General features: G+C 41.5%; 42 protein-coding genes and 1 pseudogene. 18 read left to right on the top strand and 25 right to left on the bottom strand.

What is annotated here, in order from left to right; translation table 11 throughout:
* Nucleotides 1-115: 115 nt before the first annotated feature.
* The 3 genes from MF4640_RS12670 to def all read right to left on the bottom strand — a co-directional run bounded on the left by MF4640_RS12670 (nucleotide 116) and on the right by def (nucleotide 3,312).
* A complete protein-coding gene (locus MF4640_RS12670; RefSeq protein ID WP_078389805.1) occupies nucleotides 116-2,179 on the bottom strand; it encodes a TonB-dependent copper receptor in 2,064 nt (687 codons plus the stop codon).
* Nucleotides 2,180-2,251: 72 nt separating this feature from the next.
* On the bottom strand, nucleotides 2,252-2,689 hold the full coding sequence (locus tag MF4640_RS12665) for a DUF2946 family protein (protein ID WP_078389804.1): 438 nt from the start codon (nucleotides 2,687-2,689) through the stop codon (nucleotides 2,252-2,254).
* Nucleotides 2,690-2,778: 89 nt separating this feature from the next.
* Nucleotides 2,779-3,312 (bottom strand): peptide deformylase, encoded by a 534-nt coding sequence (gene def / locus MF4640_RS12660; RefSeq protein ID WP_004684452.1) that lies wholly within the window; start codon nucleotides 3,310-3,312, stop codon nucleotides 2,779-2,781.
* A gap of 120 nt (nucleotides 3,313-3,432) precedes the next feature.
* Here def and MF4640_RS12655 point away from each other — a divergent pair, with 120 nt between their 5' ends.
* From MF4640_RS12655 to MF4640_RS12645, 3 genes are read left to right on the top strand one after another with little or no spacing between them, the layout of a single operon-like run.
* Nucleotides 3,433-4,587, top strand: coding sequence for a LysM peptidoglycan-binding domain-containing protein (locus MF4640_RS12655; RefSeq protein WP_078389803.1), 1,155 nt, complete (start codon nucleotides 3,433-3,435; stop codon nucleotides 4,585-4,587).
* Nucleotides 4,588-4,609: 22 nt separating this feature from the next.
* Nucleotides 4,610-5,743, top strand: a complete 1,134-nt coding sequence (gene dprA / locus MF4640_RS12650; protein ID WP_078389801.1) for a DNA-processing protein DprA — start codon at nucleotides 4,610-4,612, stop codon at nucleotides 5,741-5,743.
* A 45-nt stretch (nucleotides 5,744-5,788) separates the two neighbouring features.
* Entirely contained in the window at nucleotides 5,789-6,358 is a 570-nt protein-coding gene (locus MF4640_RS12645; RefSeq protein ID WP_078389799.1) for an L-threonylcarbamoyladenylate synthase, read from the top strand.
* A gap of 399 nt (nucleotides 6,359-6,757) precedes the next feature.
* Here the strand turns inward: MF4640_RS12645 and MF4640_RS12640 are convergent, their stop codons facing one another.
* Nucleotides 6,758-7,678 carry a DMT family transporter gene (locus MF4640_RS12640; protein ID WP_078389798.1) on the bottom strand — a complete coding sequence of 307 codons (921 nt, stop codon included), beginning with the start codon at nucleotides 7,676-7,678 and terminating at the stop codon, nucleotides 6,758-6,760.
* 336 nt (nucleotides 7,679-8,014) lie between these two features.
* Here MF4640_RS12640 and MF4640_RS12635 point away from each other — a divergent pair, with 336 nt between their 5' ends.
* The 6 genes from MF4640_RS12635 to MF4640_RS12610 all read left to right on the top strand — a co-directional run bounded on the left by MF4640_RS12635 (nucleotide 8,015) and on the right by MF4640_RS12610 (nucleotide 12,087).
* Nucleotides 8,015-8,569: a hypothetical protein gene (locus tag MF4640_RS12635; RefSeq protein WP_005401885.1), complete on the top strand. Its 555-nt coding sequence runs from the start codon at nucleotides 8,015-8,017 to the stop codon at nucleotides 8,567-8,569.
* Between the two features lie 123 nt (nucleotides 8,570-8,692).
* A complete protein-coding gene (locus MF4640_RS12630; RefSeq protein WP_004984048.1) occupies nucleotides 8,693-9,238 on the top strand; it encodes a glutathione peroxidase in 546 nt (181 codons plus the stop codon).
* A 198-nt stretch (nucleotides 9,239-9,436) separates the two neighbouring features.
* The gene (locus tag MF4640_RS12625) at nucleotides 9,437-9,811 is read left to right on the top strand and encodes an RcnB family protein (protein ID WP_078389797.1); all 375 of its coding nucleotides are present in this window, start codon (nucleotides 9,437-9,439) and stop codon (nucleotides 9,809-9,811) included.
* Between the two features lie 134 nt (nucleotides 9,812-9,945).
* Entirely contained in the window at nucleotides 9,946-10,536 is a 591-nt protein-coding gene (locus MF4640_RS12620; RefSeq protein WP_101495484.1) for a hypothetical protein, read from the top strand.
* 90 nt (nucleotides 10,537-10,626) lie between these two features.
* The gene (locus MF4640_RS12615; protein WP_078389793.1) at nucleotides 10,627-11,070 is read left to right on the top strand and encodes an AAA family ATPase; all 444 of its coding nucleotides are present in this window, start codon (nucleotides 10,627-10,629) and stop codon (nucleotides 11,068-11,070) included.
* Between the two features lie 81 nt (nucleotides 11,071-11,151).
* Entirely contained in the window at nucleotides 11,152-12,087 is a 936-nt protein-coding gene (locus MF4640_RS12610; protein ID WP_078389791.1) for a hypothetical protein, read from the top strand.
* 31 nt (nucleotides 12,088-12,118) lie between these two features.
* Here MF4640_RS12610 and MF4640_RS12605 read toward each other — a convergent pair whose 3' ends face one another.
* The 11 genes from MF4640_RS12605 to MF4640_RS12555 form a co-directional block, all read right to left on the bottom strand.
* Nucleotides 12,119-12,439 carry a hypothetical protein gene (locus tag MF4640_RS12605; RefSeq protein ID WP_035327186.1) on the bottom strand — a complete coding sequence of 107 codons (321 nt, stop codon included), beginning with the start codon at nucleotides 12,437-12,439 and terminating at the stop codon, nucleotides 12,119-12,121.
* A gap of 358 nt (nucleotides 12,440-12,797) precedes the next feature.
* Nucleotides 12,798-13,217 (bottom strand): F0F1 ATP synthase subunit epsilon, encoded by a 420-nt coding sequence (locus MF4640_RS12600; RefSeq protein WP_004684427.1) that lies wholly within the window; start codon nucleotides 13,215-13,217, stop codon nucleotides 12,798-12,800.
* Between the two features lie 26 nt (nucleotides 13,218-13,243).
* Nucleotides 13,244-14,638: a F0F1 ATP synthase subunit beta gene (atpD, locus tag MF4640_RS12595; protein WP_004684425.1), complete on the bottom strand. Its 1,395-nt coding sequence runs from the start codon at nucleotides 14,636-14,638 to the stop codon at nucleotides 13,244-13,246.
* 26 nt (nucleotides 14,639-14,664) lie between these two features.
* Complete coding sequence (atpG, locus tag MF4640_RS12590; protein WP_016165599.1) at nucleotides 14,665-15,534, bottom strand: F0F1 ATP synthase subunit gamma; 870 nt, start codon at nucleotides 15,532-15,534, stop codon at nucleotides 14,665-14,667.
* An 88-nt stretch (nucleotides 15,535-15,622) separates the two neighbouring features.
* Nucleotides 15,623-17,167, bottom strand: coding sequence for a F0F1 ATP synthase subunit alpha (gene atpA / locus MF4640_RS12585; protein ID WP_004684423.1), 1,545 nt, complete (start codon nucleotides 17,165-17,167; stop codon nucleotides 15,623-15,625).
* A 44-nt stretch (nucleotides 17,168-17,211) separates the two neighbouring features.
* Nucleotides 17,212-17,748, bottom strand: coding sequence for a F0F1 ATP synthase subunit delta (locus MF4640_RS12580; protein ID WP_004984037.1), 537 nt, complete (start codon nucleotides 17,746-17,748; stop codon nucleotides 17,212-17,214).
* 12 nt (nucleotides 17,749-17,760) lie between these two features.
* Nucleotides 17,761-18,231 carry a F0F1 ATP synthase subunit B gene (locus tag MF4640_RS12575; RefSeq protein WP_004684420.1) on the bottom strand — a complete coding sequence of 157 codons (471 nt, stop codon included), beginning with the start codon at nucleotides 18,229-18,231 and terminating at the stop codon, nucleotides 17,761-17,763.
* 38 nt (nucleotides 18,232-18,269) lie between these two features.
* Nucleotides 18,270-18,515 (bottom strand): F0F1 ATP synthase subunit C, encoded by a 246-nt coding sequence (gene atpE / locus MF4640_RS12570; RefSeq protein WP_000424060.1) that lies wholly within the window; start codon nucleotides 18,513-18,515, stop codon nucleotides 18,270-18,272.
* 84 nt (nucleotides 18,516-18,599) lie between these two features.
* The gene (gene atpB, locus MF4640_RS12565) at nucleotides 18,600-19,475 is read right to left on the bottom strand and encodes a F0F1 ATP synthase subunit A (protein WP_004684418.1); all 876 of its coding nucleotides are present in this window, start codon (nucleotides 19,473-19,475) and stop codon (nucleotides 18,600-18,602) included.
* 107 nt (nucleotides 19,476-19,582) lie between these two features.
* Nucleotides 19,583-19,981 (bottom strand): ATP synthase subunit I, encoded by a 399-nt coding sequence (locus MF4640_RS12560; protein ID WP_004684416.1) that lies wholly within the window; start codon nucleotides 19,979-19,981, stop codon nucleotides 19,583-19,585.
* Between the two features lie 171 nt (nucleotides 19,982-20,152).
* Complete coding sequence (locus tag MF4640_RS12555) at nucleotides 20,153-20,992, bottom strand: metal ABC transporter solute-binding protein, Zn/Mn family (RefSeq protein WP_078389789.1); 840 nt, start codon at nucleotides 20,990-20,992, stop codon at nucleotides 20,153-20,155.
* Between the two features lie 141 nt (nucleotides 20,993-21,133).
* Here MF4640_RS12555 and MF4640_RS12550 point away from each other — a divergent pair, with 141 nt between their 5' ends.
* The 4 genes from MF4640_RS12550 to MF4640_RS12535 are packed head-to-tail and all read left to right on the top strand — an operon-like array spanning nucleotide 21,134 to nucleotide 23,701.
* The gene (locus tag MF4640_RS12550; RefSeq protein WP_058868677.1) at nucleotides 21,134-21,628 is read left to right on the top strand and encodes a transcriptional repressor; all 495 of its coding nucleotides are present in this window, start codon (nucleotides 21,134-21,136) and stop codon (nucleotides 21,626-21,628) included.
* A complete protein-coding gene (gene znuC, locus MF4640_RS12545; RefSeq protein WP_078389787.1) occupies nucleotides 21,613-22,395 on the top strand; it encodes a zinc ABC transporter ATP-binding protein ZnuC in 783 nt (260 codons plus the stop codon). Before MF4640_RS12550 ends, znuC begins: the two co-directional genes overlap by 16 nt.
* A gap of 3 nt (nucleotides 22,396-22,398) precedes the next feature.
* On the top strand, nucleotides 22,399-23,199 hold the full coding sequence (znuB, locus tag MF4640_RS12540) for a zinc ABC transporter permease subunit ZnuB (protein WP_004984031.1): 801 nt from the start codon (nucleotides 22,399-22,401) through the stop codon (nucleotides 23,197-23,199).
* Between the two features lie 4 nt (nucleotides 23,200-23,203).
* Nucleotides 23,204-23,701 (top strand): DUF523 domain-containing protein, encoded by a 498-nt coding sequence (locus tag MF4640_RS12535; protein WP_078389786.1) that lies wholly within the window; start codon nucleotides 23,204-23,206, stop codon nucleotides 23,699-23,701.
* Here the strand turns inward: MF4640_RS12535 and MF4640_RS12530 are convergent.
* Entirely contained in the window at nucleotides 23,682-24,302 is a 621-nt protein-coding gene (locus MF4640_RS12530; RefSeq protein WP_078389784.1) for a LysE family transporter, read from the bottom strand. The two genes, MF4640_RS12535 and MF4640_RS12530, sit on opposite strands and share 20 nt — an antisense overlap.
* A gap of 161 nt (nucleotides 24,303-24,463) precedes the next feature.
* Here MF4640_RS12530 and MF4640_RS12525 point away from each other — a divergent pair, with 161 nt between their 5' ends.
* A complete protein-coding gene (locus tag MF4640_RS12525; protein WP_078389782.1) occupies nucleotides 24,464-25,384 on the top strand; it encodes a Dyp-type peroxidase in 921 nt (306 codons plus the stop codon).
* Between the two features lie 45 nt (nucleotides 25,385-25,429).
* Here the strand turns inward: MF4640_RS12525 and MF4640_RS12520 are convergent, their stop codons facing one another.
* The 4 genes from MF4640_RS12520 to MF4640_RS12505 all read right to left on the bottom strand — a co-directional run bounded on the left by MF4640_RS12520 (nucleotide 25,430) and on the right by MF4640_RS12505 (nucleotide 33,547).
* On the bottom strand, nucleotides 25,430-26,188 hold the full coding sequence (locus MF4640_RS12520; protein WP_078389781.1) for a hypothetical protein: 759 nt from the start codon (nucleotides 26,186-26,188) through the stop codon (nucleotides 25,430-25,432).
* 4 nt (nucleotides 26,189-26,192) lie between these two features.
* Nucleotides 26,193-28,379, bottom strand: coding sequence for a LysM peptidoglycan-binding domain-containing protein (locus MF4640_RS12515; protein ID WP_078389780.1), 2,187 nt, complete (start codon nucleotides 28,377-28,379; stop codon nucleotides 26,193-26,195).
* Between the two features lie 2 nt (nucleotides 28,380-28,381).
* Nucleotides 28,382-31,696: a type VI secretion system Vgr family protein gene (locus MF4640_RS12510; protein WP_193791551.1), complete on the bottom strand. Its 3,315-nt coding sequence runs from the start codon at nucleotides 31,694-31,696 to the stop codon at nucleotides 28,382-28,384.
* Between the two features lie 150 nt (nucleotides 31,697-31,846).
* Nucleotides 31,847-33,547, bottom strand: a complete 1,701-nt coding sequence (locus MF4640_RS12505; RefSeq protein WP_078389777.1) for an NAD-dependent malic enzyme — start codon at nucleotides 33,545-33,547, stop codon at nucleotides 31,847-31,849.
* A gap of 272 nt (nucleotides 33,548-33,819) precedes the next feature.
* Between MF4640_RS12505 and MF4640_RS12500 the strand changes: the two genes are divergently transcribed.
* Nucleotides 33,820-34,419: a hypothetical protein gene (locus MF4640_RS12500; RefSeq protein WP_078389776.1), complete on the top strand. Its 600-nt coding sequence runs from the start codon at nucleotides 33,820-33,822 to the stop codon at nucleotides 34,417-34,419.
* An 8-nt stretch (nucleotides 34,420-34,427) separates the two neighbouring features.
* Here MF4640_RS12500 and MF4640_RS12495 read toward each other — a convergent pair whose 3' ends face one another.
* On the bottom strand, nucleotides 34,428-34,712 hold the full coding sequence (locus tag MF4640_RS12495; protein WP_004684392.1) for a DUF2798 domain-containing protein: 285 nt from the start codon (nucleotides 34,710-34,712) through the stop codon (nucleotides 34,428-34,430).
* Between the two features lie 177 nt (nucleotides 34,713-34,889).
* Here MF4640_RS12495 and argS point away from each other — a divergent pair, with 177 nt between their 5' ends.
* Nucleotides 34,890-36,695: an arginine--tRNA ligase gene (gene argS / locus MF4640_RS12490; protein ID WP_078389775.1), complete on the top strand. Its 1,806-nt coding sequence runs from the start codon at nucleotides 34,890-34,892 to the stop codon at nucleotides 36,693-36,695.
* Nucleotides 36,696-36,973: 278 nt separating this feature from the next.
* On the top strand, nucleotides 36,974-37,576 hold the full coding sequence (locus MF4640_RS12485; RefSeq protein ID WP_004684390.1) for an SPOR domain-containing protein: 603 nt from the start codon (nucleotides 36,974-36,976) through the stop codon (nucleotides 37,574-37,576).
* 30 nt (nucleotides 37,577-37,606) lie between these two features.
* On the opposite strand, the gene MF4640_RS12480 is transcribed toward MF4640_RS12485, so the two are convergent.
* The 4 genes and pseudogenes from MF4640_RS12480 to MF4640_RS12465 all read right to left on the bottom strand — a co-directional run bounded on the left by MF4640_RS12480 (nucleotide 37,607) and on the right by MF4640_RS12465 (nucleotide 40,443).
* Entirely contained in the window at nucleotides 37,607-38,206 is a 600-nt protein-coding gene (locus MF4640_RS12480; RefSeq protein ID WP_078389807.1) for an alpha/beta fold hydrolase, read from the bottom strand.
* Between the two features lie 14 nt (nucleotides 38,207-38,220).
* Entirely contained in the window at nucleotides 38,221-38,862 is a 642-nt protein-coding gene (locus tag MF4640_RS12475) for a glutathione S-transferase family protein (protein WP_078389774.1), read from the bottom strand.
* 129 nt (nucleotides 38,863-38,991) lie between these two features.
* Nucleotides 38,992-39,390: pseudogene (locus MF4640_RS12470) on the bottom strand (OsmC family protein).
* Between the two features lie 105 nt (nucleotides 39,391-39,495).
* On the bottom strand, nucleotides 39,496-40,443 hold the full coding sequence (locus MF4640_RS12465) for a pirin family protein (protein ID WP_078389806.1): 948 nt from the start codon (nucleotides 40,441-40,443) through the stop codon (nucleotides 39,496-39,498).
* 354 nt (nucleotides 40,444-40,797) lie between these two features.
* Here MF4640_RS12465 and MF4640_RS12460 point away from each other — a divergent pair, with 354 nt between their 5' ends.
* Nucleotides 40,798-42,000 carry an AAA family ATPase gene (locus MF4640_RS12460; RefSeq protein WP_078389772.1) on the top strand — a complete coding sequence of 401 codons (1,203 nt, stop codon included), beginning with the start codon at nucleotides 40,798-40,800 and terminating at the stop codon, nucleotides 41,998-42,000.
* Nucleotides 42,001-42,051 lie beyond the last annotated feature (51 nt).

Raw genomic sequence — 42,051 nt, 5'->3', positions numbered from 1 at the left:
GTATTCAATATCAATATTACTTTTAAGAAAATATTAGATCACAAGCCATATCTTCCTATAAAAAAGCCACTACTCAGAAGTAATGGCTTTTAAAATATTTAAAATTTCAATTTAATTAGAACTTCATACTCATACGAGCCCAATAATTGCGTCCCGTATTATTAAATTGCTGATCACTTGCAAATCCATCCCCAAAACCTGCGTTACCCATTTTATTTAAATGCTCGGTATAGGTTTTATCTAATAGGTTATCAATACCAACCGACAAACCTATATCTTTCGTTAAGTTGTATGAACCATTAATAGACAATGTCGTAAACCCTGCACTTTCCTTCAGGTCATAACCAACAATATTACCTTCGTTTTGACTAATACGATTTTGACCATCGACTACGCGCCACAATAATCCAAAATTATATTTGTCTTGCACATAACGTAAGTTCACACGCGCTTCTAAAGGTGAAATTTGTGGTAACGGTGTATTGTCTGTGGTGTTTTTACCCCATGCATACATTGCGCTCACATCTGCCTGGATTGCATCTGTAAATTGATATCCAATGCCAGCTTCAGCACCTGCAATCACAGCATCAACATTTCGAGTGTGAGCTTGCAACATTTTCATATGCCCCATTGATGGCAAATATGTCGTAAGAACATAATCATTAATGATACCTGCATATGAAGAAACCCAAGAGCTAAAAGCACCATGTTGATGTTGATATCCTGCATCTAACTGTAAAGTCTTTTCTGTATTAATATTATTGAATGTATTTGGATTTCCATTGCCAGATTGAGGACTAAATAATTCCCAATAATCTGGCATACGCTCTACGTAACCCAAGCCAATATATGTTTTTCCATCATCATGGTCAGGATGTGTATTTTCAAATCGAATAAAACCGCTTGCTAATGTTTTGTCTAATTTACGGTTATATCCCTTATCAACAGAATTTTGACGTTCGTCTTTTACATTCACTTGATCTAAACGAAGACCTGAAACCAAACGATTTTGATCATCAAAGTGATATGTCAACTCACCAAAACCACCAACCGATTGATATTTCATATCTGTCATACGTGGTTGATCTTGATAACTAATTCCTGTCTTACTATCCGTTTTACGAATACTATGTTCGTTATTTTGACTATCTACACCAGTAACTAGTTGAACTTTGTCCCACTCACCTGTTATAGCCACTCGAGTATTTAATGTTTTACGCGCCACATTAGTTGCTGCTCTATCAGGCATCATCATGCTTGGTTTAAACTCACGTAAACTATAGTTATCCATCACATGGTCATTAAAGTTATAGTTAACCTGTGCTTCAATTTTTTTAATGACTTCTGTGACATTTTTCTTTTCAAAGCGCAGCCCTAAGCTTTCACGCGCAAATTTAGAGCCATCCATGCTACGTCCAGCATAAACAGCCTCACCATCACTCTTCCCACCTTTCAGCTCTACCCATGTGTCCTCATTTGGAGTCCAGCCCAGCGCGAGATCTGCATTCCACTTTCCCCAATCGGACGGAACCGTATTGCCAGCTCCATCTTGATAACTATCTGCAATCGAACGGTTGGCATTTAAACGTGCGTATTTCGTTTCGTCACCAACAGCGGCTTCAACATTCTGATCCAAACGACCGTAAGAACCAAGCATGACACTGGCTTGCCCACGATAAGGTTTCGCCGAAGTGAGCTGTTCAGGCTCACGTTCAAAAATAACGGTTGCGGCTGAACCGGTATGCGCATATTGAACAGTTTGTGGCCCTTTCACGACTGTGATTTTGTCATAGCTTTCAGGAGAAACATAAGAAGCAGGATTATCCATACGGCTTGGGCATGCGCCTAAATTTTCCGTACCATCTGTGAGGATTTTAATACGTGAGCCAAACATACCGCGGAAGGTGACGTCACCATTCGCACCGCCATTTTTGATTTGGTTAAAACCCACAATACTTTGTAGGTAGGCTGCACCATCAACCGCAGGAATTGGCTGAGTGGGTTGTTTAGGGTCGGCATGTACAATCAGACCATGGGCATCATTACCCTGCTGAGCCGTCACCACGATAGGCGCTAAAATGTGTGCGCTGTCTGCTTCAGCGGCAAAGATTACACTTGAAAAACAAGCAAGAGAAATCGCAGCCGCAAGAGGCTGTAAAAAGAATGTAGGCTGAGCCATTTTTATTCTCACTGAATCTATAAATACAACTAGGCTAGAGTCCGTTAAGACCCGAAAAATATATGTCTAGGTTTATACAAACAGTGGCGGTGCTCGCCCTTGAGGCAGTAAGAAGAGTTGTTGCAGTGCAAACCAAACATGCGCAAAGGCTTTTTGGAATGCAATTAAACGGACTTGAATACGGTCAAGTACCGCTTTTAACTCTAAATCAGGCGGCAACACGAGATTGCCATATACCGTACAGTATTGGCATTGATGACTTGCATCATGATGATTGTGTTCGGCAGGTTGTGAACTGAGTTCATGCTGAGCCTGCATTTCATGATGATGTGTGGAATGCTTTTCAGCATGAGAACTGAGATGTTCAACTGGTTTGAGTAAAAGCGCACGCGAAATGGTTTCACAGACCGGCGCAATTTGATATTGCGTCGGTAGTAAAGGCTGTAAAAAAACAGCAATCTGTAAAAACACGGCTACACAAGACAGTAGCAACGCAGCTCTAAAAAACAATCCATTCCATCCGAATTGAGAACGCGGCCAGTATAACAAAGCCCAATCGACATTGGGCTCACTTTAAAGATGATTTTGAAGCAAAAAACTTAACCGCGTTTTACAGCTACTTTGTCTTTTTGGCGCTGACGAGTCAATTTTTCCACTTTTTCACGTGCGCGTTGACGCTTCAGTGGTGACAAATAGTCGACGAACAATTTGCCATTTAAGTGATCCATTTCATGTTGAATGCAAACAGCGAGAAGTTCGTCAGCTTCGATCTCAAATGCTTGACCTTCAAGGTTAATTGCTTCGATCTTTACGCGTGACGGGCGCTCAACTTTGTCGTATATTTGGGGAACTGATAGGCAGCCTTCTTCATAGGGCTGCGTTTCTTCAGTCAATGGGGTAACTTTGGGGTTAATGAATACCAAAGGTTGATCTTTATGTTCAGATAAGTCCATGACAATCAACTGAATATGTCGATCAACTTGTGTCGCGGCAAGTCCAATGCCTGGCGCTTCATACATGGTTTCAAACATATCTGCAGCCAGCTGACGAATTTCATCAGTAACTTCTTCGACGGGTTCTGCAATGGTACGAAGACGGGGATCAGGAAAACTTAAAATAGGTAATAAGGCCATACTGCGTCCTCAATTATGCCATTGATCAAAAAACCAAATGAAGGGAATGCTTGATCAAAAAAATGTGTGTAATATCGTTATTATAACGCAACTACATACATAATTTTAGGAATTATGATAATGAAAAAGGTTTTTATGGGCATGCCATCTTTTAGTGCCTTGGGGTTTAAGCAACACATGTTAGCACTTGCGGTTTGCGTAAGTGTTGGCGCAGGCGTGATTTCAACAGCTCAAGCGGCGCCTACACGAAATTACAATCCACCTGCTTTAAAAGCCAATGCACCGAATGTTTATGTGGTGAAAAAAGGCGATACCCTGTGGGATATTTCTAAACGTTTCCTAAACAATCCTGTGCGTTGGCCTGAAATTTGGGCCAGCAATAGACACGTCAAAAATCCGCATTGGATTTTCCCGGGTGACCGCTTACTGATGTGTACTCATGAAGGCCGCCCAATTATTGGTAAAGATGAAGGTGATGGCTGTGAAGGAATTATTCGTCGTTATACAGGCGGCACTAAACTTCAACCTCAAGCACGCGTTGAGTCTTTAAACAATGCCATTCCTGTGATTCCACTGGAATACATTAAAAACTGGCTTGAACACAGCACCATTCTTTCAGAGGAATCTTTGAAAGGTACACCGTATATCGTTGGTGCTGCCGATGAGCGTGTGATTGCAGGTAAAGGGCAAACCGTTTATGCACGTGGCCAAGGCATTGAAGTCGGTCAACGCTACGCGATTTACCGTGAAGGCGAACCGTACATTGTGACGGATGCAGAGGGCAAAAAACAAAATCTAGGTCTAGAATTGACTCAGGTTGGTTCAGCCATTGCTATTCGTGGTGAAAATGACATGTCCACTTTAGAAATTACAGACTCGTATAATTCTGAAGTACGTCGTGGTTATCGCGTGCTGCCTGAATACGACGCCATGCTTCCAACCTTGTTCTACCCAACACATGCACAAGATGTGACTGGGGGTGGACAAGTGATTCGTGTTCAAGGTTCGATTGGTCTAGCTGCGAAGCATTCAGTTGTAACCATTGACCGTGGCACAGTGGATGGCGTTCAATCGGGTTATGTGTTCTCGGTTAGTCAAAAAGGTCAAGAAATTCGTGATCCGAAAACCAATGAAAAACTGACCCTTCCAACGGAGCGGATCGGCAACATCATGGTCTTTAAAACCTTTGACCGTGTCAGCTATGCTTATGTGCTCGACAGCGAACTACCAATGAACTTGGGCGCGAAACTTTCTCCCTCTGTCGTGGATGAATAATCCGTTGCCTTAAGGTGTATATATGCTGAACTCTTTATCACATGAACAGATTGCAACAATCACCCTGTGGTATTTGGTTCAGCATTCTTTATCAAGCTTTCAAAAACTACAGCAGCATTTTGGCACAAGCACAAAAGCTGTTGCTGCCTCCAATCTTCAGATCTGGCCAAATCTCGGCTTACACAAAAGCCATCTACAACGTGTCGCAGAAATCCAAACACCTGCTGGACAAACCAAATTACAAACTTTATTGCATGACGTCCAAGCCAGTTGTGATTTTATTTTGCTTGATAGTGAAAGTCATTATCCCTCGCAGCTGCTGCCCTATTCTGACCGGCCACCGATTTTATTTGGTCAGGGTAATCCACAAAGCCTATTACAACCTCAAGTTGCTATCGTTGGCAGTCGAAAACCCAGTCCACACGGCAAACAAGTGGCTTATGACTTTGCCTATTACCTCGCCGAAAAGGGCTTTTATATTTGCAGTGGTTTGGCTGAAGGCATTGATGCAGCGGCACATCAGGGCGGCTTAAAATATCAACGTACCATTGCAGTGATGGGCACGGGCTTAGATCTCACTTACCCGTCCCAACATCAAGCCCTGCGTACGCAAATATTAGAAAATAATGGCTGTATCATTACTGAATTTTTACCACATACACCGCCTTTACAGCATAATTTTCCACGGCGCAACCGCATCGTCAGTGCATTGAGTTTAGGGGTTGTGGTTGCAGAAGCCGCACTCAAAAGTGGCTCTCTTGGCACAGCCAAATCTGCTGCTGAACAAGGGAAAACCATTTTTGCGATCCCCGGTCATATTTACAGTGAACACCATCAAGGCTGTCATCAACTGATCCGAGAAGGGGCGATTTTGGTCGATCATCCTGAGCAAATCATTGAAGACTTGGCACTCCCCACTCAATGGTATAGCCAATCCCAGTCACAAGAAACCACCCCAAGCGCTAGTATTGAGATCCCATCTGATTTACTCGAACTTTATAATCAACTGGATTGGGTGGGACAAAATATGGATCAACTTAATTTCAAACTTAACACCGATATTGCCACACTCACCAGCCAGTTAATGGAACTGGAAATTTTGGGGCTCGCACAACAACAGGCTGGCAATTATCTGCGTTGCCGTTCCAGCCAATAAGGTTCACAATAACCCTTTATGAATCAATAAAAGGTACAAAGTGTAATGATTACCACCTCTGTGACTGAAGCGGCGCAATGTTTAAAACAAGGTCAAGTTTTAGCATATCCAACAGAAGCAGTATGGGGTTTAGGCTGTGATCCGTATAACGAACAGGCCTTTTTAGATATTTTACAGATCAAGCAACGCCCGATTGAAAAAGGGGTGATTTTACTGGCTGGGCAAATTGCTCAAGTTGAACCACTTTTAGAACATTTAGATCCCCACATCCGTCAACAAGTGATCGAGAGCTGGAGCGATCGCAGTCCATCAGAACGCGCAACCACGTGGTTGTTACCTGCAAATGAACATATTCCAACATGGATTAAAGGTAATCACCCTAAAGTTGCTGTACGGGTAACCACACATCCGATTTGTGTGGCGCTTTGCAATGCCTTTCAAGGCTTCATTGTCTCCACCAGTGCCAACCCCGCTGGATTGCCACCTGCTCGTTCACTACAAGATGCCAATCACTACTTTGCGCAACAAGTGAATTATCTGAATGGTGACCTAGGCTTGAGCCAAGAACCGAGTCGCATACTCGATGCCGAAACTGGCGCCGTGGTTCGTGCTTAAAAGCATGCTCTTTCTCAGGATTTTTACTGAAAAATAGATAAAAAAAAGCTCAGCCATATAGGGATGGCTGAGCATAAAAAAGGATGTGTAATCACATCCAGAGGGTCTGAAAACTGATGAGCAAACACTTAATACCCGTTTTGACATTGGCCTAAGTTTGCAGTGCGCATATTATGTAGCAAATTGCATTTCTAAACAAATAGATTTTTTATATTAAAAACAGAGTTAAAACGCTGATTAATGGAGATAATTAAAATATAATTCAAATTATCTACCTATTTTTAATCAGCTTTTGCATACATTAAATACATTCACCATCTAAAATAGCATTAATAAATTAACTTATTAATGAATTATTCTATTAAAAAAATAATTCAAATGATCGTTTTTTAATCAAAATCAATCCATCGAGTTTGCTAAAGGTGGCGTTTTTAATGCTGTTTTACGCTGTGCAAGTAAAATACCACAGATAATGACCACTCCACCGACCGTATGATAAACCGTCCACGCCTCTTTCAACCAGACATAGGCAATCACTGCGGTAAAGACTGGCATCAAGTTCATGAAAATACTGGTTCGATTCGGCCCTAAATGGGTAATGGCCAACATCCACAGTAAAGGGGCAACTAAGGAAGGGAAAATGCTGGCATACATAACACTTGCCGCATTTTGACTATTGATTGAATCGAGACCGAAATAGGCAATAAAAGGTAAATGGTAAAGCAGTGCAAAAAAGATCTGCACATAGAGGCTCAACATTAAGGGAATTTGCAATTGCCACTTTTTCAAAAACACCCCATAAAAGGCATAGAAGAATACCGCAACCACCATCAGGACGTCACCCAAATGCCCACCCGATTGAACTAAGCCTGCAAGATTGCCCTGCCCAATGATATAAACCAAACCTGCAAAAGATAAAATACTCCCGATCATCGCAAAACGATTTGGAATATCTTTTAAGATCAGCAGTGAAACAAAAATGGTAAAGATCGGAATAAAGGCATTAATCAGTCCCATATTAGTCGCGGTCGTATAGTGCGCTGCGGTGTAGGCTAAGCCCTGATACAACACTAGGCCAAATGCACTTAGCACTGCCAACTGACCCAAATGCGCTCGAATTAATGCCCACTGAAGACATAAAGGTCGCACAACAAAAGGCGTTAACAGAATGAATGCAAAGAACCACCGATAAAAACTAATACTGACTGGCGAAATGAAATCAGCTACATAACGCGTAACGACAATATTGATCGACCAAATGAGTACGGCGATGATAGGGAGACTCAAAGCCCAATACATACGTTGTGTTGTGGTACTCATTCTTTTTCCCGTTTAGCTTTTGTTTGCAAAATTTAAATGAATGGTAAAACATTTTTATGATTTATTCGAATATCATTTTGGTATCACACATAATTGATACATTTATCTTAAAATATAAAATTAATAAAAAACATAATATTAAGATAATATAAAACGATACATTTCAACAAATTGATGCATTTCAGCAGCTTCACTCTACAAAAACACCATAGAACAATGTCAACGATCTCTGCATCGTATTAATGCTGTTCTAGCGAACGTATTTTTTTAATTGATTGGTCATTGCTCTTAAACTCTGGCCTACAAAAACATATTTCCCGATAGAAGGATGTCGTTATGAAAAAGTTACTTTTAACCACAGTTTGTATGGCCACACTTACTTTGGCTGCGTGCGAAAAAAAAGGAACTGAGCCAGCCGTTGAACAAACGACGTCTGCATCTGAAGCGACCTCAACCGAAGCAACCACTATCGTTGCTAATCATAGCAATAATAATATTGCCGATATTCAAGCCGATTTGTTAGCCGTACAAACGCTATCGAATGCCAAAGCTCAAGAAGCCGCCGCGTTTCAAAAAGAAGTGAGTGCAACCTTAGAGAAAAAGGATCCCGCTCAAATTAAAGCCATGGTTGAAAAAACAGAAACCTATGTGAAGCAATTTAATGATGAATTAGATGCCTTAACCTTAAAAAGTGCTGAAGTAGATGCTTTACGTGAAAAAATGCAGGACGCCAATGATCTGGGTGTCGAGCTCACCAAAGAAAGTACAAAAACAACGCCAGATAGCGCGAAAATCACCGAACTTCAAAACAAAGCCACTGAATTGCAGAAATCGATCATTGCTGACGTAACGGCTTTGGAAGCGAAAGTCAAAGCGGCTCCAGCGTCTTAATGACCTCCCTACCCTTTAAAGCAAGCCTTGGCTTGCTTTTTTGTTGCGATCAATCCGCAAATGGGCGTGACTTTGTCGAACGCTTCCAACACAATAAAATGCACATCGTATAAGGACACGCAAATGAGCACTTCGATTTATAACATTCCTGTCAAATCCATTCAGGGCGAAGACATCAACTTAAACCAATACCAAGGTAAAGTTCTCTTGGTGGTGAATGTGGCATCTAAATGCGGTCTCACACCGCAGTACGAAGGCTTAGAAAAACTCTATCAAGACAAAAAATCACAGGGTTTAGAGATTCTAGGTTTTCCTGCGAACAATTTCTTGGCACAAGAACCGGGTTCAGACGCTGAAATTCAAGAATTCTGCTCTTTAAACTATCAAGTGGATTTCCCGCTTTTTTCAAAAATCTCGGTTGCTGGGGATGATAAGCATCCGTTATATGAAACGCTCACCCAAGCGGTGCCTGAACGCATTGGTGAAGGCCCTTGGTGGAAAGACTTGGTGGACTATGGTTTAACACCGAACGAACCACCTGAAGTGCTGTGGAACTTTGAGAAATTCTTAATCAATAAAAATGGCGAAGTGGTTGCGCGTTTTGCACCGGACATTACGGCCAATGATCCGCGTATTGTCGATGCCATCAATGCCGAATTGGCCAAATAAGCCTGAAGCTGTTTATAAGCAGTCAAATTTAACGGCTGCTTATATTTTATTTTTTTAAATGAGTAATGACACTCGAATCGGTTCGATCCTCATGATTTCTTCTTTATTTTGATAATTTTACAACACTTCATTCACGATCAATCAAACACTTCACTCTATGATGCATCTATCCGCTCAAGACAACCCAAAGTGAAGCTCATGAATACATTTATAAAAGCAGCCGTTTTATCTATCTCAACCGCATTGATTGCCCTTCCTGCACTAGCAGCACCACAAGAACAACATCAGCAACATCAAGCAGCTCAGTCACATGGACATGCGCAAAAGCAGACTTCAAATGGACATCAACAACCAACCCATGCCACTGTCAAAAAAGCCAACCGTCCATCTCAAGACTGGAAAGCAGGTCAAAAACTCCCAAGCGCTTACCATAGCAATGCCTATAAAGTAGATCACCAAAAATACAAAAAACTCAGCAAACCCGGTAAAAACCAACAGTGGATTAAAGTGAATGGCGACTATGTACTGACAGACATTCGCAATCATTCCATTATTAAAATCATTGCTGGTTAAACTGCTGTAAATGAAGAGTGCTCAGGCACTCTTTTTTTGTTTTAAAAAGTTTTGTTATGACTTTGAAACCCAGCATTTTATCTACACATTTTGCCCTTATATTAAAAAACACATAGCCCAATATTGATTTGATGATGAAAAAGCTTTTACAAAACTTAGTTCTTCCTTTTGCACTGTTTAGTTCAGGCATCCTACTCATTGGCTGTGAGCAAGCAACAGAGCCGAATCAGCAAGACATCCAGACTGAGTCATCTGAGCAACACCAATCAGCGAATACACAAAGCCCTGAAAAAGCTGAACTGAAAAGTGGCAACATGCTCTATATCGTGCGTGATGTTGCAGATATGCAATTAAAAGCAGGCGAATATGTCACTCAGCTGCAAGAAACCCAAAATGACTTGCAGACCGCAATTGAACAGCACGATCAGCAACAGTTGCAAGAAGCCGCGACAGCTTTACAACAACAGCTTACAGGTTTCAATAATGCCTTGAATGGCCTGAATCTTAAAACCCAAGAAATCAATGATATCCGTGAAAAATTACTGTCTGCTAACCAACAAGTTTTAGCTTCGCCTTTTTTAAATGGACAAGTGGATTTTAGCCAAGTCGACTTTAAAAAGATACAACAGCAAATGGGCACGATCCAATCTGAAATGTTGAAACTGGCTTCAATGATGATTCCGCAACAAGCTGAGAATGATAGCTCAAACACAAACCAATCTTAAAACATGTAAATATTGGTGCTTTCAGCAATAGAGTAGGAGAAAATGACTACAACCGTTTTCTCCTACTTTGATTGAGGCACGATTTCACACATGCAGCTGATTATTTTTATGGGCATCCAAGCTTCGGGAAAATCGAGCTATTATCTGCTGAATTTGGCACATAGCCATTTGCGCATCAACCTCGATATGCTGAAAACACGACATCGTGAAAAAATCATTTTTGAAGCAGGACTCGCCTCCAAAACCAAAATGGTGATTGATAATACCAACCCTACGTTAGCCGATCGGGCCCGTTATATTGCTAGTGCTCAGGCTGCAGGCTTTGAAATTGTTGGCTATTTCTTTGAGACTGAGCTTAAAAGTGCACTTGAACGCAACCACTTACGTGAAGGCAAAGCCTGCATTCCTGAAGTCGGAATCAGAGCCACCGCTCAAAAATTTGAACCTCCACACTACGCTGAAGGCTTTGATGCACTGTATAAAGTTCGTATTCTCGGGCAAGGTGAATTTTCAATTTCACCCATACAGATTTGAAGCTTTAATGAAAAAACATTAACTATTTCTCATTTTTAGGCTACCATGTACAAATAAGAAACACAGAAAAACATTTTTATAATGAAAAAAGTCATTCTTGTGATCGCCTGTTTAGCAATCATCGTCTTTGGCGGGATGCACTTTTTAATGCCTGAAAAAACCACGCCACACTTAACCCAGTTTTTTTCTAAAGAGCATAAAGAGGTTCAACGTATTCAGGACTGGCTCAAATACAAACAACAACAGCAGTTACTTTTGGTCGATGTTGTAAGCCCTGTCAGCCCCAAACAACAAGGTGCTTATGCTGAATACATCAAACAAAAAATTGAGTTCAACCAGCAAAATATTCAGCGCCTGCAGCTCAGCCGCTATCAAAGCAAAGCGTTTAAAGAGCTACAACAGCTCGAAATTCATGCGCTAGAGCAATGGAATACCTTATTTCAAACGCATATTGTAGATGCCTTCATTGAACAGCAACATTTCACTGAAATTCCAGCCGAAGAATACCAACAATTTGATGCTGAAGCGCGCTATGCCTTACAAAAGCAAGAAGTTTTGGTTCTCGAACACTTACAACAATTGCTGCAACACAACAGCCCATATCTGTCTGACATCGATCATAGCCTACTCAGCGATTGGCTTTATTACCAACTGATGCAACATGAAATTCATCCAGTTATCTCTGAATGGTTGGAAGTCGAAACAGATATGCCTGATCGAAGCCGTCAAGATGCAATGCAAGACCTGAGACTATATAAGCGGTTTAACCCCAATACCGATGAATATAAGTACATCATGTCACTCGAAACACAGCTTTGGCATGCCGAACACCCATCTTCAAATTTGCTTGCACAGCCGTCCAATACCATGTCCAATTCGGATATCGAAATCGATCCAGAGATTGTGATTCCTGAAGATGAACCTCAAGTTGAGCAAATCAAAAAGTTGATTGAGACTCAACACAATAGCGTTAGCCGCATGATGTTCAGCCAATTGCGTCAAAGCTTTTTGAAATAAATTTAAAATAATGCTTTGAGCTCACACCTCATCAAAACGAAGACTGTTCCTGAGTTTTGCTCTGTGCTAACCATTCTTTAAAAGCCTTTTGCATAGCGTGACGCTCATATGGCTTGGCTAAACGTGCTTCCATCATTGAAAAATCACCCTTATAAGCTGCGTCAATCATGGCTTTGGTCAGCTCCTGAATACTCGCGCGACCCCGATGTTCATATTGTAATATTTCTTCTGAAGTCAGTACCAAGTCCCAACACGAAACCACTGAGCTCATGTCGACTGCAATACTCAGATAATAATGCTCAAAATCTTGGTAAAGTTCCCAAAAGTGGGATTCATGCGCAATCAGGTTCATCTTCATCTTCGCTTACAGAGAAGCTTTCAAAATATAACTTCTGTTGAATAAAAGATATGCAACTTTAGATAGCTATGTCCTTGCTTAACGAAATATATCAAGCATAGGAGCATTGATTCAGATGAATTTTAAAAATTGTGTATTCAAAATATTCTACAAGCCAGCGTACAGTTAAAAGACGAAGCACTATCATGCAAAACAAAGATTGCATGTATGCAGCAGACCAATCCAGTCCATTTGAACAATGACAACTAAAAAACCAACAAACTCATCATGAAATAAGCAATTGACGCATTTTGATCAACAGACATAAAAAAAAGCCACCTTTCGGTGGCTTTTTTTAATCTCAAACCGTCTCTTATTGAGCGCGGTTTTTGATTTTGCGGATGGTTTCCAACTGAGCAGCAGTTTCTGCAAGAGCAGCCAAAGCAGCAGCCGAGTCCAAGTCGCTCTTTTGATTCGCAAGCAATTGTTCAGCGTGTTTACGCGCTTCAAGAATTGCTGCTTCATCTAAGTTTTCTGCACGGACTGCAGTATCTGCAAGAACCGTAACAACATGCGGTTGAACTTCTAAAACACCACCAGATACATAGATTAACTCTTCTGTACCGTTTTCAAGCAGAACACGGATTGTACCCGGCTTGAGTAAAGTTACTAGTGGCGCGTGACCAGGCATAATACCCAATTCACCACCAGCACCTTTAGCAATTAGCATCGTTACAGCGCCAGAGTACAAAGACTCTTGAACACTTACAACATCACACTGCATAGTCGACATGAGAATCTCCTAAATTAGGTAACTAATTAAAGTTTCTCAGCTTTAGCAATTACTTCGTCAATACCACCAACCATATAGAACGCTTGTTCTGGAATGTGGTCATATTCACCAGCTAAAAGACCTTTAAAGCCACGAATCGTTTCTTTAAGCGGTACAAGTTTACCAGGAGCACCAGTAAACACTTCAGCTACGTGGAACGGTTGAGAGAAGAAACGTTGGATTTTACGCGCACGGTAAACAGTCAACTTATCTTCTTCTGCAAGTTCGTCCATACCAAGAATCGCGATGATGTCTTTCAATTCTTTATAACGTTGAAGAACGTTTTGAACTGAACGAGCAATCTCGTAATGCTCAGCACCCACTACTAGTGGATCTAACTGACGTGAAGTTGAGTCAAGTGGATCGATCGCTGGGTAAATACCAGAAGATGCGATGTCACGGCTCAATACTACAGTTGCATCTAAGTGAGCAAACGTAGTTGCAGGCGATGGATCTGTTAAGTCATCGGCAGGTACGTATACCGCTTGGATTGACGTAATAGAACCAGACTTAGTCGATGTAATACGTTCTTGAAGAACACCCATCTCTTCTGCAAGTGTCGGTTGGTAACCTACTGCAGACGGCATACGACCTAGAAGTGCTGATACTTCAGTACCTGCTAGTGTATAACGGTAGATGTTGTCTACGAACAATAGTACGTCACGGCCTTTGCCGTTTTCGTCTTTCTCGTCACGGAAGTACTCAGCCATGGTCAAACCAGTCAACGCTACGCGTAAACGGTTACCCGGTGGCTCGTTCATCTGACCGTAGACCATTGCTACTTTGTCTAGAACGTTTGAGTCTTTCATCTCGTGATAGAAGTCGTTACCTTCACGAGTACGCTCACCAACACCAGCAAACACAGATAAACCTGAGTGCGCTTTCGCGATGTTGTTGATCAACTCCATCATGTTTACAGTTTTACCAACACCGGCACCACCGAACAGACCAACTTTACCACCTTTAGCGAACGGGCATAGTAAGTCAATGACTTTAATACCAGTTTCTAAAAGGTCAGTAGAAGCTGCTTGTTCAGCATAAGAAGGTGCTTGACGGTGAATCGGCAAACGCGCTTCAGTCGCAACTGGACCAGCTTCGTCGATAGGGCGACCAAGAACGTCCATGATACGACCCAAAGTCGCTGTACCTACTGGTACAGAGATTGGCGCGTTAGTATTCGTTACGTTCAAACCACGCTTAAGGCCTTCAGTAGAACCCATTGCAATAGTACGAACTACGCCATCACCAAGTTGTTGCTGAACTTCTAATGTAGTTTCAGTGCCATCAACGTGGAGAGCGTCATAGATCTTAGGAACGCTGTTACGTTCAAACTCGACGTCGATAACCGCGCCGATGATCTGAATGATACGACCGCTACTCATTGCTGTCTCCTCAATTCAAAATAATGTTAAACGGCAGCGGCACCACCAACGATCTCAGAAATTTCCTGAGTAATCGCGGCTTGACGCAGCTTGTTATAAATAAGTTGTAGGCTCTTGATCAATTCACCTGCGTTGTCAGTTGCAGCTTTCATTGCAACCATACGAGCTGACTGCTCACACGCGATGTTTTCGATCACGCCTTGGTATACCACAGACTCGATATAACGAACCAATAAGCCATTTAAAAGCTCTTCAGCTTCTGGCTCATAGATGTAGTCCCAACCGTATTGACGGTTAAGCGTCTTGTTTTCTTCAGCAGTCGCTAAAGGCACAAGTTGTTCGATCTTTTGATTTTGAGTCATGGCATTGACAAAGCCGTTGGATACGAGATAAATACGATCTAACTCGCCTTTATCAAACGCGTCTAACATCACCTGCACAGAACCAGATAACTGTTCAAGGCTTGGTGTATCACCGACATTTGTCGTAGCACCCAGCACTTTACCGCCGTAGTTTTTAAAAAACGAAACCGCTTTTTGACCAATTAAAGCAAATTGAACTTCAATTGACTGCTCTTGTTGCTGTTGTACGTGTTTAACCACTTTTTTGAACAAGTTAATGTTCAAACCACCAGCAAGGCCACGATCTGAAGACACAATGATATAGCCAACGCGCTTTACAGGGCGTTCAACCATATAACGGTGTTTGTATTCAGGATTCGCTTGAACCAAGTGAGCAATTACACGGTGCATATTTTCGGCATACGGACGGCCTTGAGCCATGCGCTCTTGCGCACGACGCATCTTAGAAGCTGCTACCATCTGCATCGCGCGAGTAATTTTCTGCGTGCTTTTGATACTAGCTACTTTGGCGCGAATTTCTTTTAAATTTGCCATACGCTTAACCTAGTATTCGAAGGCCCTTTCGAGCCCTCGAAGGTTGATCCGTGAACCAAACCAAAACTAAATCCAACTAAAGTTGGAATTAGTAAGTTTGAGTCGCTTTAAAGCTTTCAATACCTGCTTTGATTGCAGCTTCGATGTCTTTGTTGTAATCACCAGTTTCATCGATGTTTTGCATTAACGCAGCATTTTCTGAACGGAAGTAAGAGATTAACGCAGCATCAAAGTCTACGATTTTCTTCACTTCAACGTCAGCCATATAGCCTTCGTTAGATGCATAAATTGAAACAGCTTGGTCAGCAATTGAATATGGAGCATATTGTTTTTGCTTCATTAATTCAGTTACACGTTGACCATGTTCAAGTTGCTTACGAGTTGCTTCATCAAGGTCAGAAGCGAACTGAGCAAATGCTGCCAATTCACGGTATTGCGCCAAAGCAGTACGGATACCACCAGACAATTTTTTGATGATCTTAGTCTGCGCTGAACCACCAACACGAGATACAGAGATACCCGCGTTCACAGCAGGACGAATACCTGCGTTGAATAATGATGTTTCAAGGAAGATCTGACCGTCAGTGATCGAAATTACGTTCGTTGGTACGAATGCAGATACGTCACCCGCTTGAGTTTCAATGATTGGCAATGCAGTTAATGAACCAGTTTGGCCTTTAACTTCACCATTCGTGAATTTCTCAACGTAGTCAGCAGAAACGCGCGAAGCACGCTCAAGAAGACGAGAGTGAAGATAGAATACGTCACCTGGATACGCTTCACGACCTGGTGGACGACGTAATAACAATGAAATTTGACGGTAAGCAACAGCTTGCTTAGACAAATCATCATAAATGATTAGTGCATCTTCACCGCGGTCACGGAAGTATTCGCCCATTGTACAGCCAGAGTATGGAGCCAAGTACAACATTGCTGCTGGATCGGCTGCAGCTGCTGCTACAACAGTGGTATACGCCATAGCGCCAGTTTCTTCTAGCTTGCGCACAACGTTAGCAATAGTCGATTGTTTTTGACCAATAGCTACGTATACACATTTAATGCCAGAGTTTTTCTGAGCGATGATCGCATCGATCGCCATCGCTGTTTTACCAGTTTGACGGTCACCAATGATCAACTCACGCTGACCACGACCTACAGGGATCATTGTATCTACTGATTTATAACCAGTTTGTACAGGTTGATCCACTGATTGACGCCAAATTACGCCTGGTGCTACTTTTTCAACAGCATCAGTTAATTTTGCATCAATTGGGCCTTTACCATCAATTGGGTTACCCAAAGCATCTACTACACGGCCTAAAAGTTCTGGACCAACCGGAACTTCTAATACACGACCTGTGCAACGCGCTTTTTGACCTTCTTGAAGGCTTAAGTAGTTACCTAAAACAACGACGCCCACTGAATCCTGTTCTAGGTTCAGTGCCATACCGTATAAGCCGCCGTCGAATTCGATCATTTCACCGTACATTGCATCAGCAAGGCCGTGAATACGCACAATACCGTCGGAAACCATAACAATGGTCCCTTCGTTTTTAGCGGTCGCGCTGGTGTCCAGATCGCCGATACGCTGTTTAATGAGCGCACTGATCTCGGATGGATTCAGTTGTTGCATTGCGCTATACCTCAATCTTTTTAAAGTTCAGTCTTCATATGCAATTAAGCAAGAAGACGAGTCCGCATTTTTTCTAGCTTGTTAAGCGCAGAATCATCTATCACTTGGTCGCCTGCACGAATAACAACACCAGCAATAAGCTCTGGTTTAACTTCTACAGAAACATTTACCGCAGCTTCGAATTTTTTCTCTAAAGCATGTGCAAGTAATTGTTCTTGTACAGAAGTCAATGGGAATGCAGATTCAATCACTACATCCACAGTATTGTTATTCTGTGATTTGAGCTGCTCGTATTCAGCAGAAATTTCAGGAAGAAGCGCCAAACGGTTGTTTTCAGCAAGCAATGTCAAAAAGTTTGACACTGCTGCAGTTTGGTCTTCGCCTAATACTTTTGCAAAAAGACTTACCTGCTCAGCAGGAGTAAGCTCAGGGCGAGTTAAGAAAGCTGAAAATGCTTCGTCTTGCACCGCAGCACTGAGCAAGTTCAATGCAGATGACCAAGAGTCAGTTGCATTTTGCTCAGAAGCGTAAGCAAATGCTGCTTTAGCGTACGGGCGTGCCAACGTCAAGAGTTCAGCCATAATCCGCCTCTCTTAAAGTTTAGCAGCCAGCTGAGTCAGCATGGCATTGTGAGCTTCAGCATCAACTTTTTGGCTAAGAATTTTCTCAGCACCTGTTACTGCAAGATCAGCAACTTGTTGACGTAATTCTTCACGAGCAGAATTGATTTCTGTATCAACAGCTTCTTTTGCTTGTTGACGAATACGCTCACCTTCAGCTGACGCTTGAGTACGAGCTTCTTCTACCAATTGTGCACCGCGACGGTTCGCTTGTTCGATCAATTGAGCCGCTTGCGCTTTCGCTGCATCTAATTCAGCTTTCACTTGAGCTTGCGCATCCGCAAGATCAGCTTTTGCTTTTTCAGCAGCGTTTAAGCCATCAGCGATTTTACGCTGACGCTCACTAATCGCATTGATTAGTGGTGGCCATACAAATTTCATGCAGAATGCGACAAACATCGCAAATGCAATCGCTTGGCCAATCAATGTGAGGTTGATATTCATTGCTATTCCTCAATAGTTTAATTTAGGAATTAAGCTGATTAACCTACAAATGGATTAGCAAAGATGAAGAACAAGCCAATACCAACACCGATCATAGGCACAGCATCAAGAAGACCCGCGATTAAGAACATACGAGTTTGAAGTTGTGGAGCCAATTCTGGTTGACGTGCAACAGCTTCAAGGAAGCGACCGCCTAAAAGACCAAAACCAATCGCAGTACCTAAAGCACCAAAAGCGATCAAGATAGCAGATGCAATTGCAACTAGACCTAAAGTGAGTTCCATGATAATTCCTCAGAGGTTAGGTTTATACCAAATTAAATTAAAAAATTGTGCGCCCAACCATCCAGTGATAGTTGGGCATTACCATTAATGCTTTTCGCTTGCCATGCTCAAGTATACGATAGTCAGCATCATAAAGATGAATGCTTGTAGCGTGATAACAAGAATGTGGAAGATCGCCCAAGGCACAGACAACGCCCATTGGATCCAGAACGGTAATAATGCGATAAGGATGAAGATTAACTCACCTGCATACATGTTACCGAAAAGTCGCAGAGCCAATGAAACTGGACGTGCAAGGAATGTTACTAATTCAAGAATTAAGTTCACTGGAATCAATAACGCTTTTGCAACTGGGTTACTTGGGTTAAATGGGTTAAGTGCTAATTCGCCAACGAAACCACCAATCCCCTTTTCGCGAATACTGTAGAACAAGATCAGTACAAATACAGATAAAGACATACCTAGGGTAATGTTTGGATCTGTAGAAGGTACAACCTTGAAGTAAACGTGATGAGGATCCATACCAAATACACTTGCACCAATCAGTTGAGCTGTATACGGAATAAAGTCAACTGGGATTAAGTCCATTGCGTTCATGAGGAAAATCCACACGAAAATGGTCAATGCAAGTGGCGCAATTAAGCGTGATTTGCCATGGAAAGTGTCGCGAACACTTGAGTCCACAAACTCAATGATCATTTCAATTGCAGACTGGAACTTGGTTGGAACACCAGAGTTTGCAGCTTTCGCTACGCACCAGAACAACAAACAGAAAATCACACCAAGAGTGATAGACCAACCCATTGAATCCAAGTGAATAGCAGTGAACCCCATCTGTTGAGCTTCTTCAGCAGTCTCAGCCAACTTCCATGAACCGTCTGGCATTTTGCCATAAGTCATATTCGTCAAGTGATGCTTGATATACTCGGTCGAAGTAAGGGCATGTTCTTCAGCAGCCATAAATCACACCTGGTCAATGTCAAATACAAATAGAGAGAACGAACATCGCGTGCTGCTTGATATCTCGTTCATCTCCTAAAAAACTTTTCAATTTTTTGTAGTGCTTATTAAACTCGTTTTTGTTGACGCGACACCCAAAATGGAGCAACCCACGTCATGGTTTGAACGAGCATAAAACCACAAAACAACGCCACCGCTGACAACGGTTTGACATTGCTTAAAATTAAAATGAAACCAACAATCACAATTGCAAACTTACCCATCATGCCTTTATACATGTTCGCAAGAACTTGTTTAGAAGCGCGAGCTCCTGCTGCTCGAAACGACTGCCATGAAAAATAGCAAGTCGCAAGCCAACACACGAGCGCACCTAATGCTGCACTCAGGGCTGCGGTTGAGTCTTTCACGACCCAGCCGATCAAGGCTGAAACAGGAATCATACATGCTTGTAAGAGGACTAAAGCTTTCGCTAATCGTCGGTCAATCAAGCGACTAGTTCGGCTCATTATTTATTCACTCACAACAATCATGCTTGACAAGTTTAGCTGATGATTATTTTTAATCGCAGGCATTATAGAGTTACACCCCTGAACATGCAATCTTTTCCCGACCTAAGTCGAGTTTTTTTCTATGTTTAAATTGCTTTTAAACTAATCAATTATTGTTTAATTTTTGCGTCACTTTCGCGCATTTAGCACACATTTATGCACATGATCGGCCAATTGCTTCCACGCGCTGACAAAATCCCCTGCCCCAGTCATGCTTTCGTCAACCGCTTGGAAAACCAATGGGTTCAACTTTTGATATTGTGCTTGACTGGCATGCACTTCGGCCAAAAGGCACATCTTTGAATAAGGGCGGCTGTCATTTAAGTATTTGATTTGCGCAACCGTAGGGGCAATATGTGGGTCATCTGTCAAGGCGCCTGCAAAGCGTAAGTTTAAAGGTCGCTCAATGTATTGATAGGCATCATGAAAAGACCAATACTGGCGAGCTTGGGTAATTTGACTATATATAGCTGAGGCTTGCAACATTTTCTGAGCAAAGATTTTGGCATTATTCCAGTAGCGCTCCTTATACTCAGGCATCTGCTGTGAACGGAGGCCTGCAATAAAGAAACCAATACGTACCGCATTGTTTGGGTCAAGCCAAACATGGGTATCAATGGTATTTTTTAAGGCATCACCACGGGTATTTCGTAGTGGTAAGGTATTGATAATGCCTGAATCTAAAATAGAAACTGCTTTATCATTGGGGGTCAGGAGTTTATCCAGCGGTGCTTCATGTGCTCGTCCCAACCAAATAACCAAGCCTGCATCCTGAATGATTTTACGATGCATTGGGGTCAAACTCACATCATGTCCAGATTGATCGGCCAACAATAAGGTTGGTTTTTCAATGCCTTTTGTCACTTCCTGTGCAATCAAGTAAATCGGCTGTGTAGAAACAACCAAGTCTTGCGTCCAAGCAACACTACTAAACAGCGCAAACGCAAAAAAAGCCAAGAAACGGGACATGGGGAGCAATCACTAGAAATACAATTAGTGTTATAATATAACAAATCGACAAAAATACCTATGCCTAATCGAAACTCTCTGCGCTTCATGTTAAGATTTAATGTCGTTTTTCTTTTATAAATTTTGCACTTGAGGTTTGTTATGAGCGCTTGTTCTCACGAACACCACCATGCTTTACATGATGTGCATGGTCATCACAACGTTGAGACGCGTTTGGCTGAAGCAGAAGTCTTATGCGCAGCAACTGGTGCGCGCCTAACCCCCTTAAGAAAAGAAGTCTTGGCACTGATCCTGAATGCGACAGGCCCGATGGGTGCGTATGACTTGTTGGCTAAAATTAAAAGCAATGCCGACCGCCCTGCTGCCCCACCGACGGTGTACCGCACCTTAGACTTTTTATTAGAAAAAGGCCTCATTCACCGACTCACCTCGATTAATGCCTATATTCCGTGTTGCCATCCACGCGAAGGCCATCAAGCAGCCTTTCTCATTTGTACTGATTGCAAATCAGTGACAGAGGCCTCTGCACAAGGATTATTACAACAACTCGACGCCCTTTCAGCAGCTGATGGTTTTACGGCACAACATAGCATTATCGAAATTTCAGGAATTTGTCAGCAGTGTCGCCACAAATAAGCCTCGATCCTGTTCTGGTCGAACTCTCCCAAATTAGTGTTCGTATCGATGAACGCGATATTTTAAAGCATGTCGATTTTGTCTTACATGAACGGGAAATTGTGACTCTGATTGGCCCAAATGGCGCGGGAAAATCCACGCTCATTAAAGTGCTATTGGGTATTGTTCACCCTAATTTTGGTGAAATTAAAACAACAAAGCCACTCAAGTTTTCTTATGTACCACAAAAATTTAATCCCTCACATAGCCTACCACTTAGGGTAAAAGACCTATTGGCTTTGGAAAAATGCGATCCTGCAATCAAGCAAGAAATTATCCACGATACGGGGATCAGCAAACTTGAAAATTCTAAAGTACAGCAGCTTTCAGGTGGAGAGCGTCAACGCGTTTTACTGGCACGTGCGCTGTTACGTCAACCTGATATTTTGGTTCTCGATGAACCGATGCAGGGCCTAGACATTCAGTCTGAGGCTGAGCTGTACGACTATGTGCGCAGTTTACCCGCCAAATATGGTTGTGCTTTGCTCATGGTTTCACATGATTTGCAGTGGGTCATGCAAGGAACTCATCGTGTAGTGTGTTTGAATAAACACATTTGTTGTAGTGGCCTGCCTGAAAGTGTGCAACAACACCCTGAGTATCAAGCTATTTTTGGTACCAACCGCGTATTCTATCAACATCATCATGATCACTGCGCACATGGTGATAGTGCAACGCCTTGTCAGCATGACGCTCGCCCACACATTCACCCCGAACCGGAAGCTTAAGTCATGATGGAATGGTTACAACTGCTATTACCTGCATGGATTATGGGTACGTTGCTAGTCTTTTTGACTGCACCACTGGGCTGTTTGATGCTATGGCGCCGCATGTCATTTTTTGCCGACACCATGGCACATGGTACTTTACTGGGTGTCGCGATTGCAGGAGCAATGGCGTTGCCCCTGTGGATGGGTGTGGCTTTTATTGCGGGCTTGTTGGTGGCGATCCTTTGGGTTTTGCATGATCCACGGTTACCTAATGACGCATTACTCGCACTGTGTTCTGCGACCTTGCTCTGCTCGGGTCTGATGTTTATTCAACATATTCCAAGCTTAAGACCTGAGCTACTCAGCTATTTATTTGGTGATTTGCTCACGATCACATGGGCAGACCTGCCCGTTTTTGCCACTGTTATTGTTGTTGCGTTGGCAGTGCTTTATAAGAGTTGGCAGGCTCAAATTCAAATCGCGATCGATCCTGATATGGCCGTCAGTGAAGGTGTCAGTGCGAAATGGCAACGTTTGATTTTTATGTTGCTACTGGCTTTATTTACCATTTTAGCGCTTCGTGCAGTGGGTTCTTTACTGATGGGTGCCTTGCTTGTCATTCCAGCACTTACCGCTCGACTGCTTGCCCACTCTCCAAAACAAATGGTGATTTGGGCCTTTGTGATTGCGCAAATTGGGGTGACCGTTGGTTTATGGTCCAGTGCAGGGCTGAATACCTCTACAGGGCTCAGCATTGTTTTAACCATGTCGATTTTGTTTGCGTTGATTTTTATCGCGCAGAAGTTTAAAAAACTGACATAACTAAATGATCCATCAACGTTATTTTATCAGTGCATGTCTACTCGGACAAAAAGTCCGTTATGACGGCAAAGACTGCTTAGTCTCTCAGTTAGTTCAAGCTTTGCTCGATAAAGATTATGTCAGCTTATGTCCTGAAGTCAGTGCAGGACTTCCAACCCCGCGTCCCGCAGCAGAAATTCGCCACGGGTCAGGTGCTGATGTTTTATTAGGCCACGCACAGGTTTTTTCCTCAGATGGTCAGCAGATTAGCGATGTCTTTATTCAAGGTGCTTACAAAGCTTTAGCATTGGCGCGAGCCAATCATGTCACGCATGCCGTGCTCAAAGCCAATAGCCCATCCTGTGGCAGCGATGGTATTTATGATGGCTCATTTACTGGACAAAAAATTGCAGGGGAAGGAATCACTGCCGCCCTATTTCGTCAGCACGGTATACATGTGGTTACCGAACAACAGTTTTTAGCAGAATTGACGCAGACTAAACTTACTGATGAACCAAACTAAGCAGTCCCGCCGCACAACTGAACAATACTGCGAAAGTACGATTGAGATATTTTTGCTGTCGCGGTGATGTTAAGAGTTTTAAAACTTTCGCTGCTAACCCCGTATATCCCGCCATCACAATCAAATCAATCGTGACCATCGTGACAGCCATCACCGCATATTGACTCCACTGCGGTTTAGACAAATTCAAAAATTGCGGTAAAACCGCCAATAAAAATACGATTGCTTTGGGATTGCTCATATTGATCAAAAAGCCATACATCACCAATTTGGAGCGCGATTTAGTTGGTTGTTCTTGTTGGATTTCAATCGATTGGATGGGTGCCATCCATTGTAAATAAGCCAAATACAATAAATAAGCCACACCAAACCACTTCACGGCCCAAAATGCCCAAGGCGTTGTGGCAAAGAGTACCCCTACCCCAGCCGCCACAATACCGATTTGCACCAATAAGGCGAGTTGTAAACCCAGCGCATTCCAATAACCATGCCGAAAACCGTAGTTAAGGCCACTCGACATTGACGCAATGGCCCCTGCCCCTGGAGAAATACTAATGATCCAACATGCGAGTACAAAGCCCAGCCAAATTTGAAATGACATAGTGGTATTGAGAAAAAAATGACATTTAGATTATATGATCTTTCATGCTTTTAGGGTTTATTATTCATCAATGAATTTATCACTTAAGGCTATGAAGCAGAAACTGCATAAGGCACAATAAGTACAGCCAATAGAAATAACAATTTTTTTAGGAGCCATGAATGACCGCCCAATCTGTAATTCTACCATTACCTTCAGATCATGCCCGTTTTATTGTTTTACGTTTAAAAGATTTAAGTATTGAAGAACTTAAAGAACAATTAGAAGATTTATTTTCCACCCGTGATCGTCTTATTACCCAACATCCACATGCGCAAATTAAAACGGCTGTTGCTTTTGGCCCTGAACTTTGGGCACAACTTCATCCTACAGCGCCTGCAGGGTTTAAACAGCTAGAGCCAATTTATGGCTCTTTCAATATGCCTGTTTCACCTGCGGATGTTTTAATTCATATAGCGGCCCAACGTACCGATATTTGTTTTGCCCTTAGTCAATCGTTCTTTGAAGGTATCCAAGATAAAGTTGATGTTCTAGATGAACGAGTCTGTTTCCGCAATTTTGATGGTCGAGATTTGACTGGTTTTATTGATGGTACTGAAAACCCGCAGTTCCCCGATGATCGTGCTGCAACGACTTTATTAAGTGAAGATGCAGGAGTATTCGCAGATGGCTCTTTTATCTTTGCACAGCGCTATTGTCATGATTTGGAAAAGTGGAAAAAATTAAAAGTTGATGCTCAAGAGCAAGTCTTTGGAAGGACAAAACTTGAAAGTATTGAACTAGATGATGACGTTAAGCCTGAAAATTCTCACGTTGCACGTGTCGTGGTTGAAGATGATGAAGGCGAAGAAATGGAAATCCTACGTCACTCGCTTCCTTATGGCGATGGTAAAGGTGAGCAAGGTTTATTTTTTATTGCCTATACGAAAGATTTAAACATTATTGATGCGATGTTACTGCGTATGTTCGGCACCAGTGGTGATGGAATTCATGACCGTATGCTTCATTTTGTGACTCCTGTTGACGGTGCTTATTATTTTGCGCCGAGCGAAGAGTTGTTGGAAGCAGTGTTGGAAGGGTGAGTTTAAATTAGGAGTAACTATCATTTTTAGTTACTCCTAATTTAATCAATTAACAACAAACTCTCCATTATTATTCAGAGTAATTTTCAACAACTTCCCATTCTTTGTATAAAAGATTTCATAGTTTTCATTAATTGTTATATTGTTGGAAGCATCTATAGTAATTTTTTTAAATAGTCCCAATGCATTTACTGAGGTAAGATTAATTACAGCGCGACCAGAGTCAGAAGACGATGGAGATGCTATTAAGATCACACCATTTTTTGATTCAGGAAAGATAACTGAACTACCATAATTTTCATCAAGTTCGTTATAAACTTTCAATAAAGCAGAAACATCAATTAAATTTACTTTATCACAACCAGTCTTACTATTTTTCAAAATACAGTTGATGTGATCATCACTATTATAAGGTAATAAAGTTACAGAAAATCCATCATCATTTTTTTTATTAATTGCTTTTAAAACTCTACCATTATCTCTTCCAATTTCATTTAACCTGTTTATGTATTCCCCCCTATAACACTCTTCCTTTACCAATCCAACACCCTCCCCTAGAGTATAAGATTTTTTACTCTCACATCTATTCTCAATACCTTTTTTCCATAGGGTAAAATCTTTTCTTTCATTGTTTTTTAATTTCTTCAACTCTTTTTCAAGAAGAAAATTTTCTTTTCTAATACATTGAAATTTTTCCTCAACATTATTTGAATTGCAGCCATTTGTGCTAGTTTTTGCACATGCCACATTCAGAAAACCTAATCCTATAAAAAAAATTAAATAAAAAAAATTAAAATTAAACATGGTGTTAAATTCCTTTAAAATTATCTGGAAGTCTTAATTTAAATGGTTTTGGAATACTATCTTTTAATTCAGAAACTGTACCATGTGCATGAATTGCTTTTCCATGACCAAAAATTAGACCATCTCTAACAGCTTTATCATGAAAAACATTGACCCATGCTTTTCGATTATATTCATCAGAATAATATTTATTTGCATAATTCAAATGCCCCCCCACAATGGATGGGCGACCATTTGCTCTTTCAATCAAATAACTATTCACGAAATTTTTTATCCTTGAGCTAACAGCAGACATTGGCATATTTTGAACAGAACCATATGGCTCTAAACTTTTAGGTCCTGTTATTTTAGAGAACTGACGATGTGCATTGACAACATTTCTCACAGTACCTCCCCATACACCAGATTTCGTCCTATTTAATATAGTATCTACAACTCCAGCAGCTTGTTGTTTAAAATTATTTTCATTTTTAAATTTAATTACTTCAGTCTCCGTTACCTTCATAATATCAATAATATCTTGATTCGATAAAATCAACTCACTTTCTAAAATATTAGATTTAGGAGCTTCATTTTTAAAGATAATACCAGAACAACTGAGTAAAGATTGCTTATTTATTTCTTTTAGTAGAACAGAGAATAATTCTCCATTTAGATCTTTAACTGTTTTTTTAAAATAAATTTCATTTCTAGCAACCATTGAAAATTTTGTCACATCGTAATGTACCCATGTACTTGCTCCCGAAGAACCATCATTAAATTTTTCTGGCTCCATATAAATTTTATCATCTTGTCTTTGTTCTGAAGCATTCATCTTAGCTACTAATATTCTTTCACGTATTTTATTCATATCTTGAGGAGCTGTAGTTCTAACTCCATTTTTATTAAAATGTATATCTAAAGCTAGTCCCATATGATTAACACTAGTTCTTTTCTTTTGTTTATTACTCTCGATACACCTATACCCGGACTCTATATATGCTACTTCGATATTTTCAGATTTAAAATCATTTTTTAGATAAAAACTTAATGCCTTCAACACCCATATTAAAGACCTATGTAAACCTGGATACTCATTTGCAGTATTTAATCCTGATTTCACCCCTCTAATATTATTACCATACCCTAAACACTCACCACACGGACAAGAAGCCTTCGCCATAAAACTTGCTATTGGATACTCATAGTAAAACTTATCCAAAGCGGATAAAACACTTCCACAAATTTTTCCAGTTTCAATCACCCCCATATAATCTCTCTGAAATTGCCTAATACAAGCAGCTGTTAAGTTAGTAAACTCATCTGTGGGTAATGCACCACCAAACCCAGCTAAACGAATATTAATTTCTCTAATTAATTCACTTTTACCTGATGAAATACATTGAGGATTGGTTTTACATAAATTTTCAGTATTCGTTTTGGGTGTTCCACTCTCTTGGCTACGGTCTTCAACTGTCAGGATTTTAGAGCCTAAATTGACAGTTTCATTGAGTATATTCTTACCCTCTTCATAAAGCTCATTCACCTTATTTAAGATTTCATTACCTAAATTTCCTGAAAAAAGCCCATCACCTTGCTTTTTTTGCGGGCTCGCCTGAGAAGGCTTTTTTGCTTTTTGCCTCTGAGATATTTTTGATGTTGTACTAGGGGACGATTGATTTTTTGGTTGTGTGGCTGATTTTGCTTTTTGTTGATGCACATGATTTCCTGCAGCTGGAATATTTACTTCCAACTTAATCACTTGACCAATATAAATCTTATTTGGATCATCTATCTTATTTAGGCGTTCTAATGCACGAACTGTCGTATTATTTTTCTGAGCGATATCAAATAAAGTTTCTCCTTTTTTCACAACATGTGTTTTTCTTTTATATTCTCCATTACTTCCCTGATTAGTAAATGTCGTTAAGTTTAAAAGAACTTTAGGGCTCGTAATCTTTACAATCATCCTATCTCTCGACATAACAAAGCTTTGGACTTTTAGCATTAAACCATCAAACATACTTTTGACATGAACATCTAATGCTGTACCTTTATCTCGGCTAATTTCAACAATGCACCCTTTAGAATTTGTTGCACCAGCTGCAATAACCTGTCCAGTCCTTTGGTTCGTCACTTTATATTGAACTTTAGGAATTGGGCTTCCAAATAAATCTAAAATTTGTATAGTAACCAATGATTTTTTATTCATTTCTAATCCTTATTATTTTCATTATGATTTATTTCTAAATTCTCACCATTTACATTTTTATCAATACTAAAATCATCTTCATCAAAACTTTCGACTCGTAAACCCCATTCACCATCAGACCCAACAAGTACTTGGACTTTTGTTGGGTCTGATGTGTTAATTTTTCCTGTACGGCCATGTTCATCTATTACCCCTGCAATAAATGCATTTGTCTCAGGAATAAAAGCTTTGTAACTGAGCTGATTAAAATCACTTGCCCAAAATAAATTATAAATATCTAGCCGATTGCTAAAAGTAGAAGAGCAAGGTAATTCAGGAACCTCATAAGATACTTTTGCACCCCCCACAAAACTATGCTGACCCGCCTTACTTTCAAACTTTCCACCTGTTGTCGTAAAAATCCCATCCCCATTAATTTTGAGCTGTGAACCACCAGCAGTCAGTACAATTTCTTTCGGACTGGTTATTTCTATTTTATCTTCTGTTGAAATTAGCTTAATCACCTTACGCGCAATCGCCTCTATCGCATCATCTTGTGCCTGTAATTCGACTTTTCCTTTTGCTGCAAATGCTTTTAGCCCTTTTTGTGCAGCAAATAAGCTCACTTTATCCTGCGCATGCGCAATAATATTCTTCTGGGCACTTAAGTTAATGGACCCCTGTGCGCTTTCAGCAATGTCTTGAGAAGCTTGTAAAACAATATCTTCAGGCGTCGTTAAAGCAATACCATTGGGGGAAGCCAGCAGCATTAAAGCCTGACGAAAGATCTTCGCTTGAGCTTGATTCTGAGTATCCTGCGTTTGCTCTGCCTCTTGAGCATATGTCTCCATAAAACCTTGCATGGAGCCCAATGCCTGCATGGGATTAACATCCAATTTGCTGCCTTTATTAAAGCTTCCGCAAGTACTGGTCAGGTCAAAGTCTCTCATATCAACATTCGCAATCACTTTACCAACATCTTTTAAAGCGCCGAGTGGATCCGCATTCAATTTGTCTTTCACGCCTTGCAACTGACTTTTTAAAGCATCTGTACCATGTTCTTCGATGTTATCAATAAAGGCTTTTAAATTTTCTATTGAAGCCTCTGCATCCTGAAAATAATCTTTAAATTCATTGATCAAATTGTCCGTATCTTGCCCAAATTTTTGAATATCCTCAAGAAAACCACCGCACGTTTTTAATGCCGAAATCGGATCCTGACTAACTGCTGTTTTAAATAAACCAACAGTTGCTTGGAGTGCTTGATTGGCCCCTTTTAACTCTACAGACTGAATCAATTTAGGCAGACGATTGACCACATTCAGTGCATCAGTCTGTTGTTTAACAGCCAAAGTACTCAGCATGTGCATACTGTCATGACCTTGCTGCAAGATGGACTGGGCTTCTGACGCAGCCAAATGATCTGCGACCGCTTGATCCTGTGCATAGGTACTAATCAAGAGACCCTTGCCTGCACGCATGGCTCCCCATTGATCCGTTCTTAACTCAAAACCCTCACCACGCCCATCACTGTTCTCAGTTGCTTTCGGATGACTGAGGTTACCTAGATTAAGCTGACTCGCTCCATGACTGCTGTGGAGCTGCACACTAATTTGCCCTGTCGTATCATCAAAACGCAATTGGTTAAAGCCTTGCCCTGCAACCTCTTGTGAACGGATCCCGCTGATTTTCTTCGTCGCAGGCAATGTCCCTTTCACATCAAACATGGTTTGGTGGCGATCCGCTTCATGAATACGCCCTACGACAAAGGGTCGATCAACATCCCCCTCAAAGAAGTCGATGACCACAATTTCTCCGATACGCGGATGAAAACGTGCGCCATATCCTTCACCCGCCCATGGGGTCAATACATCGACCCAAGCCGAGTCCGTGTCATTGTCATTTGCACCCGCACCACCATCATGAGCATGGTCATCACTACGCGTAAACATGAAGCGAACTTTAATCCGCCCCCATGCATCCACATAAATTTCTTCCCCTTCAGGCCCGACGACTTTGGCCCGTAAAGGATAGGCTACTGGACGGTGTATCCACGCTTGATATTCAGGAACAATTTTGACCTCACGGCGTACGACAAAGAGTTCATTGGCTTGTCGTTCCTCACTCAGAGCTTGCCAGCGACTTCCTTTTAGTAATAAATTGATTTGCTGTAGCAACTCTTTGGGTAAATTATTTTGGTTATAAAAGACTTTGCCTAAAATGAGAAATTCACGCTCTATGGACACATGCTGGTCTATTTCAGGATGATCCACCATTTCAAACCAATAACCCACTTGTGCATCTCGAACGCTACTTTTTGCTGTGAAATATTTGGCCTGAAGCTCATGATATTGGTTCAGTTGTTGGTTGAGACGATCTAGTTGACTGCTATTGGCAAGCGTGGCCTGATCCTCACCCTGTAGATCAGCTGTCCATGCTGGACTAACACACCAGACTTGTTCCAGACCTAAGCTTTCATTGTCTTGTTGATCACTGTGCTGATGCGCACTCAATACAGCCTGACTCTGATCTTGAGCTAAATGTTGCGCTTGCCAACGCTGCGTCTGTACCGTGGTGGACTGTAAGTGACGTTCAGCAATAAAACTGGTGATGCTATCAAAAGGCTCAGTAGCATGGCTGCGGTGGAAACGAATCTTTCGGCGGCCCAATGCTGTAAAAGCTTGATTCTCATCAATCAAACGAAGTTGCTGTGCCTGAATCGGTTCGGACGAACTGAGCACCATCGGAGCTTGTTCATCGATCAACCAATTAATCCCTTCACTCCGCCATAGTCGAGTGAGAAACTCAGCGTCGGTTTCATTAGACTGCATGACAAAGGGGCGTACATCATAATCACGACTCAAACCGTCTAAGTTCAGGCTTAAGCTAGCTGCAAATAATGTACTGTGACTTTGCCATTCGCTAAACAGAGTTTCAGTGATTTCACGAACACTTTTACTCATAAACACGCGACTGTTTCTGCGCTTATGCCACAGTGCTGTTGCATCTTCAACGGTAAGTTTATAAACAGTTAGCGCGCCATCACTTTGCCCCTGACTGGCACTGGTAATCACCCCCGTCAGACGAGAAAGCTGCCCCACATCCGTGACCTGATCAACCGCGACTCGCCCACCAATGAACTGTTTTAAAGGCAAATAAGCATTGGTCGATAAACATAGGATTTCAGCTTTTAGGCCCTGATTAATGCGATGTTCACCCTCAATCCGCTGAATAAACACCTGTGTGTTCAAAGCCGGATTGGAAAAATGAATATGCAGAGCACGTTTTTGCGAGCCAAACCCAAAGGATTCCAGCATCTTATAAATAGAATTGAACATGATCATTGTTAAGTTATTGGTTTTTATACTTGTGCGCGGAGTGTACAAAATGTCTTTTTTTTAATCTAGTAAAATAATGTTAATGAAGCCGTAGCTCTCAAAAACAAAAAGGAGCATTACGCTCCTTTTTGTTCAATCTCATTTTCAGCTTTAGAAGGCGACACGTTTATAGTGACGATACTCTGGCTTCCAGAAGTTTTTATCAATCGCGTGTTGCAATTGCTCATCACTAATAATCGGGGCTACACCTGCATCCATTGCGGCTTTGGCCACTTTGAAGGCTATCAGCTTAGAAACTTTCTGAATTTCATCAATCTCAGGCAATAAATCTGCTGTAGGGTTGGTCAACATTGGTGAGCAATCTGCCAAAGCATTACTCGATGCAATCAGCATAGAGTCTGTGACACGAGTTGCATTGGCCGCAATCACGCCCAGCCCAATGCCTGGGAAGATATATGAGTTATTGCACTGCGAAATATTATAAATTTTGCCTTGATAGTTAACTGGAGCAAAAGGACTGCCCGTCGCAATCAAAGCCTTGCCGTCCGTCCAGTGAATAATATCTGCTGGCACTGCTTCAACACGCGACGTTGGATTAGACAGTGGCAGCACAATCGGACGATCACAGTTCGAAGCCAAAGTGCGAATCACTTCTTCAGTGAATAAGCCCGGCTGACCCGATACGCCAATCAACACGGTAGGTTTGGCATTTTTCACGACATCGAGCAGTGAAATCACCTCTTCAGCATTGCCCCATTCCGCTATCACGTCTGGCTTTTGCGCCAATTTACGTTGGAAATCGAGTAGATTCGGCTGATTTTCAGTGATTAAACCAAAACGATCGACCATATACACGCGTGCACGCGCTTCGGCATCAGTTAAACCTTCAACTTTCATCTGCGCAACAATTTGCTCAGCAATCCCACAGCCTGCTGAACCCGCACCTAAGAAGGCAACGGTTTGATCTTTGAGCTGTTTACCTGCCGCACGTGATGCAGCAATCAAACTGCCCACAGAAACGGCTGCCGTACCTTGAATATCATCATTAAAACAACAGATTTCATCACGGTACTTATTCAATAACGGCATGGCATTATTTTGCGCGAAGTCTTCAAATTGAATCAACGCTTTCGGCCAACGACGCTTGATTGCAGCAATCACTTCATCGACAAAAGCATAGTACTCATCACCACTGATACGCGGTTGATTCCAGCCCATATAAATCGGGTCATTCAGTAACTGCTGATTATTGGTCCCGACATCGAGGGTAATTGGTAAGGTGTAAGCTGGGCTAATACCCCCACACGCGGTATAGAGCGACAATTTTCCAATCGGAATACCCATCCCGCCAATACCTTGGTCGCCCAAGCCTAAAATACGCTCGCCGTCGGTAATCACAATAACTTTGACATTTTTCTTGTTGATGTTATGCAAGATGTCATCAATATGCGCACGGTCTGGATAGGAAATAAATGTACCACGATGGCGACGATAAATATCCGAGAAACGCTGACAGGCCTCACCCACCGTTGGGGTATAGATGATCGGCATCATCTCACTTAAATGGTTTTCAATGAGGTGATAGAACAAGGTTTCGTTGGTGTCTTGAATGTTACGCAAATAAATGTGCTTATTGATCGCATCATTAAAAGCACAATATTGTTGATAAGAACGCTGACTTTGCTCTTCAATGCTTTCTTCAACATGTGGAATTAAACCATGTAAGTTGAAGCGAGTGCGCTCTTCTTCCGTAAACGCCGATCCTTTATTTAACAGCGGCAACTCAAGCAAGGTATTGCCCGCATAAGGGATGTATAAGGGTTGTTTTGTCTTTAAATATTCTGTCGTCATTACCTATCTCGTTGTACATAGATTGAGATGAACCTATGGGGAGAATCTATGCATCTAATTCGGCTACTAGCTTAGCGCCATTTGCGCGTCTTTTGATATTTATAAACGTGATGCAATTATCAAAGCGATTTAGTCTGAAAATAAAAATCAAACCGACTCAACGTAAAAATGACGTTTACGGCAGTCTTTTGGTCAAATAGCGCATGGATAAAATTTGAACTTGAACAAAGCTCAAGCTAAGCTAGCGCTTTTATTTCTTCTTTATATTAAAAATGATCATCAAAAAACTGATGTTGTTGAGCCTCACGTGTCTTTGCCTCACGCAAATGACAGCATGCCAATCCATTTCTACGGCTCAAACGACAGTGAGTGATAAAATTACAGGGCTATTTGGTCATAACGAAAAACTACCTGAAATCGATCCCAAAGGCATTGTCGATATCAGTAAAGCCACCATCGAGCAATATGAGCAACTCAGTGCAAATTTACCCTTGAACCAATGGGTCTATTTGGAGAATGAAAAACAAGGGATTTATCAGCTACAAAACAAATCAACTGAAGGCTTTGTAATCTCACTGCGTCTGAATTGTAAAATCAGCAGTCATCCCCCTACGTTTGAGCTTCAAGATGCGCAAGGCAAACGTATTTTATATGGCTATGATAAAGAAGCAGGACAGATTCAGTTTTTACTCGACAACAAGAACTACGGCAATCCCTTTGATCCATTTCAACGCCAAACCCTAAGTCGTTTTCAACAACAGCTTGCCAGCGCCCAAGTGATTAAACTCTTTCATGCCGGCAAACTGTATCGTTTTCAAAACCAAAATGCGGAACTCCTAAGCAAACCTGTTTCATGCCGTGAAAATAGCTAAAACGGGGCTTATTTGGGTGGGTTCAAATGTGACATATCCACAAATACACCGGTCAAACGGCGCACAATCGGCAGTACAATGAGCACTACAGGATAGGCCACCACCCAAGACATCATCCATGCGGACAGCCAAACCTGTAGGAAATTGTCCACCCAACCCAAATTGCGCCAAAGATTGATCATCGAGATAATGCCACTCATAAAAAATGAGATAAAAAACGGCAAAATAAACATGGCATATTTTGCTGGTAACTTGGGAATATTGCCGATGATCATCGGTCGCTGTTCAGACACGTTTTATCCTTAAAAGTATGCGTTTTGGTTCTCATCATACTGCGCTTTTCATATTTATTGCAGCGCAATCGTTAGCAGTTTTTGAACATTTTTTATTCTATAAAAATGGATTCACCTAAAGACGCGGAAATTTGCTATATTTAGCGTTTTTCTGCGACATTAAATTTTCGACTGAATATGAACACGGCAATCCAAGCAGCTCTCGAGCACGCAGTGCAAAACCTTCAAGCTGAAGGCGTCCTTCCAGCAGACTGGAATAACAGCAGTACTTTGACGCGTACCAAAGACCGAAGCCACGGGGATTTCGCGTCCAATATCGCCATGATTGCCTCTAAAGCTGCGGGGATGAAGCCACGTGATTTAGCCGAAAAAATTCTTGCTGCACTGCCTGAAGTAGCGGATATCAGCAAAGCAGAAATCGCAGGTCCTGGCTTTATTAACTTCTTCTTAAATGCCGACCAACGTTTTGCCGTGCTCGATCAAATTCAAGCGCAAGGCAAGCAATTTGGTCGCACTCAAGCCAATGCTGCGAAAAAAATCCAAGTAGAATTCGTTTCTGCCAACCCGACGTCGAGCTTACACGTTGGTCATGGTCGTGGCGCAGCGTACGGGATGACCGTTGCAACCCTGCTTGAAGCAACAGGTGCAACGGTAGACCGTGAATATTATGTGAATGATGCAGGCCGTCAAATGGACATCCTTGCAACATCCACCTATTTACGCTACCTCGAATTAACAGGTCAGGAACTGGTTTTCCCAAAAAATGCCTATCAAGGCGATTATGTTAAAGAAATCGCGCAAAGCATTATTGATGCTGATGGCGATGCCTACGTTCGCCCTGTAGCCGACGTCTATAAGGATGTCCCTGAAGATGTACAATATGCAGAAGAGCTCGATGCTGAAGGCAATAAAGTTGTCCTTTCAGGCGACAAAGAAAAACACATTGATGGTTTAATTGCCAATTCACAGCAACTCATTGGTGCTGGCTACCGTGTATTCCACCAAGCAGCACTCCATGCCATCTTAGATGACATCAAAGATGACTTGGGCGAGTTTGGTGTAACCTTTAACCAATGGTTCAGCGAAGCCTCATTGACAGACAAAATTGATGAAGCTTTAGAAACTTTAGAACAACGCGGTTTCTTATACGAAAAAGACGGCAACATTTGGTTCAAATCGACTGAATTTGGCGATGAAAAAGACCGTGTTGTGAAGCGTCGTAATGGACAAACCACTTACTTTGCTTCTGACATTGCTTATCACCTGAACAAATTACAACGTGGCTATACCGATATCATTGATATCTGGGGCTCAGACCACCATGGCTATATTTCACGGGTCAAAGCAGCCATTGATGCCTTGGGGTATGATTCGAAAAAACTGACTGTGCTTTTAGTTCAGTTCGTCAGCCTATGGCGTGGTGGTGAGATGGTACAAATGTCATCTCGTTCTGGTCAGTTCGTGACTTTACGTGACCTGCGTAAAGAAGTGGGCAACGATGCTGCGCGTTTCTACTACGTGATGCGTAAGTCTGAACAACACATTGACTTTGACTTAGACCTTGCAGTTTCACAAAGCAAAGACAATGCGGTGTACTACATCCAATATGCGCATGCACGTGTCAATCGTATGGTCGATGTGAAAGCACCTGAAAAAGGCATTAGTTTTGATCGTAGCAAAGCAGCTGATTACGATGCGACCTTATTAACTCTTGACGCTGAAACTGAAATTCTTGCCAAACTTGCAGCCTATCCTGAAATTGTGCTTCGTGCTGCAAATAGCTATGAACCACACCAAGTGGGTAACTATTTGAAAGAACTCGCAGCGTTATTCCATGGTTGGTATAACTTGGATAATACAAGAATTATCGACGAACAGAATATTGCCCTTTCGCAAGCCCGTTTATTACTTTCAATAAACGTACAACAAGTTTTGCGTAATGGTTTAGAGTTACTAGGTGTGTCTGCACCTGAAGCCATGTAATAAGTGAAGCAAAGCTTCACACATGGCTGCAAGACCGAAAGCTATACTTGAGGTAACGATGTAAAAAGCAACGCTTTGCACATCGTCGCAAGATTAAGGGCTTTGCCCGAAGTAGCCATATCAACCCTAATGTATCGCTCGCTTTGTGAAACTTGAATTTTGCAAAGCGATTCTTTATTTTACGATGACGCCTCTTTTAATTCCTTGAGGCCAAGTACTAAAATAAAGAAAAGAATGGGCCAGTCCCTCATATTGATTAGAAGAAAAGAGGTTTCCACGTGTTTGGAAAAACGCAGCGCGGTGTATCTGAAAGACCGAACAAACCCAAAAAGCCACTGATTCCAGCTTGGCTCGGTACACTTGTGGTCATTTTAATCGTGCTCTGTTTTGCTGTAGCACTATTACTGTGGAAGCCTTGGGCACCAGTGAAGCCGAAAGGTCAAATCACTTCGGAACATTATCAAGAAGAAACAAATAAAGACTACCGTTTCTACGACTTACTGCCACAGCAGCAAGTGACGCCGATTCCTGATCAAGCCATTCCTGAAACCAAAGATAATCCAAGCACCGTGGTGATTGTTGAAGCACCTGCTGCCGAAGAAAGCACCCCTGCTGAACCAGGTTTAACCGAAGCAGCACCAACACCGCAAGCGCCAAGTTTTATATTGCAAGTGCGTAGCTACCCTGACCCTGACAGTGCCGATGCACGTCGTGCAGAAATTATCTTAAATGGTCTCTCTGCCGATGTTGTCAAAACCGTTGAAGGCGGCCAAACATGGTATCGCGTAATTTCAGGGCCATACGACTCGCAAGAAGCCGCAGTGATTGCGCAACAAACCCTACAACATAGTGGCATTGACTCAATTGTGGTCAAACGCTAAAACAAAAAAAGGATGCCTCGGCATCCTTTTTTATACTCTGAGTTTGGCGAGAAAATTTTGAATCAATTGCACAACATGCTCAGCATGCACATAAGCCAAATCATGTTGACCCTGTGACACGATGTGCAATTCAGCATGTGGTATTTGACGGTGTAAGGACTGCCCCACCGCAACAGGACTAATCGGATCTGCATCGCCCCAAATCAGCAGAACAGGACAACGGATATGCTCCAAACTGTCCGTCAAATCAGACTGATGCTGAACAAACCAATCAGGAACCGTAAAACTCTGTTGATAATCCTCTCTCCAGTCCGCCACCTGAAAAGAACTTAAATCAATACCGCCTGAGGTTGCCACAAGTACCAAAGCCTGCACCTGCTCAGGTTTTTTTAGGGCAGCTTGTACTGCAAAAATGCCACCCATCGATTGTGCAACGACCACAGAAGGCTGTTGGATTTGATTCAATACATAATCTTGTAAGTCCTCAAAATTCTGCACATCCACATCATCAGGATAGTCACCAAAGCTCGGATAAGCGACGACCATGGTTGAATTGTCCTGTAGGCGTTGGATAACAGGTTGCCAGAATGTCGTATTTCCCGATGCACCAGGCAAAAAAATCAGGTTCAAATCATCACAATCCACTAGAACCCACTAAGCTCTTTGGCTTTTTTAAATGCTGGACGCTGCTGAATACGCTGTGCATAAGCCACCATTTGAGGGTTATGGGCTTTTACCCGCTCTTGCATCGCCACCACAGGAAAGCTCATTTGAATATCGGCAAAGGAAAAATCACCTGCAAAATATTCATGTTGAGACAAATAATCTTCCAAATATGCACTGTGTTCTTTCAAGCGTGGATTAATAAAGCCGCCTTTCACCCCATCACAAATTTTATTGGCAAGCGGTTTAATTAGAAATGGAACATGCTTCGGTACATGACTCATCACCAAGGTCATAACCAAATATGGCATCAACGAGCCTTCGGCATAATGTATCCAGTAGTTGTATTGCATTAAGTCCTTTGGATTTTTCGGTTTAAACTTGTGTTCTGTATCGTAGGTGGCTTGCAAGTATTCTAAAATCACCGCAGATTCTGCTATGACCAAATCACCATCGGTCAAAACAGGGGCTTTGCCTAAGGGATGAATGTTTTTTAACTCAGGTGGCGCAGCATAGGTCGGTAGGCGTTTATAAAACTTCACCTCATACTCCAGCCCTAACTCTTCCAAAGCCCATAAAATGCGTAAAGAGCGTGAATGTTCCAAATGGTGCAGGGTGATCATTGTTTTACCTTTTTTAATTGAAATCTAGCACCCACTTTACTCTAAAATTTGGATTTTGCACCTCTCGATACACATGAATATCCAGTCGCACAAAATCCTTTACCGCCTATAAAAAAACCGTCAAGCGAGTTAGACAATTGAGGTTTCAATCTCGACGGAACGTAATAAAGTTTTAGTGACTGGTGTTTTTTGACAGATGTCTAAGATTTTTTGGCGTGCTTCTTCTGTCAATGTTTGCTCAAACGACAAACGACGGCTGATCCATTCTCGGCCTTCTTTATTGGCATTAAAATCTGCTTCGACACTAAAAGCTCCCCACTCAATACCTTTATGTTACGCATACATCCGTAGGGTAATCATGGTGCAGGAAATCAAACCTGTACAAATAAAGTCATAAGGTGCAGGGCCTTTGTCCTGACCGCCAAAAGACTCTGGTTTATCGGTGATGAATTGATGTCGTCCAGTACTTACTTCACCAGACCATGCTTCGACGCATGTTTTGACTTCCGCATTCGCAATTATTGCCATTTTTTTATTATCCTATTTTTCATTGATATTATTTTGAATAGGTTTCAAGTATTGAAACTGCCCACCTATTCTGTTGTTGAACGATTTTCGCAGTATTCAAACCACTTATTTTGAAGCGCGCATTTGGTCTGGAAATGTTGGTGCTTCCAAGCGCGGACCTTCATAGTCAGGAATGGAACCAAAACGTTCATCTTGTGCAATCCACTGATCACGCGCAATTTTCAATTCTTCTTGAGTACGACCAACAAAATTCCACCACAGTAGAATTGGACTTTCAAACGGCTCACCACCTAACAGTAACAAGCGACTGCCAGCATGAATTTCAATTTCAATCGCACTTACACCCTGCTCGAGCACCACCATATTGTCTTCCGTCAGTTCGTGCCCATTAACCGTGGCCGTTCCTTCTAAAGCCATAAATCCATACTCAAAGTTTGGATTGAGTGTTAAACGGGTTTTGGTGCTTTCTGCTGCGCTTAAGTCCACCCCTAATAGCTCGGTATAAACACTCACAGGTGAGGTAGTATTTAAAAACTCTCCGACCAAAACGGTAAATTCCACCCCATCTTTTTCCACCACTGGCAGTTCTGGATAATGATCGAAACGGGGTTCAACAGCAATTTGTGCATCAGGCAATGCGATCCACAATTGTGCCGCATGCATTTTAGTTTCTGTATCTGGTGCGACTTCCGTATGGGAAATTCCATGTCCTGCGGTCATGAGGTTGACCTGTTTTGGACGAATCAACTGTTTGCTGCCCAAACTGTCGGTATGCATCATGGTACCTTCGATCATCCATGTAAAGGTTTGCAAACCAATATGTGGATGTGGGCCAACATCTAAACCATCCCCTTGTGGGAAAGTTACAGGGCCAGCGTGATCTAAGAAACACCATGCGCCAATCATTCGTTTATGGCGACTTGGTAGTGCACGCTTGATGACCGTCCCTTGGCCTATTTCAGCACTTCTCAGTGGAAACTCTTGAATGAATTGATTTACGTATTTTTCACAGTCATCCGAATGTGATAGTTCAGTATAGTTATTATTCGTCATGTGCTTACTCATTACAGATCCATATGTCCTAGATCATAACAAGCAGATTCCCAACTGCACATCCCTAAAAATAGAATGCTGATTCTTAAACTTGGGACAATATCTTGTGTTTTCAAAACCTAACTACAAGACAATGAGTGGATGTAAAAATGTTGTTACATCTTTCTCTCTGTATGCCTTAGAGCCTCCCCCATATTTTCAAATGTTTATATGCGCGTAGACAACCTAAAAAAGCCTCAACTAATAAACACTTATAGAATTTGATTAAATAGCATTCAATTTTTGTAAAAGTTTAGATATTATTTACCAAGCAATAAAAACTTTATTATTCAATAAAAATAGGCTGAAAATTAAGTGAAAATCAAGAGCATTGCAAAAATTGATAATTTTGGGATTTTTCAAAACTTTGATTGGAATACTCATCTATCCTCCAATCCGGCTCAACAGAATCAAACTTATGACTTTAAAGATATCAATATTTTTTATGGTCGAAACTACTCTGGAAAAACTAGCCTTTCTAAAATCATCCGAGCGTTAGAAACTAAAACACTTTCACCTAAATACGAAAATCCAAATTTTAGCATTGAGCTTTCAGATAGTTCTATCATTTCTCAGAATAATCTATCGGCATTTGCTCACCCAATTCACGTATATAACTCTGATTTCATTAGAGAAAACCTAAAATTTATTCATGATGAAAATGCAAATATTGAATCATTCTCAGTAACTTTGGGCGGTGAAAATCAGCAAGTTTTAGATCGTATTCAACAGTTAAAAAATGAACTAGGCTCTAATGAAGAAATCTGTAAATCAGCCCTATATCTTGATATTCACAATAAAGCTAATGAAGTTCAAAATGCCAAAACCAATCATCAAAATAAAGTACGTGACTTAGACAAAAAATTATCAGATAAAGCAACTCGAAACTCTGATTCAATTAAGAATCAACATGAACGTTTTGGGAATATTCGCTATGACAAAAGAAGTTTAGAAGCAGATATTTCTGAAGTACTACACAATAACTATCAACAACTAAACCTGACGCAAATAGAATTATTTGAAAATACTGTTCGACAACGTAAGCTATCTGCTCCCCCTGAGCTCTCACCTTATACTTTAAATTTCTCATCTCTCATCACTTCTACGAATGACATACTAAAATCAGTTGTTGGCAGCTCAGATAAAATTGATGAACTAAAAAATAATCCCTCTCTAAATTCATGGGCGCAAATAGGACATCCCCTACATAATGATCGTACTACTTGTGCATTCTGTAATAATGAAATTAGCGATCAAAGACGCAAAGAATTAGCCAATCATTTTGATGAAGAAACAGATAAGCTCCGCGATAGAATTTCCAAAGGAATAAAATATTTAGATAAGTTACTAAGTAATAGTCCATTAAATATCAGCTTTGATATGACGAACTATTACCAACAGTACCATCCTGAACTTTCTCAACTACAAACCAATCTGCAAAATGAATCGTACCGGGTTTGTCGGAGAGTCAATATTCTGAGAGACTATCCCGATGACAAAATTAAAATATACCCCTGAAATCAGAGAAAGAGCGGTTCAATTATTGATTGAATCTGAAAAAGATTATCC

The sequence above is a fragment of the Acinetobacter sp. MF4640 genome (genome assembly GCF_002018895.1).
Lineage (GTDB): Bacteria > Pseudomonadota > Gammaproteobacteria > Pseudomonadales > Moraxellaceae > Acinetobacter > Acinetobacter johnsonii.
The sequence above is the reverse complement of the archived record's forward strand: the minus strand, read 5'-3'. Positions and strand labels throughout refer to the sequence as shown.

Bases quoted from the DNA above. Each gene is read 5' to 3' on its own strand.
- dprA (WP_078389801.1), top strand. From the start codon at position 4,610: ATGCTGAACTCTTTATCACATGAACAGATTGCAACAATCACCCTGTGG.
- atpE (WP_000424060.1), bottom strand. From the start codon at position 18,515: ATGGAACTCACTTTAGGTCTAGTTGCAATTGCATCTGCTATCTTGATC.
- MF4640_RS12635 (WP_005401885.1), top strand. From the start codon at position 8,015: ATGAAAAAGTTACTTTTAACCACAGTTTGTATGGCCACACTTACTTTG.
- MF4640_RS12575 (WP_004684420.1), bottom strand. From the start codon at position 18,231: ATGAATATCAACCTCACATTGATTGGCCAAGCGATTGCATTTGCGATG.
- MF4640_RS12620 (WP_101495484.1), top strand. From the start codon at position 9,946: ATGAAAAAGCTTTTACAAAACTTAGTTCTTCCTTTTGCACTGTTTAGT.
- znuB (WP_004984031.1), top strand. From the start codon at position 22,399: ATGATGGAATGGTTACAACTGCTATTACCTGCATGGATTATGGGTACG.
- MF4640_RS12645 (WP_078389799.1), top strand. From the start codon at position 5,789: ATGATTACCACCTCTGTGACTGAAGCGGCGCAATGTTTAAAACAAGGT.
- MF4640_RS12625 (WP_078389797.1), top strand. From the start codon at position 9,437: ATGAATACATTTATAAAAGCAGCCGTTTTATCTATCTCAACCGCATTG.
- MF4640_RS12560 (WP_004684416.1), bottom strand. From the start codon at position 19,981: ATGAGCCGAACTAGTCGCTTGATTGACCGACGATTAGCGAAAGCTTTA.
- MF4640_RS12465 (WP_078389806.1), bottom strand. From the start codon at position 40,443: ATGACGAATAATAACTATACTGAACTATCACATTCGGATGACTGTGAA.
- MF4640_RS12515 (WP_078389780.1), bottom strand. From the start codon at position 28,379: ATGAATAAAAAATCATTGGTTACTATACAAATTTTAGATTTATTTGGA.
- def (WP_004684452.1), bottom strand. From the start codon at position 3,312: ATGGCCTTATTACCTATTTTAAGTTTTCCTGATCCCCGTCTTCGTACC.
- MF4640_RS12580 (WP_004984037.1), bottom strand. From the start codon at position 17,748: ATGGCTGAACTCTTGACGTTGGCACGCCCGTACGCTAAAGCAGCATTT.
- MF4640_RS12535 (WP_078389786.1), top strand. From the start codon at position 23,204: ATGATCCATCAACGTTATTTTATCAGTGCATGTCTACTCGGACAAAAA.
- argS (WP_078389775.1), top strand. From the start codon at position 34,890: ATGAACACGGCAATCCAAGCAGCTCTCGAGCACGCAGTGCAAAACCTT.
- MF4640_RS12670 (WP_078389805.1), bottom strand. From the start codon at position 2,179: ATGGCTCAGCCTACATTCTTTTTACAGCCTCTTGCGGCTGCGATTTCT.
- MF4640_RS12505 (WP_078389777.1), bottom strand. From the start codon at position 33,547: ATGACGACAGAATATTTAAAGACAAAACAACCCTTATACATCCCTTAT.
- MF4640_RS12640 (WP_078389798.1), bottom strand. From the start codon at position 7,678: ATGAGTACCACAACACAACGTATGTATTGGGCTTTGAGTCTCCCTATC.
- MF4640_RS12605 (WP_035327186.1), bottom strand. From the start codon at position 12,439: ATGAACCTGATTGCGCATGAATCCCACTTTTGGGAACTTTACCAAGAT.
- MF4640_RS12615 (WP_078389793.1), top strand. From the start codon at position 10,627: ATGCAGCTGATTATTTTTATGGGCATCCAAGCTTCGGGAAAATCGAGC.
- atpB (WP_004684418.1), bottom strand. From the start codon at position 19,475: ATGGCTGCTGAAGAACATGCCCTTACTTCGACCGAGTATATCAAGCAT.
- MF4640_RS12520 (WP_078389781.1), bottom strand. From the start codon at position 26,188: ATGTTTAATTTTAATTTTTTTTATTTAATTTTTTTTATAGGATTAGGT.
- atpD (WP_004684425.1), bottom strand. From the start codon at position 14,638: ATGAGTAGCGGTCGTATCATTCAGATCATCGGCGCGGTTATCGACGTC.
- atpG (WP_016165599.1), bottom strand. From the start codon at position 15,534: ATGGCAAATTTAAAAGAAATTCGCGCCAAAGTAGCTAGTATCAAAAGC.
- atpA (WP_004684423.1), bottom strand. From the start codon at position 17,167: ATGCAACAACTGAATCCATCCGAGATCAGTGCGCTCATTAAACAGCGT.
- MF4640_RS12525 (WP_078389782.1), top strand. From the start codon at position 24,464: ATGACCGCCCAATCTGTAATTCTACCATTACCTTCAGATCATGCCCGT.
- MF4640_RS12510 (WP_193791551.1), bottom strand. From the start codon at position 31,696: ATGTTCAATTCTATTTATAAGATGCTGGAATCCTTTGGGTTTGGCTCG.
- MF4640_RS12610 (WP_078389791.1), top strand. From the start codon at position 11,152: ATGAAAAAAGTCATTCTTGTGATCGCCTGTTTAGCAATCATCGTCTTT.
- MF4640_RS12550 (WP_058868677.1), top strand. From the start codon at position 21,134: ATGAGCGCTTGTTCTCACGAACACCACCATGCTTTACATGATGTGCAT.
- MF4640_RS12630 (WP_004984048.1), top strand. From the start codon at position 8,693: ATGAGCACTTCGATTTATAACATTCCTGTCAAATCCATTCAGGGCGAA.
- MF4640_RS12655 (WP_078389803.1), top strand. From the start codon at position 3,433: ATGAAAAAGGTTTTTATGGGCATGCCATCTTTTAGTGCCTTGGGGTTT.
- MF4640_RS12500 (WP_078389776.1), top strand. From the start codon at position 33,820: ATGATCATCAAAAAACTGATGTTGTTGAGCCTCACGTGTCTTTGCCTC.
- MF4640_RS12475 (WP_078389774.1), bottom strand. From the start codon at position 38,862: ATGATCACCCTGCACCATTTGGAACATTCACGCTCTTTACGCATTTTA.
- MF4640_RS12600 (WP_004684427.1), bottom strand. From the start codon at position 13,217: ATGTCGACTATGCAGTGTGATGTTGTAAGTGTTCAAGAGTCTTTGTAC.
- MF4640_RS12555 (WP_078389789.1), bottom strand. From the start codon at position 20,992: ATGTCCCGTTTCTTGGCTTTTTTTGCGTTTGCGCTGTTTAGTAGTGTT.
- MF4640_RS12530 (WP_078389784.1), bottom strand. From the start codon at position 24,302: ATGTCATTTCAAATTTGGCTGGGCTTTGTACTCGCATGTTGGATCATT.